At 52.4% G+C, this 57,671-nt stretch carries 41 protein-coding genes (1 of these 41 cut by a window edge); all 41 read right to left on the reverse strand.

The genetic code is table 11. The annotated features are described in order from the left end of the window. Positions 1–44: 44 nt before the first annotated feature. Positions 45–1,046: an ABC transporter substrate-binding protein gene (locus AC0YOA_RS03335; protein WP_475785394.1), complete on the reverse strand. Its 1,002-nt coding sequence runs from the start codon at positions 1,044–1,046 to the stop codon at positions 45–47. 28 nt (positions 1,047–1,074) lie between these two features. Further along, positions 1,075–2,100 carry a FecCD family ABC transporter permease gene (locus tag AC0YOA_RS03340; protein ID WP_475785395.1) on the reverse strand — a complete coding sequence of 342 codons (1,026 nt, stop codon included), beginning with the start codon at positions 2,098–2,100 and terminating at the stop codon, positions 1,075–1,077. Further along, entirely contained in the window at positions 2,101–3,105 is a 1,005-nt protein-coding gene (locus tag AC0YOA_RS03345) for a FecCD family ABC transporter permease (RefSeq protein ID WP_475785794.1), read from the reverse strand. Between the two features lie 409 nt (positions 3,106–3,514). Further along, entirely contained in the window at positions 3,515–4,960 is a 1,446-nt protein-coding gene (locus tag AC0YOA_RS03350; RefSeq protein WP_475785396.1) for a serine hydrolase domain-containing protein, read from the reverse strand. A gap of 89 nt (positions 4,961–5,049) precedes the next feature. Then, on the reverse strand, positions 5,050–6,087 hold the full coding sequence (locus tag AC0YOA_RS03355; RefSeq protein WP_475785397.1) for a dienelactone hydrolase family protein: 1,038 nt from the start codon (positions 6,085–6,087) through the stop codon (positions 5,050–5,052). Positions 6,088–6,163: 76 nt separating this feature from the next. After that, positions 6,164–7,384: a mandelate racemase/muconate lactonizing enzyme family protein gene (locus AC0YOA_RS03360; protein WP_475785398.1), complete on the reverse strand. Its 1,221-nt coding sequence runs from the start codon at positions 7,382–7,384 to the stop codon at positions 6,164–6,166. Positions 7,385–7,406: 22 nt separating this feature from the next. Then, on the reverse strand, positions 7,407–9,692 hold the full coding sequence (locus tag AC0YOA_RS03365; protein WP_475785399.1) for a helix-turn-helix domain-containing protein: 2,286 nt from the start codon (positions 9,690–9,692) through the stop codon (positions 7,407–7,409). Positions 9,693–9,825: 133 nt separating this feature from the next. After that, entirely contained in the window at positions 9,826–11,343 is a 1,518-nt protein-coding gene (locus tag AC0YOA_RS03370) for an extracellular solute-binding protein (protein WP_475785400.1), read from the reverse strand. 67 nt (positions 11,344–11,410) lie between these two features. After that, complete coding sequence (locus AC0YOA_RS03375; RefSeq protein WP_475785401.1) at positions 11,411–12,289, reverse strand: carbohydrate ABC transporter permease; 879 nt, start codon at positions 12,287–12,289, stop codon at positions 11,411–11,413. A gap of 21 nt (positions 12,290–12,310) precedes the next feature. Then, positions 12,311–13,171, reverse strand: coding sequence for an ABC transporter permease (locus AC0YOA_RS03380; protein ID WP_475767290.1), 861 nt, complete (start codon positions 13,169–13,171; stop codon positions 12,311–12,313). Positions 13,172–13,223: 52 nt separating this feature from the next. Next, positions 13,224–14,558, reverse strand: a complete 1,335-nt coding sequence (locus AC0YOA_RS03385) for a Gfo/Idh/MocA family protein (RefSeq protein ID WP_475785402.1) — start codon at positions 14,556–14,558, stop codon at positions 13,224–13,226. Between the two features lie 333 nt (positions 14,559–14,891). Then, the gene (locus AC0YOA_RS03390; RefSeq protein WP_475785403.1) at positions 14,892–15,977 is read right to left on the reverse strand and encodes a mandelate racemase/muconate lactonizing enzyme family protein; all 1,086 of its coding nucleotides are present in this window, start codon (positions 15,975–15,977) and stop codon (positions 14,892–14,894) included. Between the two features lie 83 nt (positions 15,978–16,060). Continuing rightward, positions 16,061–17,587 (reverse strand): extracellular solute-binding protein, encoded by a 1,527-nt coding sequence (locus tag AC0YOA_RS03395; RefSeq protein WP_475785404.1) that lies wholly within the window; start codon positions 17,585–17,587, stop codon positions 16,061–16,063. 24 nt (positions 17,588–17,611) lie between these two features. Continuing rightward, positions 17,612–18,490, reverse strand: coding sequence for a carbohydrate ABC transporter permease (locus AC0YOA_RS03400; protein WP_475785405.1), 879 nt, complete (start codon positions 18,488–18,490; stop codon positions 17,612–17,614). Positions 18,491–18,545: 55 nt separating this feature from the next. Next, positions 18,546–19,469 (reverse strand): ABC transporter permease, encoded by a 924-nt coding sequence (locus AC0YOA_RS03405; RefSeq protein WP_475785795.1) that lies wholly within the window; start codon positions 19,467–19,469, stop codon positions 18,546–18,548. Positions 19,470–19,665: 196 nt separating this feature from the next. Beyond that, positions 19,666–21,966 carry a helix-turn-helix domain-containing protein gene (locus tag AC0YOA_RS03410; RefSeq protein ID WP_475785406.1) on the reverse strand — a complete coding sequence of 767 codons (2,301 nt, stop codon included), beginning with the start codon at positions 21,964–21,966 and terminating at the stop codon, positions 19,666–19,668. Between the two features lie 222 nt (positions 21,967–22,188). Further along, positions 22,189–23,946 carry an extracellular solute-binding protein gene (locus tag AC0YOA_RS03415; RefSeq protein WP_475785407.1) on the reverse strand — a complete coding sequence of 586 codons (1,758 nt, stop codon included), beginning with the start codon at positions 23,944–23,946 and terminating at the stop codon, positions 22,189–22,191. 121 nt (positions 23,947–24,067) lie between these two features. Continuing rightward, positions 24,068–24,967, reverse strand: coding sequence for a carbohydrate ABC transporter permease (locus tag AC0YOA_RS03420; RefSeq protein WP_475785408.1), 900 nt, complete (start codon positions 24,965–24,967; stop codon positions 24,068–24,070). 26 nt (positions 24,968–24,993) lie between these two features. Beyond that, complete coding sequence (locus AC0YOA_RS03425; protein ID WP_475785409.1) at positions 24,994–25,968, reverse strand: ABC transporter permease; 975 nt, start codon at positions 25,966–25,968, stop codon at positions 24,994–24,996. A 268-nt stretch (positions 25,969–26,236) separates the two neighbouring features. Continuing rightward, the gene (locus tag AC0YOA_RS03430; RefSeq protein WP_475785796.1) at positions 26,237–27,421 is read right to left on the reverse strand and encodes an iron-containing alcohol dehydrogenase; all 1,185 of its coding nucleotides are present in this window, start codon (positions 27,419–27,421) and stop codon (positions 26,237–26,239) included. Positions 27,422–27,463: 42 nt separating this feature from the next. After that, positions 27,464–29,518, reverse strand: coding sequence for an alpha-amylase family protein (locus tag AC0YOA_RS03435; RefSeq protein ID WP_475785410.1), 2,055 nt, complete (start codon positions 29,516–29,518; stop codon positions 27,464–27,466). A 122-nt stretch (positions 29,519–29,640) separates the two neighbouring features. Beyond that, entirely contained in the window at positions 29,641–31,659 is a 2,019-nt protein-coding gene (locus tag AC0YOA_RS03440) for an alpha-amylase family protein (RefSeq protein WP_475785411.1), read from the reverse strand. A 170-nt stretch (positions 31,660–31,829) separates the two neighbouring features. Continuing rightward, the gene (locus AC0YOA_RS03445; protein ID WP_475785412.1) at positions 31,830–33,392 is read right to left on the reverse strand and encodes a type 2 periplasmic-binding domain-containing protein; all 1,563 of its coding nucleotides are present in this window, start codon (positions 33,390–33,392) and stop codon (positions 31,830–31,832) included. Between the two features lie 44 nt (positions 33,393–33,436). Beyond that, positions 33,437–34,318, reverse strand: a complete 882-nt coding sequence (locus AC0YOA_RS03450) for a carbohydrate ABC transporter permease (RefSeq protein ID WP_475785413.1) — start codon at positions 34,316–34,318, stop codon at positions 33,437–33,439. A gap of 17 nt (positions 34,319–34,335) precedes the next feature. Continuing rightward, positions 34,336–35,301, reverse strand: a complete 966-nt coding sequence (locus AC0YOA_RS03455; protein ID WP_210044030.1) for an ABC transporter permease — start codon at positions 35,299–35,301, stop codon at positions 34,336–34,338. Positions 35,302–35,891: 590 nt separating this feature from the next. Continuing rightward, positions 35,892–36,671 (reverse strand): DUF817 domain-containing protein, encoded by a 780-nt coding sequence (locus AC0YOA_RS03460; RefSeq protein ID WP_475785414.1) that lies wholly within the window; start codon positions 36,669–36,671, stop codon positions 35,892–35,894. A 368-nt stretch (positions 36,672–37,039) separates the two neighbouring features. After that, a complete protein-coding gene (locus AC0YOA_RS03465) occupies positions 37,040–39,148 on the reverse strand; it encodes a hypothetical protein (RefSeq protein ID WP_475785415.1) in 2,109 nt (702 codons plus the stop codon). Positions 39,149–39,256: 108 nt separating this feature from the next. After that, a complete protein-coding gene (locus tag AC0YOA_RS03470; RefSeq protein ID WP_475785416.1) occupies positions 39,257–41,890 on the reverse strand; it encodes a hypothetical protein in 2,634 nt (877 codons plus the stop codon). Positions 41,891–41,910: 20 nt separating this feature from the next. Further along, complete coding sequence (locus tag AC0YOA_RS03475) at positions 41,911–42,999, reverse strand: mandelate racemase/muconate lactonizing enzyme family protein (protein WP_475785417.1); 1,089 nt, start codon at positions 42,997–42,999, stop codon at positions 41,911–41,913. Continuing rightward, complete coding sequence (locus tag AC0YOA_RS03480; protein ID WP_475785418.1) at positions 42,996–45,188, reverse strand: beta-galactosidase; 2,193 nt, start codon at positions 45,186–45,188, stop codon at positions 42,996–42,998. The genes AC0YOA_RS03475 and AC0YOA_RS03480 overlap by 4 nt, the downstream gene beginning before the upstream one ends. 196 nt (positions 45,189–45,384) lie before the next feature. Next, positions 45,385–47,715, reverse strand: a complete 2,331-nt coding sequence (locus AC0YOA_RS03485) for a helix-turn-helix domain-containing protein (RefSeq protein WP_475785419.1) — start codon at positions 47,713–47,715, stop codon at positions 45,385–45,387. Between the two features lie 216 nt (positions 47,716–47,931). After that, positions 47,932–48,990, reverse strand: a complete 1,059-nt coding sequence (locus AC0YOA_RS03490; protein WP_475785420.1) for a hypothetical protein — start codon at positions 48,988–48,990, stop codon at positions 47,932–47,934. 28 nt (positions 48,991–49,018) lie between these two features. After that, positions 49,019–50,575 (reverse strand): extracellular solute-binding protein, encoded by a 1,557-nt coding sequence (locus AC0YOA_RS03495; RefSeq protein ID WP_475785421.1) that lies wholly within the window; start codon positions 50,573–50,575, stop codon positions 49,019–49,021. Positions 50,576–50,994: 419 nt separating this feature from the next. Next, the gene (gene ymzB / locus AC0YOA_RS03500; RefSeq protein WP_475785422.1) at positions 50,995–51,336 is read right to left on the reverse strand and encodes a protein YmzB; all 342 of its coding nucleotides are present in this window, start codon (positions 51,334–51,336) and stop codon (positions 50,995–50,997) included. A gap of 228 nt (positions 51,337–51,564) precedes the next feature. Continuing rightward, on the reverse strand, positions 51,565–52,716 hold the full coding sequence (locus AC0YOA_RS03505; protein ID WP_475785423.1) for an ABC transporter permease: 1,152 nt from the start codon (positions 52,714–52,716) through the stop codon (positions 51,565–51,567). Further along, on the reverse strand, positions 52,717–53,835 hold the full coding sequence (locus AC0YOA_RS03510; RefSeq protein WP_475765888.1) for an ABC transporter permease: 1,119 nt from the start codon (positions 53,833–53,835) through the stop codon (positions 52,717–52,719). Between the two features lie 26 nt (positions 53,836–53,861). Then, the gene (locus tag AC0YOA_RS03515; protein ID WP_210039312.1) at positions 53,862–54,797 is read right to left on the reverse strand and encodes an ABC transporter ATP-binding protein; all 936 of its coding nucleotides are present in this window, start codon (positions 54,795–54,797) and stop codon (positions 53,862–53,864) included. A 145-nt stretch (positions 54,798–54,942) separates the two neighbouring features. Further along, positions 54,943–56,052 (reverse strand): sensor histidine kinase, encoded by a 1,110-nt coding sequence (locus tag AC0YOA_RS03520; protein ID WP_475785424.1) that lies wholly within the window; start codon positions 56,050–56,052, stop codon positions 54,943–54,945. A 22-nt stretch (positions 56,053–56,074) separates the two neighbouring features. Then, on the reverse strand, positions 56,075–56,719 hold the full coding sequence (locus tag AC0YOA_RS03525) for a response regulator transcription factor (protein ID WP_475785425.1): 645 nt from the start codon (positions 56,717–56,719) through the stop codon (positions 56,075–56,077). A gap of 140 nt (positions 56,720–56,859) precedes the next feature. Further along, on the reverse strand, positions 56,860–56,988 hold the full coding sequence (locus tag AC0YOA_RS03530) for a hypothetical protein (protein WP_475785426.1): 129 nt from the start codon (positions 56,986–56,988) through the stop codon (positions 56,860–56,862). A 102-nt stretch (positions 56,989–57,090) separates the two neighbouring features. After that, positions 57,091–57,671: the 3' portion of an amidohydrolase family protein gene (locus AC0YOA_RS03535; protein ID WP_475785427.1), read on the reverse strand. The gene runs 403 nt beyond the window's last position; only the last 581 of its 984 coding nucleotides appear in the window; its start codon lies off the right edge, out of view; its stop codon occupies positions 57,091–57,093.

Consider the following 57,671-nt stretch of genomic DNA (forward strand, 5'->3'; position numbering starts at 1 on the left):
CCTCTTGAAACAGCCCATCATTTATATGCCGCTTTCGCTGACGTTTACTTGGCAAACAGCTTCTCGGCGTCATCCAGAGCCATGCTTTGACCCATGGAGGAATAATCCAGCCATCTTTGTCCGTCAAGGATATAAACATGTTTGTTTTTGACGGCTTTCAGGTTTTGCCACACCGCGTTTTTCTCCATCTCTTCGAAATTGCTCTTCGCTTCGCTTCCGACACTGATAATCACGAAAATCGCATCCGCGTCAAAATCCGGAAGGACCTCTTTGGAAATAACCTCGAAGGGCTTATCCGCGGCAATTTTCTCCACGCCGCTCGCCGGCTTCAGCTTCAGATCATCGAACATAATCGGCCCTACAGGATTTCCGGTGCTCATGACGCGCAGCTCCTTGGCTGTCATGCGAATGGCCATTACCTTGGCGTCCGCGCCGAGCTCACTATGAACCAGCGTCTGAACCCGCTCCGCTTTGGCAGCATAATCCTCGATAAAAGCTTCCGCTTCCTTCTCTTTCCCCACATGCCGGGCAAGGAGCTTCAGATGGTCGCGCCATGTGCCTTTATTCATATCCACAACGATCGTCGGGGCAATTTTCTCGAATTTGGAGACGTCCTTGCCTGAATATTCTTCATCGAGATAGATGTAATCGGGCTTCGAGGCGAGCAGAGCTTCCATATCCGGATCGGAGACGGTCCCATATTTCGTCGCACCCTTCAGAAGATCCGCGACATGGGGCAGAAAATCCTTCACATCGCCGCCCACCACCGAACCGATTGGCGTGATGCCAAGAGCAAGCAGGTTGCTGGTAATATGGATGGACAAAGAAGCAATTTTTGCATTCGCATCGTGCACGATAAAGTCCGGTGCCGGAGCCTCCGTATCCGTCGAGGTGTTCTCAGGAGCTGCGCCCTCATTCGTCGCGCCTTCAGTAGTGTTTCCTGCTGTATTTTGCGGTGCCGGTTGGTTGGAGTCCGCCGATTGCCCGCAAGCGGCCAATAGACCAATTATCATAATCATGGATACGAGTACCAAAACCTTCTTCATTGTCAATGTTCCTCCATTGATGTGTAATTTATTTGTCTGTTTTGAAGAGCAGATAGAGAAAATAGGGTCCTCCAATGGCTGCAACCACAACCCCCGCCGGAATCGCATTGGGATGAAAAATCGATCGTCCTATGGTGTCGGCTGCGACGAGAATGACCAGACCCACCAGTGCCGCGACCGGCAGAAAATGCCGATGCTGCGGACCGGCGAGCCGTTTGGCGATATGGGGCGCCGCCAGTCCGATAAAGCCGATTCCACCTGCCATCGAGACGCTGACGCAGGAGAGCGCCACCGCAAGCGACAGCATGAGCAGCCTGTTCTTCGTCACATGGCTGCCTACGCCTGACGCAACATCGTCGCCCAAGGCGAAGATATCCAGTGTCCGGGAGCGCGTATAGATGAAGGGAACGATCAGTACAATCCATGGCAGCAGCGCCCATACGTGAATCCAGTCTCTTCCCCAGACGCTGCCGGCCAGCCAACTGGCCGCGAAGGAATAGGTATCCTCATCAAGCCGCAAGGACAACAGCAGCGTAACGGAGCTGATTCCGGCCGCAACGGCGATGCCAACCAGTATCAGGCGGATCGGCAGCAAGCCTCTGTACCGGTCATAGGCGAATATGAAAATAATAACCGCCGTCGCTGCTCCCCCAGCAAAAGTAAACATAGGTATGAACAACGCGGATGGACCCTCCATCGTGCGGAAGAAGGACACGAAGATCATAAGTCCGAATGCCGCTCCTGCATGAATACCGAGTATGCCGGGATCGGCAAGCGAATTTCGGGAAACCCCCTGGAGCACAGCGCCGGAGATGCCAAGTCCAATGCCTGCAAGCATCGTGATGAGGATACGGGGAAGCCGGAAATCGAACATGATCATCGTTTCATCCGTTGAGCCGTTCCCGAGCAGCGTCCGTCCCACGGCTAACGGGGATAAGCGGATCGTGCCCGTATTCAGGCTGATGAGCACAACCGCCAGTGCAATCAGGAACAGGATAAGACTGGCATAAAATGCGCGTCTTGCTCTTTTTTTGGCCTGCGCCTCGATGTCCATCTACAAATCTCTCCTTTCTTTACGCGCCAGGTAAAGAAAGAAAGGCACACCTACAAGTGAAACCATTGCCCCGATCGCAAACTCTCTGGGAGGGCTGACCATCCGGGACGCGAAATCCGCCCAAATGAGCAGCACCGCTCCCAGCATAGCGGATAAGGGTATCAATATCCGGTAATCCACTCCGATTAGCCGCCGTGCGATATGCGGAACAACGAGGCCGACAAACCCGATGGAGCCTGCCGCCGATACGGATGTTCCGGCCAGAATGACGGCAGCCGTCATACCGAGCAGGCGGATTCTCCCGGTCCGCACACCCAGACTCACAGCCGACTCCTCCCCCAGCGACAGGAAGGTAATGGAGCGTCCCATCGTAACGGACCAGATCAAAGTAAGTACAATCACAGGAACCAGCACCCTCAGATGCTCCCAGGTGACACCCGCTACCCCGCCGGCATACCAGAAAGCCAGATCCTGACTCAAGTCGAAGTAGATCGCAATTCCGGTGCTGAGTGAATGAAGCATGGCTGCGACAACCGCTCCGGCTATCGTGAGACGCAGGGAAGTAAGTCCGCCTTTTGCAGCCGAGCCGAGCCCCATTATAAACAAGGTAGTCAGCGCCGCCCCGATGAATGAGAAGATCATCAGCATGGAGTAGGATAAGCCAGGCAGAAAAGCAAAGCAGAGCGCAACAACGAACGCTGCCCCCGCATTGACGCCAAGGATGCCGCTGTCAGCCATCGGATTCCTCGTGACACCCTGCATAAGCGCACCCGACACCGCGAAGGCCATGCCTGTAATCATGGCCCCCAATACGCGGGGAAGCCTGAATTCATGAATGATCTGATGGGTTGTTACGGTGGAATCATAATGAAAAACGGCCGCCCATACTGTGGCAAGCGTCATATCTTTGGCGCCGTAGGATATAGCAAAAAACATGCTGAGAAGTAATCCCGCCGCTGCGGCGGCAAACCATATTCCTGTGATGAATCCTTTACTCCATTTCATAGCGGACGAGTCGGAAGGCCTCCCTCTAGCAATAATACTGATAATCATTATCAATGACTTTTTCTATCTTACCACAGAAAAAGTTGCCCCGCATTAATCAAGCTTTGTAATCCGCAATTTTTTTTACGGGCGGCAGCCGATATGGGACAAATCAGCCAAACGAGCCGCTTTTTTGTGGCAAATTGATGACAGTGACGCCGAAAAGGCCGCCGGATTGCTCCGGCAGCCTTGTTCCATTGTTTAAGAAGAAACGGCGGCCGCCGTCCTTTTGTCGGCACAGCAGGCTTCTTCCCTCAGCCTTATAGAAGTTTATGGGTGTGAAACTTTTACATTTGATAAGGTGAGCTATTAGCAAAATCCAGGACCGCGCATTGCTGAACCGTCTTCCGCCAGCACAGTCGCCGGACCTCTACGCCAGTTCCGTTAAACGTCCGCGGATTTCAGCCCGAGCGGCGGATAGTACGTTTGAATTCTGCTTCAACAGGATATTGTCCCCGTCAAACAGGATCTGGCTGTTAATAGAAAATGGCGTTTCGACAAACCTCAGCGTCAATTGAAGCGTGTCCGGCTGCTGCCACGTAAAGCTCGCAGCGAGGCGTTTATCCTGATCCTGAAGCAGCCGCGTGGAGCCTTCCACCCACTCGCCCCGGCCCAGGTTAATGCGGTATTCATTGTCCTGTTTACGGAGAACGATGGTTGCACCCTTGTCTTCGAAGGAAACGGATAGGCTCTTCCACTTCTGTTCATTATCTTCAAGCTCATATTCCCTGCCGGAGAAAGCTTCTTCCAGAGGGGAATCCGGCTGCAGCCGCGGCAGTTGGATGGCCAGCGCCTCCAGTCGGGATTCAAGCTGCGCCTGCGATTGCGGATCCGGAGAAAGCGGCGACGGCTGCATCGCAGGGAGCAAGTGATCCCAGACGGCGTTCATGACACCCTGCATATCGTTGGTGCCGCTTGTGATTGCGAAAACGGCGTCCTGCTCCGGCATCACGATACAGAATTGCCCGAATGCGCCGTCACCGCGATATACCCCATGCCTGCAACGCCAGAACTGATAGCCGTAGCCCTGCGCCCAATCATTAACTCCGCCGTCTCCGTTGGATATCTGGCTGGAAGTCGCTTCCTCGATCCACTCCTCCGTCAAGAGACGCTGTCCGTTCCACATCCCTTTCTGAAGATATAACTGGCCGAACCTGGCGATATCCTCTGTGGTAACGTTTAATCCCCAGCCTCCGACATTGATTCCCCGGGGACAGACATCCCAGGCCGCTCCCTTTATGCCAAGCGGTTCGAACAGGCGCGGCTGCAAATATTCCAGCAGCGTCTGGCCTGTAACCTTCTGCAGGATGGCGGAGAGCATATAGGTAGCTCCGCTGTTGTAGACAAAATGAGTACCGGGCTCATGCTCGACGGGAGCCGCAAGAAAGGCTTTGGCCCAATTGCCGTCTTCGCTCTGCTGCATCCCGCTTGTGGTATCCTTGTCATTGCCCGTTCCCATCATGAGCAAATGGCGGATGCGCATAGCCGCCAAATTCGGTTCGATTACCGCGGGGGCATCGTCCGGGAAGAACGATAGAACAGCATCATCCACTGACAGCAACCCTTCCGCAGCGGCGAAGCCGACGGCGGTGGAGGTAAAGCTTTTGCTGAGCGAGAACAGCATATGGGGAAGATGGGATGCATAGGGAGCCCACCAGCCCTCCGCCGTTACCTGGCCGTGCCTGAGTATCATCAGACTGTGCAGCTCCAGATCTCGTTCTTGCACGGCATTCAAAAAATCAATTACAGCTGCGGAGGGAATTCCTTGTGCTTCCGGCTGACTTCTGGGTAGATGCAGATTGGTCCGTTCCATCATTTCATTCCTCCTTTATACTACTAACGTACTGCAGCGCCAGAGGAATGGCAAGCATTTTTGTGTGCGCTTTCATTATCATGCTGTACGCATTATCCGCATTCCGGCCTTCCATTCAATTTAGCCTCAAGCCAGTCGAATGCAAGGCGGCCGGAAACCTCGTGTTTTCCCGAATGAATATCCTGAACCAGCTCTTCTTCCGCATTCGCTGCACGATAAATGGAACGCAAATGTTCTATCGCCTTTACCGCTCCCTGAATCGGAAATCCGCTATCTTCCTGGCCCGCCTCTATCAGCAGCGGCCTTGGCGCGATCAAGCCCCAAATATCCGGCATTTCGGCATATTGCAGAAGCCCGGGAATGTAATTGTCGGCACAATGAGGCTTTGCCAGTATGCTGTCTCTGAAGGTGTTGGTATACCCGCTGATAACGACCGGACCGATTCTGTCATCGATCGCAGCCGTTAATGCCGTAACCAGCCCTCCTCCCGAGAATCCCATGCTTCCGATTCTGCCCGGGACCGTGTCGCTGCGGGATACTAAATAGTCGGCACAGCAGATCATTTCATGCACACGGTACCCGGCAAGCGTTTTTCCGGCCATCAGCAGGTTCATCGCCAGCCGGAAGCATGAATTTTCGTTGGGGTCCTTGGCCCGGTCCTGCTCCAGCCTCCTGTCCCCGAGTCCCAATAATTCGGGGACGATTACCAGCATTCCCCGTTTGACCAGCTCGACGGGATAATCCTTGTAGCTTCCCGGTTCTCCGGCCCGGTCGCTTCCGTCGGGGAGCAGGCCGATCAGCTGTTTATAACCGTATCCGTGACCGGGACAGGCGATCACTGCCGGGTAAGGCGGCACCGCATTTTTAGGTATCAGCAAATAACACGGCATTGTTAAATGGGGTGCCGTATGGAGCAGTAAATGCTCCCGGACGTATGCTCCATAATCCTCCCGCCCGAGAACAACCGGGTCCGGATTGACAGCTTCTGCAGCAGGCAGAACGATGGCCTTTTTCAAAGCATTAACCAGTGCCGGCCTCCAATCCGCCCATTCTGCATACGTCCCCGATTTGAAGGAATAATCAGGTGTGCGGTCATAGATTTGTTCGAGGAAAGCGTCAGGGGTCCACATGACAGATGCTCCTTCTCCCTTCAAGTCCCGGTGAAAATCTGGGGACTGCGGTCATTTTTTTGAACGGTTGTTCCGGTTAAACCAGGAAAGCCTTACGCAGCACGCGGTTAACCTCAGTGTGGTCCATACCCAGCCCCGGGCCTGTCGGCGCCTTCATCACACCGTCCTTGACTTCCATTTGCGGAGTGAACAGGCTGCCGGTTTCCTTAACCCCGGTTTTGTTTTCCTGAAATTTCCCGATATTCGGGATATAGGAAGCAAAATGAAGCACATATACGTAGCCGTACCCGCTGGATATGTGCGGAGTGACGGCGATCCCCTTCAATGCGGCCATTCTGGCGACCCTGGTATTTCTGATAAAGCCTCCGTTATACTGCAGATCCGGCTGCACGACCTGAGCGGCGTCATTGTCGATGATCCACCTGAATCGCCGCATGCTTGTCTCCTGCTCTCCGAATGCCAGAGGGACAGCAAGGGCGTCCGCAACCTCCCTGGTATCCTCCAGATGCTCGAAGGGACAGGGCTCTTCATAGAAGAATGCGTTGATTTCCTCCAGCATTTTGCCGTATTCGATTGCCTTGGGCGGATCGTAAGAGCCGTTCCCATCCGCATGAATGGTCATGTCCTCGCCAAATACTTTTCGCGTCAGGTAGATCAGGCTTTCCGAGCGCCCTTGAATCGAATCGGCGTTTTTGCTCATTCTGCCGCCTACCTTGAATTTGATCGCTTTTGCGCCCGTTTCTGCGACTTTGCCCTGCAGCACCTCGATTTCTTCCTCGGGCGTCGTTCCCCTGTTGCCGCTGGCTACATAAATGGGCACCTCGCTGCGGATAACGCCTCCCAGAAGGTCTCCGACCGGCTTGCCGCTTATTCGGCCCAGCATATCGAGCAGACTCGCTTCGACCCATGAGATGCAGCACCATAATGCAAGACCGGACAGCTTATAATTGCTCTCATGAACGTAAACGCCATCCAGCAGCTTTTCAAGATCGCGCGCGTCTTTTCCTATAAAATACGGAATGATCAGCTGCTTGAGCAGAAGATGCAGATACTCGGCGCGTTCGCTTGCCACTGCCACGCCTTCCGAGCCGTCCTTGGACCGGGCCCTGAGGAAATACAGCCCATTATTGAAGAGAAGCTCCATGGATTCTATAATGACCGGCGATTGAATATCATCCACCTGCAGCACCCGCGAATTGGCCGCCGCTTCCAGCTCGTCAGTGCCCACGCTGTTCTTGCCCTGGTTAAGAGAGCCGTCCAAATGCAAATAGGATAAGTCCGAATAGCTGTTCTTCATCGTTGTTTCCTCCCTGAATCATTCATTCATTGCAGCACATTTCCCGATATTGGCCCGGCGTCATGCCTGTAACCTTCTTGAAATAACGGATGAAATTTTGCGGATTATTGTATTGAAGCTTTTTGGACATATCCGCGATCCTCATTTCCGTGTCGGTCAGCCACTTCTTGGCGACCTCCATCCGGTATGCCAGCAAATAATCGGTAAAATTGGTATTCATGCTTTTCTTCAAAGCGCGCCGGATATAACTGGGATGATAATTAAGCCTTGATGCGCATTCCTCCTGGGTCAGCTCACGGTCGTATTCGCTCTGAATAATGCGGACAACTTCATTGGCTATTTTGTGAAAAGGACCCTCATTGCTCATTTCCCCCATGCGAATGGCGGGTTCGATAATTTGCCGGAGGAACCAAAGCTCGATTTCCTGCACCGTATTAAGCCTCTTAAGCTGTTCAGACAGTTGAATCGCATTCGCATTGAGCTGGGAGGCGGCGGCGTCGGACTGCTCCGTAATATACAGCAAATCGAGCAGCAGCTTGATCAGCCAGTTCTGCATCTGATTGTGCGTAAGCTCCCGGTTGGACAAAATTTGCAGAAATTCACCCAATAAGATTGCGGCCCGTCTCTCATCCGAAAATCGCACAGCCTCGACAAGCTGCTTCTCCAGATGCTCGGGAAAAAACACCATCTGCAGCTCAGGCTCCTCATCCTCAATAAAGAGGATCGTTTCGGTATCCTTCGTAATCCGGTATTTCAGCGCATCGAGCCCTTCCGCGTACGCCTTTGGCGTGGCACCGTAGGTTTTGTAAGGGCGGCTGATTCCCGCACTGACGGATAGCCCCAGATACGCCTGTATATTTTGTTGAACCTGCCTGATTGTGTCCAGCAGGAACGCCTTGAATCCATCCGTGGATTCCAGATCGCCTCTGATGACCGTAACCTGCGATTGCTCGATGACGACAGGGCTCAATCGATGCTCGAAAGACACCGTTTCCTCGACGATGTTGCTGATTGCAAACAGCAGCAAATCGCGATCACCTTCCAGGTACCGGGTACCTTCCAGCGCATTGATCTGTATGGTCACAACCGCAAGCCAGTTGAATCCTTGCGAATAGCCGAACAGCTGCAGCTGCTCCTCGATTTCCTTGGCCGGCAATCCGCCCTGCACCAGCTTGAAAATCATGAACGGCTTTAACTGCTGCCGCAGCTTCTGTACGCTGCTGGTCATATCCATATTGCTTCGGAACATCCTCTCCATCCGCCGTTCGATGACCCTGAACTCGTCATTCCGCTCCTGGGGATCCAAGACCTCGGCCGGATCGGCCATCTTCTGATAGAGCGTGCGAAGAGGCGAATAGAGCTTACTGGTCCCCCGCAGAGACAGGATAATGATCATGGCGATAATGATAACGCAAGCCCATACTGTCGCCCAGCCGATAGCCTGCGATTCGCGGCCAATGCTGTCCAGCGAAACAATCAGCAGGTAAGTCCAGCCGTTATAGGATGACTTCCGGAATGTAAATCCGTATTTTTCCTGGCCGATTTGACCCGTCCGGTAGCCGAACATTTCAGCGGCCTGCTTGATGTCTGCGAGCTGGGGCGAATCCTGCAGAGACCTGTTCATTCCTGACTTCGGACTGCTGGCAATCAGATTTCCTTTATCATCCAAAATGACCATGAATCCCAGATTGCTGCTTGTCGGCAGCAGCTTGAAAAGCTCCTGGCTCGACATTTCCGTCACAAGCAGCGCATGCGGGCTTCCCGAATAGCTCGGAAACCGCTTGACCAGGTATATATCCGAGCTTCCCGGTTTCCCGTCACTGGCATCCGAGAATTCCGTTGTCCACGCCAAGGGCTTATCGATCGCCGAGAACGATGAGATCCGGTCCGCGTCTGCGGAATCGTCCAGCCTGGCATATCCCTTGTTGCTGATCATCCATTGATGATCGATATTGATCAGATGGATGTCACGGATCCCCAGCTCGTAGATCTGGATGCGCTGCAGCATATCCAGCAATTTATCGACAAGCGGAAAATCCCTGGCTTGAATCGGCTTCTGAAGGACATCGCCAACCTCCTGCGAATTCGCAAATTGAAAGATGGAGAAGTCGACGACCTTCAACGTATTCTCAAGCTGAGTCTGGATCTGGAGCAGCAGCTGGTCATTTCCCTGCAGCACCTTGTCTTCAATCAAACCCGATGATTTGGCATAAGAAAAAATGCCCAGCACCACGACGGGAATGGCGCCGAGCAGCAAGCATAATGTAAACAGTTTGACTTGATAACGGGACAAATTCAGCAGCTTCATGTCGGTCTCTCTTTCTTTAAGCCGAGTATTACAACCGCTTACATTATCGCATAAAGATGCGATGAAGTTCTATAAATCTTCAAAGCCGCAATCTGCAGAGAACTAGACGTGCAAGCAGATTTATTACCGCCGCTTACTTGTTCATTGTTTTGGCATAATCGCTTTCATATTCGGAAATCACCTGGTCGCCGCCATTTTTCCGCCAGTTGGCTATCGCCTGCTCAAAGCCTTTCTCATCCAATTCGCCAATGATGAACTTGGTCCGGGCATCCATAATAATCTGCTCAAGCTGGCTCCCTTTCTCCATATAAGTCTGTGACAGGAGCGGCAGCGCCGGATTGGGAACGGCGTATTGTTCGTTATCCTGAATCAGTTGGTTGTATTTCGCAACATTCGGATCCAGATCGCCCGCGAGAGCCTTCTTGCCGTCAAACACCATCAGTTGGAACAGCTCGTTATAGACCTCATTGGTATAAATTTGCTCGTCGACACGCACCGCTTTGCTGCTTTCCACCTTGTAATGCTTATCTTCGATTCCCCATGACATCAGGTTCTGCACCTTCTCGTCGCCGAGTTTATCGAGAAAGGACAATACCTCCTTCAGATCGTCCTCGGTTTTGACGCTCGTCTTCGGAATCATGAAGACGCTGTTATAGCCTGTTCCCCCCTGTACTCTGATGCCGTCAGGTCCGCTGACATTCGGAATGGGATCCAGTTTGGCATCCGGGTTCAATTTGAATAAATCGGTAAACCGCGCGTTCAAATCATCATAAGCTCCAATATAGACTCCCGCCTTGCCCTGATTGATCAGTACCGTACGGTCCTTAACAACAGGAAAATCACTGTTGAACACTTTATCGGTATACATCTGTTTGAGCATCTTGAGCGTATCCATATACGGCTTCGTCATGAAATCCGGAGTCATCTTCCCGTCCTCATAGGCCCAGAGATTCGGACCTCCCATGATGGACAGGAAATGGTTAAACTGTGCGCTGTTCGAGTCGAACGAGATGCCGAACGTATCATTCTTGCCGTTTTTATCCGGATCGTCGTAAGTAAACGCTTTAATAACGTTCAGCAGCTCGTCGATTGTTTTGGGTTCCTGCAGGCCCAGATTATCCAGCCAGTCCTTGCGGATAATGATTCCGTTGCGGGCAATGGCTCTCCAGCGGTAGACACCGTATACTTTACCGTCTATGGAAATGTTGGATAACCGTGCGGGGTCCAAGGATTGCAGATTCGGATAGTCCTTCAGATAAGGTCCCAATTCCCAGAACAAGCCTGCCCGGGCCGCATCGATGATAGCCGGATTGCGGTCATCCTTCACCAGCAGCAGCTTCGGCAAATCTCCGGCAACGGCAATCGAAGCCGTGACTTTCTCACTGTAGCTTGAGCTGGGAACCCAGGTCACATTCAAGCTGGCATCCGTATATTCCTGGAGCAGCTTCATCGGCTCGCTATCCATATTTGGCGGCTCTGCCGTTAAATACTGATTCATCATCGTAATTTCTGACGGGCTTGACGATTCTGCAGGCGCAGATGCAGCGCCCTCGTTCGTTTCCCCATTGCTGCTGGCGCATGCCGAAGTGATGACCAGCGACAGAACTCCTGCAGCGAGCAGGCCTTGTTTAAGATAACGCGGAATAGCCATGAATAATTCCCCTTCCCATTTTCCTGAATATAGTTTGGTGAGCAGCTTGCTGCTTCAGCCTTCCATCCTATCCTTTGACGGAGCCGAGCAGTACCCCTTTGGCAAAATGCTTTTGCAGAAACGGATAAACCAGCAAAATCGGTACGGTCGAGACTACAATTACCGCCATCTTGATCACTTCGCCGGGAGGAGCCACATAGTCGCTCCCCATATTCTGCGAGTCTCCGACACCTCCTTGCGACAAGATCACAATTTGCCGCAGCCATACCTGAATCGGCCATTTCGCATTATCGTTAATATACAGGATAGCATTAAAGAACGTATTCCAATGGCCTACCGCGTAAAATAATGCGAAGGTAGCCATGGCCGGAAGGGAAAGCGGCAGCACAATGCGGAACAAAATCTGAAAATCGTTGCAGCCGTCAATCTTGGCCGATTCCTCCAGCCCGTCAGGCAGCTGCTGAAAGAAGTTTCTCAAGATAATCAGATTAAACGCGCTGATCGCGCTCGGGATTAACAGCGACCAGAAGCTGTCGAGCATGCCGAAGGACTTGACAACGAGAAACGTCGGAATCATCCCCCCGCTGAACAGCATCGTAAACAAGATGAGCAGCATGATGGGTCCCCCGCCCATAAATTCGTTCCTGGCCAGCGGATAGGCGGTCAGCGTCGTGAAGAAGAGGTTGATGAATGTCCCGGCAACGGTAATGAAGACCGTCACGCCCAGACTTCTCAGAATCGTCTCCGCCGAGAAGATATAGCGGTAGCCTTCGAGCGATAATTTGGTCGGAAAGAGGACAACCCCCCGGTTCAACAGCTCTTCGGAAGCAGTGAACGATCCCGACAATACAAACAAGAACGGAATGATGGCAATTAATGCGAAAACGATCAGAACCCCGGCATTCACCAGATCGAAAAAACGCGAACCAAGCGATGAACGGATCATGGCAGCAGCCTCCTTTCTTCGTTAGTAAACACCTTGTTCTCCTGCCTTCTTGGCTAATTTATTGGCTGCCAGCACCAGCATCAGACCCACAAGCGACTTGAACAGGCCGACAGCGGTGCTGAAGCTGAACTGCCCCTGCTGAACGCCGGTTGTGTACACGTAAGTATCAAACACTTCGCCAACCTCACGGTTGGTGGAATTGAGCATAAGGAAGATCTGCTCGAACCCCGTATCCAGAAAAGTGCCCAGCCGCAAAATGAACAAAATGATAATAGTGCTGCGGATCGCCGGCAGCGTAATATGCCACAGCTGTCTGATCCGTCCCGCGCCGTCCATCTTGGCTGCCTCATACAGCGTGGGATCGACCCCCGAAAGGGCGGCGAGAAAAATAATGGTTCCCCAGCCTGATTCCTTCCAGATGGATTCAAGAATAATCATCGGCCTGAACCAGCTGTTGGACATCAGAAAGTTAACCTTGTTCATCCCTGCATCAACGAGCATATCCGTGAAGATGCCGCCTTCGGACGAGAAGAAGGTATAGGCCATGCCGACGACGACTACCCACGACACAAAGTGCGGAATATAGATGAAGGTCTGTATGCTTCGCTTGAACCATTCCCGGCGCAGCTCATTAAGCATAAGCGCGATCAGAATCGGGAACGGGAAGAAAAAAATGATATTATAAATGGCCAGAATCAATGTGTTTTCAAACAAGGTCCAGAATACCGGATCGTGGAAAAAACGGTCAAAATGCTTGAAGCCGACCCACGGGCTGTTCCAGAAGCCGCGAAAGGGCAGATAGTCCTTAAAGGCAATGAGGATCCCCCACATCGGCAAATATTTGAACAGGGCAAAATAAAGCAGGCCCGGCGTCACCATCATATACAAATAACGGCTCTTGACGAATCGGCCCCAGAGCACACCGGCTTTGCCGTTACGGACGGACTGCGCCGCGTGCGTCACTTGCGGTTTCATGCGCAACGCCTCCTTCAAGCACATCATCAATCCGGATCGGACGATTCTCCCTGACCGATCTCCAGACCGCTTCACCGGTACCGACCGCATAAGCGCCGTCCCATGAGCCGGACAGAATGTCAAAGCTCCGATTCGGATCGGGACCCAGAAATATATGCTCCAGCAGCGCCGGGTCGCCGCCGCCATGCCCGCCTTCCCTGTGAACGACATGCACGGTTTCTTTGGCTCCAAACAGAGGAAAATAATCGATGGTCTGCGCCGGAACAGGAAACGGGACTCTGCCGGAAGAGTGGTATTCCATCGTTTCGATGCGCCCTCGGGTTCCGTTTATGGCAAGCCGATAGCCTTCATAGGGAAGGGAGAAATTGACGGAATACGTGAGCAGCGCCCCTCCGTTATACTTCACGTTCGCCGAATAGGTGTCCTCGATGTTGATTTCGGAATCGAAGATGCAGGCATCTGTCCGATAGTGGCTGTACGGTGCCTCTGCTCCGCCGGAATCCGGCGAACCAATATGGTCGTCCTTCACATGAACCTCCTTGCTGCGCGAGGACCAGCGCATATAATAACGGCAATCCTGCTTGACCTCGCAGGTCCCGCAATGCCGGCCGTCCTCTTTCTTCGGATTCATCTCTCCCCCGGGACCGTAATAGTTGAGTGCCCCGAAAGCGAATACCTCTATCGGCTGCTGGCCGATCCACCAGTTGACCAGATCGAAATGATGGGAGCTTTTATGAATGGAAAGCCCTCCGGATTGCTCGCGTAAGCGGTTCCAACGTTTGAAATAGCTGGCTCCGTGATACGTGTCGATATACCAGTTCAGATCGACCGAGGTGACTCTGCCCACCTTTCCTTCCAGCACCATCTCTTTGATCCGGCTGTGTATGGGCGTAAAGCGGTAATTAAAGGCAACCGTCACTTTCCCTCTGCTCCTGTTCTCAGCTTCAATAATCCGGCGGCAATCGGCGCCGGTTGTCGCCATCGGCTTCTCTGTCAGCACATCCAGATCGCACGCCAGCGCCTGAACAATATAAGAAGCATGGGTATCGTCGCGCCCCGTTACGATAATCACATCGGGACTGGTCTGTTCCACCATCGTACCGAAATCATCCGGACCGAATTCCGGGACAGGCCCAAGCCCGGGAAATTTTTGCTTGCAGACCTCGAACCTCCTTGGATCGATATCAAGCAATCCGACAATCTCGGCCTGATTGGAGAAGGTATTCATCATGGGACCGATGAACATCTTCATGCTTCGATTGCTGACCCCGCAAATTGCATATCTTCTTTTCATATTTCACCCCGCTGTTGATAGTTGTGAGCCATACCCGTGACCGGCCTTTTCATTATTCCGTACAGCCCGGTAAATGACTACAATCCTGAAAGCGACAATTGCCCTCCCAGCTCATTCGGACCTCCATATTCAGACTTTATAATCCCGATAATCCTTAAAGCTACTCAGCATAATCCTTAGAGATACCCGCAGAGTACGCGATATCTCTCATTCACAGTTTTCCTGTACGCCATCGCAGCTTCATGTTAAAAAACATAAAGGAGCTGCATCTGCTGCAGCTCCTTCACGAATCGGATATGATACGGGCACATGCTCCATACCTTACACACGGTGCTATTTCACGACAGTAAGCATGCTGTACATTTTCTCTTCATCGATCTCAATGCCAAGACCCGGTCCATCGGGCACATGAATGCGTCCTTCGCTTACTTTGAATTCCGTCTTCAGCATTTGGCCGCGCAGATTGCTTTTTTCGATTGAATACTCATAGTAGCTGGTGCACTCCGGCGTGCTGGCCGCGAGATGCAGAGCTGCCGCAAAGCCGATGCCGCGGGTCGTATTATGCGGCACGTAATGGATGCCGAACGCTCTGCACAAAGTGGCGGCTCTCTTCGCGCTCAGCAGCCCCCCGCATTTGATCGGGTCGGCCGCATACAGATGACAGCCGCCGCGGGCGATAAAATCGCGGAAGGTGAAGATATTCCAGTCCTGTTCGCCCACATGGATCGGCACAGGTATCGTTTGCGCCAGCTTCACATAGGCTTCGATATCGAAATAGGGGCAGGGCTCCTCGAAATGATGAATGCCGCAATCCTTCACTTTTTCGTACAGCTGAACCGCCTGAATATAAGTATAAGAGCTGTTGCCGTCGATCATGAGCCGGACATCCGGCCCGATGGCCTCCCGCACTCTCCGTACCTTCTCCGCATCCTCGTCCAGATCGACAGGCAGTCCGCTGCCGAATCTCGGACCAACCTTGATCTTGACGGCGCCGAAATGATAGTCGGCAATCCCCTCTTTCAGCTTCTCGACCTCCTGGTCGTGGGTGAGATCGCGGCTCATGCTGGATCCGTAGAGCGGAATCGTCTCCCGGTATTTGCCGCCGAGCAAATTATACAACGGCTGCTTCAAAAATTTCGCTTTTGCATCCCAGAGCGCGATCTCCACTCCGCTGTAGGCGGCTGCCAGCATCTGGCCGGACATTTTATAATGCTTGCGCATCACGTTCTCTTCGATCTTCTCGATGTTGAAAGGATCGCTGCCGATGATTTGCGGTTTGATGATCTGCTGGATAATCTCCACCAGAATTTCCGGGCGCATCGGGCTGCATTCCCCGAATCCGGAGACCCCTTCATCCGTATCCGCTTTTACATACAGCAGTCCGCTTGCCACATAACAGGTCAAATCCGTAACTTTCATTGTGTTTTCCTCCCATTGGACTTCTATTCCGCCAGCTTGCCGTCGGGACGGCAGCGTGCAGGTCTTGTCTTGCCTTGCCTTGACTACTTGTCTGTATCCTTGGCGTATTGTTCGTTTAATTCCTCCGTCACTTGGCCGCCGCCGGCCTTATCCCAGCTAGACACCGCGTCCTTCCAGCCTGCTTCGTCGAGCTGGCCCATAATGTATTTAATGCGCGCATCGTTGATGATTTTGTTCAAATCGGCGCTCTTCTGGTTAAACGTATCGGAAATATAGGCAGCTGCCGGATTGACCACCAGATTGCCCGCAACCGCGTTCTTCGCGTCTTTGTATTTTTGAACGTAAGGATCGATGCTGCCCTGCATGGCTCTTGACCCGTCCGCTACCTCCAGCGTTTGCTCAAGCTGGACGACTTCCGCATTGTACTTGTCCGTCTGCTCCTGCGTCCGCACCGGTTTTCCGTCTTTCATCGTGTAGTGAATGCCTTCAATTCCCCATTCAAAAATATTTTGAGCGGTTTCATCGGAAATTTTGTCAAAGTAAGCAAGAATTTGCCTAAGCTGCGCTTCCGTCTTCACGCTGGATTTGGGAAATACGAATTCCCCGGTATAGCCTGTGCTCATCAGCATGCGAACGCCCTTGCTCCCGTTAATTGAAGCGGAAACGTCAAGCTCCGCCTTCGGGTTGATCTTGAGCAGCTGCGAATGGCGCGTGATTTGGTCCGGATCGCCCAGCCGCATGCCGTATGTGCCCTTATCCATGTTGTCGATATTTTGCGGCCGGGTGGCGATCGCAAAGTCCTGATTGATCAGCTTCTCCTGATACAGCTTGCGGTAGAAATTCAAGGCGTCCATGTACTCCTGGCTGTATATAGTCGACACCAGCTTGCCGTCCTTCACGTCCCACAAATTCCCGCCCCCGAATGCCGCCAGGATGAAATTAAAGCCGCGCAGCAGGGACTCTTCCGCGACGCCGACCGTGTTGTTCTTCCCGTCCTTATCCGGATCGTCTAACGTAAATGCCTTTATCGTATTGTACAGCTCATCCGTCGTGGTCGGCGCTTTCAATCCGAGATTGTCCAGCCAATCCTTCCTGAAAATCATCCCGTCCCCGACGAGCGAACGGCTGCGGAAAATAGAATAAATTTTGCCGTCCAGCGAGACATTTTTCAATACCTGCTTGTTCAAGGATCTCTCCAGATTCGGATAATCCTTCAGAAATGGACCAATTTCCCAGAAATAGCCCGACCGCATCGCATTGACCACAGACTCCTGCCTGTCCTGAAGCAGAACCACCATCGGAAGCGAACCGGAGGCGATCGTAGCGTTCAGCTTGTCGGGATAGGTCGTGCCGGGCACCCATTGAATATCCAGCTTCGTATTCGTATATTCCTCGATCGCCTTGATGATGGGATCATCCGGACTTGGCGGCTCCGCCACGATGCTTTGATTCATCATCGTAATTTCGAACGGCTCCGTGGACTCGGCAGCGCTCTGATTCCCGGCTTGCTCGCTGCCCGTGCCGCCGCTGCAGGCTGTCGCCGCGACCATTATGCTGGCCATTGCTGCGGCCAGGAACGGTTTTCTCAATTTTTTTCCTAATCTTGACATGGTTTACCCCCTGCATCATATTTATTAACCTTTAACGGAACCCAGCATGGCGCCTTTGGCAAAATGCTTTTGTAGAAACGGATACACGCATAAGATTGGTACGGTTGAAACAACAATGACAGCCATCTTCACGATTTGCGACGGCGGTGTTATATAGGTGCTGTCGAAGGCGGCGGAATCGCCGATGCCGCCCTGCGATAAGATGACGATTTGTCTTAACCAGACCTGAACGGGCCATTTCAAATTATCATTGATGTACAGCACCGCATGGAAAAAGGAGTTCCAATGCCCCACAGCATAAAAGAGCGTGAATGTAGCCATGGCGGGAAGCGACAGCGGAATGATAATTTGCCACAGGATTCTCAAATCGTTGCAACCGTCGATTTTGGCCGCTTCCTCCAGTCCTTCCGGCAGCTGCTGAAAGAAATTCCGCAGGACGATCAGATTGAAGGCGTTGATCGCGTTAGGCAGCAGCAAGGACCAGTAGCTGTTCAGCAGGCCAAGCGATTTTACAATAAGAAATGTCGGAATCATCCCGCCGCTGAACAGCATCGAGAATGTCACCATCAGCATAATCGTCCTGCGGCCGTCCAGCTCCTTCCTCGCCAGCGGGTACGCCATCAGAGAGGTAAAAAGCAGATTGATCAGCGTTCCCGCAACCGTAATGAAGACCGTGACGCCCAGGCTTCTGAAAATAATACTCGATGAAAAAATATACTGATAGCCTGCCAATGAGAAATGCGTCGGAAACAGAATGATAGGCTTGGAGATAAACTCCTCCGGCGCAGTAAACGAACCGGCGATAATATAAATAAAGGGCAGCAGCGTGCATAGGCCAAAAAACAATAACAGCGCATAATTCACAGCATCAAATGACCGGCTTCCCAGCGTTCGATCCTTCATTCGTGGTCACCTCTTTCCAAGTAAACTAACTTATCGCCGATGAACCGAATCCGCATCAGTAGATGCCCTCTTCGCCTGCCTTCTTGGCCAGATAATTCGCTCCCAGGACGAGTACGATGCCCACCGCCGACTTGAACAGATTCGCCGCCGTCGCATAGCTGAAATGCCCCTGCTGCAGGCCGCTCGTATAAACGAACGTATCGAACACTTCTCCTACCTCGCGGTTCATCGGATTAAGCATCAGAAACACTTGTTCGAATCCGGAATCCATGAAGCTGCCCAGCCTCAGAATCAGGAGAATAATGACCGTGCTCTTGATCGCCGGCAGCGTAATATGCCACAGCTGTCTCCACCGGTTGGCGCCGTCCATGCGGGCCGCTTCATACAACTGCGTATCAACACCTGAAAGCGCTGCCAAAAATAAAATCGTTCCCCAGCCCGTTTCCTTCCAGAGCACCTGGCCGATAATCATCGGTCTGAACCATTCGTTGCTGAGCAGGAAATTGATCTTCTCGCCGCCCATCCCGATCAGGAGGTTGTTGATAAGTCCATTTTCCGGCGTAAACAAAATGTAGGCGATGCCTACGACCACAACCCAGGAAATAAAATGCGGGATGTAGATCAAGGTCTGTATGAAGCGTTTGAAAACCTCGATACGCAGCTCGTTGAGCATCAACGCGATAATAATCGGCAGCGGAAAGAAAAAAACCAGATTATAAATCGCCAGGATGATCGTGTTTCGGAAGATGAGGGCGAAGGAGTCATCCTTGAAAAATTGCAGGAAGTTGTCAAAGCCTACCCATGGACTCCCTGCAAAACCCGAGAACGGCGAATAATCCTGGAAGGCGATAAGCACGCCCCACATCGGTAAATATTTGAAGATAATAAAGTACAGCACTCCCGGAAGCAGCATGAGATAAAGCCAGCGGTTCTTGAGCAATCTTTTTGCCAATGCGGAGTTCGGACGGTAGGCTTTCAATTCTCTGGATGCTTCACTGATCAAGCTAATCCCCCTTTGCTATGCAGGTTATCGTTCACCCGTCTACCTTACCATTGGGGCGGATAACTTCATAGGCTCACAGGATAACCAACGCAAATACCCCGGTATTACCGCATACCGGGCAAGGGAATAATCATTAGATAAACTGCCGGTAATCAGGAGCCAACCTGCCGGATTATCCGCTGAACCCCTTCAGATGCTGGTCGCGGTAGGCTCCCGGGGTCATGCCGACCATTTTGCGGAAATACCGGATGAAATTCTGCGAGTTATGATAGCGCAGCTTTTCAGCAATTTGGGAAATTTTCATATCGGTTTCCTCCAGCATTTTTTTGGCGACGTCCAGCCGGTGACGGGCGAGGCATTCGCTGAAGTTCAGGCCGACTTCATTTTTCAGCACCCGGCTTATATAAGTGGGATGATAATGCAGACGGGAAGCGCATATTTCCAGCGTGAGGTCCGTATCGTATTCGTTCTGAATCATGTGAACGATTTCATAGGAAAGGCTCTGAAATTTGGTTTTCTTACGTTCTTCGAACAGCGGGATCACCGGTTTAATGATTTTGTTCCGGAACCAGTCCCGGATTTCATCAACCGTATGAAGCTCGAACAACTCCTGGAGCGGCAGCTTGTTCTCGCCGTATATGGCGTGCAGCGACAAGTCAGATTCCTGCAGCAGCTTGGCGAGATCGGCAAAGAAGCGGATAAAAGAAACCTGATAATCGATATAATTGCCGCTCTGCTTCGTAATATCCTGAATCAGCTGCTCGATGAGCGGATCCAGCGTTTCGGCTTCGGCGTATTTTATCGCCTGGATCAGCTGCTTTTCCGTTTCCTCGGGAAATGAAATGCTCTTGTTATCCTCCAGATTGATGTCTTCATAATAGAGGATCATCTTGTCAAAGGAGAGAAGCCGGTATTTGAGCGCTTCTTTGGCTTCAGCATAAGCTTGAACCGCATCCTTCAGCTGCGGATAAGCCCGGCTGACGCCGATGCTGACAGAAAGGCTCAAGTAACGCTGAACCTCTAGCTTTATTTTTTCCGCCATCGCGGCGATAAACGTCTGAAACAGCTCCAGGGATTCGTGATGCGTGTGCACAACGTTCACCTGATTCTCCTTGACGATAATGGGCAGCAGGCTTTGCTTGCCCGGAATAATGTCGCCGACCATATTATTGATGGCAAAAAGCAGCAGCTCGCGGTCCTTCTCTTCGAACCGGGTTCCTTCGAGCGTATCGATCTGCAGGACGATCACACCCATCCATTTGAGATCGGCGGGCGGGTTATGGACCATGACGGAGAGCTTGCCGTCAATTTCCGAGGGATGGAATTCTCCCTGCACAAGCTTAAGTACGAACAATTCCTGAAGCTGCCTGACCTGGCCCTGGATCTGCTGCGTCATCTGGATTTGCACATCCTGCAGGCGCACGATATTTTCGTTAATAATATCGAATTCGTTGACTTTATGACCATGCGTTCTGCCGATATTGTTGAAGCACAGCTCATACAGGCGTTGAATCGGCGAGTACAAGCGCCGCGTGAACAGGAATGCGGTTACATTGGCCAGGACGAGCAGTCCCAGACAAACCAGCAGAATCATCCAGCTTGTTCTCCATGACTCTTTCTTGATGTCCTCGAGCGGAATAAGCGATAGATAGAGCCACTGGTTGTAGGAGGACTTTTGAAATTCGATCCCTACCTTGTGATGATTGAGCTCCGCTGTCGCATGGCCCGATGACTGCTTCTCCAGATCTATGCTGTGCATGAACGTCTCAATCTCCGAGGCGGGATATGGCGTTTTTTTGTTCTGCTTGACCAGCAATTGATCCGCCGCGTCAAAAATAAAGATCTCGCCTAATGAATTGTTTTGCGATATGAACCGGTACAATTCATGAGTTGAAATTTCGGCGATGAGCAAGCCGTCCGGGTTATCCGAAATCAGGGGGATTTTTTTGACAAGACTGACGGTACTCTCGCCGGGGCTCATTGTGTTCCGGGCCAGACTGCCCTTATCGGTGGTCCAGAAAGAGTTGCCCGATAGATTGACATACTGCTTGATGCGTTCCTTATTCGTGATTGCGCTTACACGCTGAAGTCCGTAATTGCTCAATATCCAGCCGTTTTGCAGTCCGATCAAGTCGACATCCTGAAGACCGAAATCAAACCGCTGTACCTGATTCAGCCTCGAGGACAAGGCCAGCGTGAATTGAAAATTCGCTGGAGATAAATCCCGGCTCATGGACTGAACCACGTTATCATCATCAACAAGCCTTTGAAGGGATAAGTCCACTCCCTGCAGCACCTGCTCCACCCGGAGCCGGGTTTGCTCCAATATATGCCGGTTGCCTTCGTTTACCTTATCCTGGATCGACTGCGAGAACTCATAATAAAACAAAATCCCGAGTACGATAATCGGAATCGTACAAACACATGTGCTGAAAATCAGCAGCTTGGTTTGATATCTGTTTAACCGGTACATTCCAGCGCCACCTGCTTTAACTGTCGGATTTTATCATTCTATCGCATTCTAAAAATCTAGTCACGATAAATAGGAGATTACATCACTTTAAGTTTGTGAGCGGCTGGTCTTAAATTTTTCCTTTACATATAAAAAAAAGCCCGCTATGATAGCGGACTTCATTCGGACCTTAATCTTGAACGCAGCAACCATTCCCTTCCCGGGCATCAATCCCCTGTTTACTCAAGAGTTTAGTTTGCGCTGCTCGAAAACCTTTTTGGTTTGATCAGCCTGCCAGCTGATGAGCTCGTCATAGCCCAGACCTTTCGCTTTATTGATCATTTCGGTTTTCAGCTTGTCGTAATCCTGGTCGTTTTTGGCAAAGACCATTCTCCATGAGTATTGCTTGATGACGGTTGCCACCTGGTTCAGCTTTTGATTCAATGTTTGATCCATAATGGCAGCCGGCTCGGGCAGCTGCTTATTCACAGCAATTTGACCGTTTTTCTCCAGCAGCTCATGCGGGGTCAACGCGCCTACTGCTTCCCTCCACGATTTGTCAACCGGGTTCGGGTTGTCTTCCAGCACCGAGGACCAGCTGTTCCAGTCATACGGCTCGTTCGTGTTCGGATTGATATTGCTGACTTTGAGCGAAGTGTTGTTCATTTGGTTCGTTCCGTCCTTGTACTGGCCTCCGCCGAATTCGTCCGGCACCTGCGTCGTTGTATCCTTCAACGCCTTTTTGCCAAAGTCCGTCAGCACCGCTTTACCGTCCTTCATCTCCCACGTCAGGCCTTCCGGGCCATTCGTTTGTGTCATCACGCCCTCGGGGGAGTACATCCAGTTCAGGAATTCCATGATCCGTTCCGGCTGCTTCGCCTTCGAGCCGATCGCCCATAACCGGTTGCCGCCATATGGATTTTGTCCGTACGAATAAATCTTCTGATTATCAAAGCCTACCATTGCGAAGCCTTTTCCTGCATCGGTATGATTCGGCGTATTGTATGCGCTGTCGAGCCACGGGAACCAGGAATACAGCACTTGTCCATCGCGGAACTTGTTGCTGACGTCATCGAACTTCTGCGTCAGGGAGTCCGGGTCCACCAGACCCATTTGGTTCGCGTCATAATACAGCTTCAGCGTCCGCAAATAGTAGCCGTCTTCAGACAGAAGGTCCTGGTATTTCTCTTCATCCGCCGATACGAGGAGCAGACCGCTCTCGTCATAGCCCTGCATGGCCGCAAATTGCTTCGCCAACGTCATCATGTTGCCGTCCCAATCGGCCCAGAGGGAGAAGGCGTATGTCGGACGACCGCTGTCGCTCTTGGGCTCAAGCTCCTGCATCTTCTTGAGTACGGGAAGAATGGCTTCCATGTTCTCTATTTTCGGACTTCCAAGCTTCTGATACAGATCCCAGCGCATGTCGGACTGGTACGTCATTGTGTTTCCGTCAGCAGAGCCTGTTGCGCCATCCGCCGCTGCATCGAAGCCGACGCCATACACGGCTTTGCCGTCTCCGAAGTACGTTTTGTTCTTTTCGATCGCTTTGGGCACATTCGCCATAAGATCTTTGCCATACTGGTCAAGCAGACCGTTCTGTGTCCAATCGAGCACCATGCCCGCTTTGATCGCATCGCGGTAGTCCTGGCCGTCCGAGCCGAAAACAACGAGATCGCCGAGGTTGCCGGATGCCATCGTCGTAGCAAATTTGTTCGCGCCGCCTTCCAGGTTTTGCGAGATGATGTTCACTTCAAGGCCGAACTTGTCCTTCAGAACTTTGGCGAACCAGCCGCCCTGCTTCCCCGAGAAGTTTGCCAGTTGAGAGTAAACATTGATTTTATAAAGCTCCTTCGTGTCCGCCGGCTTCGTGCCATTCGCGGCGTCCGTGCCGCTGCCTGCATTGTTTGCCGCATTGTTATTGCCTTCGGAACAAGCAGCCAAACTCACGAGAAGGATGGATGCCATCAGCACGGTTGATGCTTTTTTTATAATGCTTTTCATGTCTTTACTCGACCTCCCAATAAATTCAATAATGGTTTAACAGGCACTTCCGTTTCCAATCTCATGCGGCAAAGCGCATTAAACATCACTCCTTTTCTCTTGCCGGCCCTTCAACGAATGGTCAGCCTTTGACGGCTCCGATCATGATCCCCTTGACGAAGTAGCGCTGGAAATAGGGATACACAAGCAGAATCGGGAACACGACTATCATGGTTACCGTAGTGCGGATCGACGTCGGCGTTTGCATGCTGGACAGATCGATCGCCTGGCCGCCTCCCTGCGAATTCCGGATGATCGCTGCCAGCGAGTTAGCTTCATTAATATATTTGTAAAGCACAAACTGCAGCGTATACAGCTTCGGATTTGCCATCAGGAACAATGTATCGGTAAAGGAATTCCACTGGCCGACTGCCGAGAAGATGGCGATCGTTGCCAGGATGGGAGTAATAAGCGGGAAAACGATCCGGGTAAAAATAATCCAATAGCCCGCACCGTCGATCATCGCCGATTCCTGCAGAGCTATCGGGAGCGACTCGACAAAGGTTTTGACCAGAATAACGAAAAACGGCGATACGACGCCCGGTATGATGTAAGCAAGGAAATTATTGGTCATGTGGAGGTTCATCATCGTGATATACCACGGGATAATACCGGCATTGAAATACATGGTGACGACAACAAACCTGTACCAAAACGTCCGTCCCCACATCTCTCTCTTTGTAAATATGAATCCGAGCAGAGCGGAGCCTCCCACTGTGAGCACGGTACCCAGGACCGTCCTTGACAGCGACATAAACGCAGCCTGTCCGAAGCCGGGAATTTGCAGCACCTCTATGTAGTTCGTGACATGCAGCTCTCTGGGATAGAAAGATATCAACCCGCGACTGCTGAGATCGTTGTTGCTGATTGTATTGATGAACAAATAATAAAACGGAAAGATACAAAGCAGTGCAAGGATTGCAAACACGAGATAGTTGAGCGTATGAAACGTCAGATCTCCCGCTGAGCGTTTGCTCCGCATGGTTACGACCTCCTGGCTGTTCGGGATTATACGATACTCTCGCCGCGGACGACTTTTGATAGTGTGTTGGCAAAAAAGAGCAGGATGATGCTGATGATCGACTTCAGCATGCTGACCGCCGTAGCGAATGAAAAGTTGGAGCCAAGCAGGCCGATATTATATACGTAAAGGTCCAGAACTTCGATATGATCCTTGTTAATGGCATTCTGGAATACAAAATACTGGTCCAGCCCGTTGTTGATGAAGTTGGCGATTGTCAGCATCAGCAGAACAAAATAGGTGGGCATGATACCTGGAATTGTAATATGCCAGATCGAGCGGAACCGCCCTGCGCCGTCCACCCTTGCAGCTTCATATTGCTCCTGGTCGATGCCGGAAATAGCGGCGATGTACAGAATCGCTCCCCAGCCCAGCCCTTTCCACAGGCCCCATAGTGTCATCGAAAGCCAGGTATGGCTGTCGGACGCGAGAAAATTGATCCCTCTGTCGGTCAGGCCAAGGTTGATCAGGATATGATTGATAAGACCGTTATCAACGGAAAAAAGCATAAAAGCGAAGGAGTAAACAAGCACCCAGCTGATAAAATTGGGGAGCGTAGTGAGAATCTGCACCCATTTCTTGAAGCGGGCCGATCGCATTTCGGAAAGAAAGACTGCGAAAACGACCGGAAGGAAAGAGGTCAGGATGCCAAGCGAGCTCATGGCCATCGTATTTTTCAGGACGCGCATGACCTCGGCCGTTTGTGTAGGATTGCTGAACATGGACTTGAACCACTGCATGCCTACGTATTCGGTTTCGGATAGCGGAATCCCCGGACGAAAGTTATAGAAGGAATAGACCCATCCATACAACGGCAAATAGGAAAATAAAAAAACAAGAATCATGAACGGAAATGCCATCAAAAACAATTTGTATTTGCCGGGAATATCATGCCAGATCCGCGGCTTCGGTCCCGGGTTCGCAACCGCTTTCATTTCACTGCTGATACTTGTCGATTTCATTGCCCCTCATCTCCACTACTTGTAATCAAATAACACTTCTATACTATATACAAAACCGGTTTCGCGGTAATAGTAGACAATATTATGAAACTGATGGATTTATTTAACTATTTTCGCATCATCCAATTATTTCCTTATTATTTGGGCTTGCAGGGTCGTATATATATATAAAAATCCTTATACCGCAGCCAGCCGCGATACAAGGATTCTATTAAGATCCATTCCAATAGAAAGGCATAAGATTTAGTATCCGGTACGCGTTCCTCTCTTAGCCCTGCCTCTCTTCCCCGGATATATCATAATCAAAACAAATCCGGTACAGCTCCACGAGCTCATGATGCTCAGGTATGCGCGGGTTATTAGCCGGGCTGCCGCTTGCCAGCGCATCGCCGGCCATTTTGGACAAATTCTGCTCAAAGAGCTCCCGGTCGATCCCCCAGCCGCTCAAATTCGGAATGCGCAATTTGCGGCAAAGCCGCTTCAACTCCTCGACAGCCGCATCCGCTTTGGCCCCGGCAGGCAGAGCGGCAAGCGCAGGATTAAGCAATTCTCCTATGCTGCCCAGGCGGTCCACTGCGCTTGGCTTTGTAAATTCCATAACGGCGGGAAGCAGCATGGCGTTGCTTAGTCCGTGGGGTACATGAAACAGGGCTCCGACCGGACGGGACATCCCGTGCACGAGGGTAACCGAGGCGTTGGAGAAGGCCATTCCGGCCATCATCGAGCCAACGGCCATTTGTTCTCTGGCTTGGGCATCCGTACCATCCTCGAAAGCTTTAACCAGGCCTTCTTTAATGGATTTTATAGCCCCAACGGCAAGCGAATCCGTCAATGGATGCGCTTGGCGGGACAGATACGCCTCAATCGCATGACATAATGCGTCGATGCCGGTTGCGGCCGTAACAGTGGGCGGACAGGAAACCGTCAGCAGCGGATCGACGAAAGCGGCGCGCGGCAGCAGCTCCGGCTGCTTGATCATCATCTTCACCTCATTGTCCGGATCGATGATGACGGTGATCTGGGTTACTTCTGAGCCTGTCCCGGCCGTGGTCGGTACCGCCACCAATGGCAGCGGCGGCGACTTGAACCGGTCTCCGCGCCAATAATCCCTGAGGCTGCCCGGGTTTCCCGCCATCACCGCGATGGCTTTGGCCGTATCCAGGCAGCTTCCCCCTCCAACGGCAAGAATTACGTTGCAGCCTTCCCGCCGGAGGATATCAAGGCCTTGCTCTACATGGATGAGCGTAGGTTCCGTGTGAATATCGGCGTACAACGCCGCGGACAAGCCTGCTGACCGCAGCATCTCCATGCAACGGTCGGCAATCCCCAGACCAACCATCGCCGGATCCGTGACAAGCAGAGCATGGTTCCCATATGATCCCACAGTCTCCGCAACGCTATCAAATACGCCGGGACCGTATCTTACCTGCTGAGGCACCAATAACGAACCTATCATTTCGAACCTCCCTTCAAAGCCATGATCAGATCATACTCCTCATTCCACCGTAATCAGGAAAGCCGCAAAATCATTTAACACCGGAAGCGCAAGGAGCGCATCCGCCTTGTTCATGGTCACGCTGAGCCTGGTTTGATCAACCAGATTCAGAGCTTCATGGCATGAGCCAATTCCGTGAAGCTCAATCCGGATATCATGGATGGGAAGCGGCTCGAAATAAGAGACGCCATTAAATCCGGAGAGGTTCAATAGATGAAGAATGAACTTGCGGTCATCCAGACGATGAAAGAAAATCTCTGCATGGGGCGGCGCATTCGTCGTTAATCTGACGCTGCCGTCAAGGCTGTGCTTCAGCAGATCGGACACGATGCTCTTATGATCCGCGAAGCCATGGCGATAATAGAGTTCTCCCGGCTGCCAGGGCAAATGCACGGCCAGACGCCCTGATTCAGCACGAATCCCCGCTCCGAACTGCGTCCCGGAGATCCGGTGTCCGGACGCCCGCTCCGGCGGACCGTAGGTGGACGGACTGACGAGCGGAAGCTGCTTCTGAATATGCGGTCCGTACTCCACGTCATAGAAGGCTCCATCCAGAAACACCCAGTCGCGGCTCTCAAAGCTCGGGAACAGCTGCTTGTCACCTGTCTGCAAATAAGCTGCTTCCCTGTTCAGGACTCGAAGGCCGCCTTCGGGCTTTGCACCGAATACCCGCTCCAGAAATGCCTTGTTGGCGTCGTCTTCCATAAACGACAGCCCCGTGCTGATCAGGTTCACGCCTTGGGCATGAACCTCCTCCAGAATATGAAGCTCGTCTTCCGTAAAGCTGGCGATATCGGGGATGATCAGCAGCTTATATTGAAGGAGAGCCTCTTTTTTGGCGGCCAGATTGTTTTGGTGGATCACATCAAAAACAATATGATCCTCCTTCAGCATTTTATACAGGCCCAAATACTCCGTTCTGTTTTTTTGCCGGACGTTACCCGGCTTGATCAATGCGGCATCGGCCATGGACAGGAAATGACCGTAATACCGCTCATTCTCCCGGTGATACTGGAATATGTCGGCCACAGTCTCAAGATTGTCCCTGTCCGGGTAATCGTCAAATACGCCAATGATACAGAAATCCAGCCCCGAACCGCTGGCCAGGCTCTCCTTCAGCCGGATATTCACCTCATGCCGGGATACTCCCGCGAATCGGTGAACCAGATCGACGGCATTGATACAGCAGTTGCTGACCAGCTTGTCGTCCCATGCATCCTCCAGCGACTGGACATTTTCCGATGCGGAGTACAGCCATACGGGGTGCGCCCGGCCTTTATCGGTGTTGGATTCCTTGCGGACGATGTCCACCTTATGCTCATGATAAGTAGAGATGGCGATCTCCTTGTTCTTCCCTTTCACAAAAGCGTGAATCCGGTCCAGCATCTCTCTGGTCGTCTGCTCCTGGAACTCCCTGTAGGCCCGGTATGCGGGATCGCCTTGCTCCTCCGTCTCCGGCAGCTCCATCCCGAATGCCTCGTTGAAGCGTGACCGGCAGCTGCCGCAGTAACAAATCCCGTAGTTCCGGCCGCTGTAGTCGCGGGTCTGATAGCCGAACATATTGAAGAATATGCCGTCCACATCATAATGGCTGATGACTTCATCAATGAGCTTCAGCGAATACTCGCGCTGGTAATAGCCGTTGATGCAGGTATGGACGATGCCGAAGTAATTGACTTCCCGCCCCTCCTTCGTCCGGTAAAACCATTCCGGCTGTTTCCTGAAGATCGATTCATGCGCTTTGCTGAAATCAAATCTGGCGATGAATTTCATCCCGTTGGCATGGGCTTTGTCTATGGCTTCCTTCAGCAAATCCTTCTGCTGCCCCATCGCCCTGTAATGATAATCCAGCTTGGTGGGATAAAAGGCGACGATTCCTCCCGCATTCATCATCAGGACGTTGGCCGATAGCTTCTTCAAGTCCAAGATTAACCGGTCCACGTCCAGGTTAGCGTCTGTTTCTCTAAGATTATTTTGAATCAGTCTCAGATTGTTAGCTGTCCACCACGAAGCTTCCATCGATGCACCCGGCCTCTCGCTAGTAGAATTTATCAAAGGTCCTTCTGCTTATCCTGCTTACATACGGGACTCTCCTTGACTTATTCGCCACTGCCGACGATGAGACCTGTAAGCGGTCGCAATTTCCCGGCTGTGTGCGTGTATGTCTACCTGTACCGTCATTCAAGTTCAACCCTTATACATTCCCATACATCCAGACGCGGGAGGGTAATCGTCAGCCGCTCTTGATCGGAGATACAGCGAAGCGTCTGACCCGAGATCAGCGCCTTCACTTCCTTCGCCGGCAAGCCGCTTACACACAGCTTCACTTCGAGATCAAGGAGCGGTACCGAATGGGCAAGCGGCCTTCGGCCGACTCCGTTAACCAGATGAATCAGCAGCTTGTTGTTATTCTCGAACAAAGTCACCTGGAGACCCTGAATAGGGGTCACTTCAATAAACCGCCCCTGGCCAAGCGTCATATCAATGGCATTCTTCAGTAATTGGTAATGCTCGCCAAGCTTATATTCTTTAATGAGTGCGCTGAGTGAAAAAGGAAGATACAAGGAACCTCCCTGACCCGTTTTATTGCTGATAGCCAAGGGGATATCCGTATGGCTCACGGGCAGGCTGGCTCTCTCCGGCGGCGCGCCAACGCTTTCGAGCGGCGAGAAGGGAGGAACCAGCGTAGCGAGCACCTGTGCGCTGGAGCTGGAGACTCTCGTATAGTTCACCCTTCCGCGGTGGGCGATCAGTCCGGTGGTCTCCATCCCTTTCTGCAGTGGATTCGAATCCCCTTCGAAGCGCAGATAAGAGGCTGTGAGAGGCTCGCTGATGGAAGCTTCGCTGGAGATACCGAGCAGCGCAAGCAGTTCCTCCTGCTCCGGAACGATTCCTTCGATGACAATATTCCCGCCTTGCTTCACGTAAGCGGTCAAGACGGACACCCAATCTTCCGCAAGATTCATGCCACCGGGAATAATAAGCGCCCCGTATTGGGAGAGTCTTTCCAATGTCGCCTGCTCCTGAAGCAGGACATCAAACGGTATCTGATTGTTGATCAGCCCATCCGCCCAGCCCTCTGCCGAGGCATCGGCCGTCCACATCAGGGCCGTCTGAGACTTCGGCATCGCACCGTCCATGAAGGCTTCGATCTTCTGAACATTCCGGTTGAAGTCGGACACGGTCTCCAGAATCCGTTTATCTTCGATCGTATCGGGGATTCCCGTCAAGGAGTGCCAGATGCTGCCGCCATGAGCGGGGATTTGCGAGAGCCAGAACCTGTATTCCGCAGGCGGCAATCCGGTATGGCGCCAATCCATTCCGGGACTGGAATGGACGATTCCGAATGGCGCCGGACGTTCGGGAAGCGATCGCCCCAATTTGATGCTCAGCGCCGGCTTCCAGAATTCAGGGATATGCTGATGGCCTAACGACAATACATCCTGCGGCTCCGTACAGAGCATATCCGTTGTCCGCTCACGGTCGAACAGATTATCCCGATACAGATTGTAATAAAGAATCATGGGAATATCGGCTTTCTTCTGCTTAATGAAGGAATAGATCTTATCCATGTTGTCGCGCATACAAGAGGATGCCCATTCCGGCATATACTCGCTGCGGTCCGCCGGGAGCTCCCTGCCGTAGGCTTCGCGGTATTTCCGGCGGCAGCCCTCACAGCTGCAGGGAATAAATCCCGGCGCATTGAAGAAAATACCGTCGATTCCGTATCGGTTGATGACTTCCTCAAGAACCGGAATGGCCACCGACTCGTTGCGGTATGCCCCGTTAATGCAAGTCGACATCAGGAGCGACCAGCTCCCCGGCCGCTTCGAACCGAGAATTTCCGGCTCTCCCGAGGGCTGCCTGACGAACCACTCCGGTCTTTGCAGAAATATCCGATCCTCCGCTTTGCTGAAGTCAAACCGGGCAATAAAGCGGATATCCTGTTTATGGCAGGCCTGTATAACCTCTTCAAGCAAATCGAAGGACGTCGGCAGAAACTCGTTCACGGTATGATGGGCCACCTTGGTCGGATACCAGGCGTAAATGCCCCCGACGTTGAACACGATCGTATTTGCGCCCATTTCCTTCATTTGGGAAGCAAGACGTTCGGGATCGATCGCCCCCGTGTCCCTGATTTGAAGATTGGGTTGAATGACTCTGAGCGGCTCCCGCCACCATGCTTTTCTGTTCATACGTTTTAGTTCCCCTCCCGGGACAAAATGGATGACGCTGTTTTGCAGCAGCAAGTTGTTCACATTGGAAAAATAAGCAAAGTACAGCTCAGATTTCTTACTTTCTTATCTCTCAAAAAAAGGTGGCGCAGAGGCCACCGAATGGTTGGTATGCTTTGCGGTTTGCGGGGCTATTCCCCGTTGAAGGCTTTGTAGGATTCGGCAAACTCCTGATACGCCTGCTTTATCTCCGGCAGGTTGTTCAACTTATCCACATAGGCCCGATAATCGTCCATTGTGATCTGCCCTACTATGGCCTTGGTCACCATCGTCTCCCATTCATTCTCATATTTGGGCCATGTATCATTCCAGGTATTGGAGAACGAGTATTTGAAGGGACTTACTTTGCCGACTTGGTCGAAAATTTCCACGGCTTTCTTCTTCGCATCGTTATACTCCTTGCTGCCGGAAGCGCTTTCCACTTTGCCCCACATGGAATAGGCAAGTACGCCTGCGCCCTTGCTGGTCGTATTGACCTCCTTCACACCCTGCTCCGTGAGCACCTTCTGTCCGTCCACCACCGTGTGGTGAACGCCTTCAAGCCCATAGTAAGCGAAATCCGTCATTTCATCGGAAGCGGTGTAGTCAAAATACTTGAGCAGCTGCCTGACCTTCTCCTCCGGCACCTTTTTGGAAATATAATAACCTCCGGACACTCCGGTTTCGAGAGAAATCGCATCGTCTCCATTTGGTCCCTGCAGATGCAGGTTGAGTATTTCAGGATCGGGCTGCGTTCTGGCGATGGAATCCTCGAACTCCTTATCCCACCAGATGCTCCTTGCATATGAAGCTGCTCTGCCGGTTTTGAAGGCTTCCTCCGCCTGGGTTTTCTTCATGACGGAAAACTCCTTGGATAGTACCCCGTTATCGAACAATCCTTTGAACCACGCAACCATATCCGTATACTGCGGGGTCAACCGCGAATGGATAAGTCCTCCATCCTCATTATAGGTGGGGTCGAGCGCACCGAAGCCTGCGGCAAAGGCGTCGTCGCCGTCATTCACAATGACGCCGTGTCCGATCAAGCCAAGCGTGTCCTTCTTCCCGTTGCCGTCCGGATCGCCTTCCACGATTTTTTTCAAAGCCGCGGCGTACTCATCCAATGTCTTTGGTACAGCAATGTTAAGCTTCTCCAGCCAATCCGCACGTATTTTGACACCGAGATCGATGCGGGAGCGGGAACGGGGAACCGCATAAATTTTGCCGTCGATCGCCAAATATTTCTCCCAGTCCTTCGCCAGATTCTCCTTCAGATTCGGATATTCGCTGAAATCGCCCAGCAGCGGCGTCAGATCCCAGAAAGCGCCGTTCCTGGCCGCGCTGCGCAAAGTGGGCCAGCTGAAATCCGGCGATGAGATAACCTCGGGCAGATCGCCGGAAGCAAATAGCAGGTCGGCCTTCGTTTTGAGATCGCCGTCGGGCACCCACTCGATATCCAGCTTCGTGTTCGTTCTTTTTTGCCATTCGGTCCAATAGGCATTGTTCATGTCCGGGACTTCATTATAGAGGCCGGCGAACATCTGGATCGTTAAGGGCTCGTTGTCCCCGCTGGCTTCTCCGCTTGGGTTATTGCCGGAAGCGGGGTCGTCCGTATTGGCCGTCCCCGCATTGTCGCTCGCGCAGCCGGCAAGCAGCGAGAGAATGAGCAGGAAGAACACCCCCGCGGATACCGCCCTGGCTTTTGTTCTTTTCATCTTTTTCCATCCTCCCTGATCAATGAAATGGTCAACATACTAACTCATCCTTTAACCGAGCCCAGCATCACTCCCTTGGCAAAATGCTTTTGCAAAAAAGGATAAACGATCAGAATGGGAACCATCGCCAGCACAATCGACGCCATACGGATCGTTTCCTGGGGTATGACCCGGTCGTCCCCGCCTGCTCCTGCCTGGCCTACCCCATTCGAATCGGAGTCGATGACGAGCGTCTTGATCAATACCTGCAGCGTCCATTTTTTGGAATCGGAGATATAGATCAGCGCGTTGAAATAGGTGTTCCAGTGCGAGACCGCAAAAAACAAAGTAAACGCGGCGATCGCCGGCATGGAGAGCGGAATTACGATGCGCAGAAACACGCCCAGATCCGAGCAGCCGTCGATCCGCGCCGAATCCTCAAGCTCCGATGGCAGCGATTCCAGAAAGCTTTTGATGACGATGAGGCTCCAGGCATTGGTTAAAGCCGGCCAGATTAAGGACCAGTAGGAATTCAGCAGCCCCAATTCCTTGATCAGCAAATAGCTGGGAATAATGCCGGCATTAAATACGAGGGCGAAGATGACAGCGCTGATCATAATCCCCCGGCCTGGCATTGCCTTTTTCGTCAACGCATAGGCCAGCGAGAATGATACGATGACATTCAGCGCGGTACCCACCACGGTAATGAACACGGTGCTTTTCAGTGCATTGATGAAGCTGTTGGTCGATAAAATGTACCTGTAGGAAGAAAGCGACCACTGCTCCGGGAACACATAGAACTTCAGGGGAACATACACTTTGGGATCGGTAAAGGAAACGCTGAATACGTAAATGAAAGGGAAAATGCAAATGAGCGAGATCAGGGTAAGCAGCGAATAGTTAACCCAATCGAACAGCGTCAGTTTCTTGCGCGAGACAAAACTCATAACCGTACCTCCCACCGTTAATAAATGCCCTCATGCCCCATTCGTTTGACTATATAATTGCTCGATAAGACCAGCACGAGCCCGACAACGCCTTTAAACATGCCCACGGTAATCCCGGCGCTGATCTGCCCCCTCAGAATACCCTGCGTATACGCATACGTGTCGAATACTTCTGCCACCGACATGACCAGAGGATTCTGCATCAGCAGCACCTGCTCGAAGCCGACGTCCACCATTTGGCCCAGCCGTAAAATCAGCAGAATAATAATGGTGGGCCGAATAGCCGGCAGCGTAATATTCCAGATTTGCCGCCAGCGGCTCGCACCGTCCATAACGGCCGCCTCGTACCGCTGCGGGTCGACCCCGGCCATCGCCGCGAGAAAGATTATGGTGCCCCAGCCTGCTTCCTTCCACATATTCTGAGCCGTCATCAGCCCCCAAAAGTAATTCGGGTTCGATAGAAACGAGACGCTTTCGCGGCCCGACTCCGTTATCAGCTTATTGACAATGCCGACATCCGTGGATAGCACAAAAAACGTCATGCTGGCTACGACCACCCAGGATAAAAAATGCGGCATATATACAATGGACTGGTTAAACCGCTTGAAGGCCTCATGTCTGACCTCGTTCAACATCACGGCAAGAATGATCGGCACAGGGAACATGAAGACTAATCCGAAAATATTAATCGTTAAGGTATTGCGGAGCATCAAATAGAAATTATGGTCTGCAAACAGGTCGTTGAACTGCTTCATCCCGGTCCATTCGCTGCCCCAGAAGCCGCTGTACGGATTGTAATCTTTAAAGGCGATCAGCAGTCCCCACATCGGCAGAAATTTGAAAATCAGGAAATAAAGGATTCCGGGCAAAGCAAGCAAATACAAATATTTGTACTGCAATATTCGCACCCATAGACGGGAGTTCCCACTCTTCATGACGCGGTTTGGCAAACCGGCTTGCGCCGCAGCCGCAGGGTCCTTCATAGCCTTACACCTCTCTCTCATCACGGATATGTTGATTAACCTTCCATCTAAACCTCCTGTGCCCTGATCATAAGGCAGCGGTTATGGGCATAAAAGAGACAAATCTTGAAGTGAGGGGCTGCGGAGCCGATACGAAATTTCTGTCCAGTCCGATAATCCCGAAACTCTTTTATACTGCGGTTTAAGCGGTCGGGAAGCGGGCAGCTGCAGGCAGAGCAGAGCAAGAAATGTCCGGCTGCCCATTCATTATCATCCGTATATGAACTCCATTTGAACGAAAACCATCGACTCTTTACAAGATAAAATGAACGTAAGAAGAAACGGCTTCGCCGTCCTTTGACGGCAAAGTTAGTTTCTTCCCTCAAACCTTATAGAAATTTATAGGCGTGAAACTTATAAATTCTATAAGGTCAAAAAAAACCGGTTCCGCCGTCCATTGGCGGCGAAACCGGTTCTTCCCATACGTTCTGGGTTAGTCATAGAAAACAATTGTTGGACCAGGTTCTTACCCTGTTAGTCAATTTCATGGTCGTTAAGTAAATAAAGCCGGCGGTGCTCTATATTAGCTTAATCGTTGCTTAATCGTTGCTTCACCGTGAATCATTCGTTTTCCTGCCAGCCTTGGCATGTTTGAGCTGGGCGACAATGATGACGCTGATAATGACCAGAAGGAACCATGAGCTGATTTTACTGAAGCCAACCATCTGCCAGCCTTGTTGCTGGTCAGGATATTTCCAGGCATTAAAAAATGTGGCTATATTTTCGGCTAACCAGATAAAAAAACCGACAATGAAAAAAGCAAGTGTCAGGGGCATTCGATAAGTAGTGGTCCGGACCCGGTAGATGATCCATGTTTTCCAAAAAACAAGAAGCACAAGCGCCGTCAGCCACCAACGAAAATCAGGAATAAAATGATGGGTGAAAAAATTCAGATAAATAGCTGCTCCCAGCAATCCCGCAGAAGCAAGCCCCGGCCAGCCGGTCATATCCATCTTAAGCCTGCGCCATACCTGACACATAAAGCTTGCTACACTTGCATACATAAATCCGCTATAGAGCGGTACACCGAGGATTTTCGTAAACCCGGGCTCAGGGTAAGACCATGATCCCATCCTTACCTTGTAGATTTCCAGCAGCAAGCCGATAACATGAAAGACACAAATCACTTTAATCTCATCGCGTGTCTCCAATCCGCTGCGGTACATCACGTACTGCACTGCAAGCAGGATGAGAAGAATGGCATCATATCGGTAAATGACGGGCACCTCTATTGCGCTGGAAAGTGCTAAAGTTCCAAAGACCGCAACAGGAAATATGCAGCTCATCGCCTGATGATAGCCAAAATGCAGCAGTTGTACGACTGGTTTCATTGACGTTTTCTCCCCGGATGGCTTGCCCTACTTTAATAGGAAAGCGGAGTGGCTGTTTCGAAAGTCTTTAGCTGGTGATAATTTGAATTTAACACACGATTTATCGTTTTACAATATATTTTAGTTGTTATACAATGTATCACGCCGTTCCATCTTACGTGCAGTGGCCGCATGATGACGCCCAATCGCTGGCCGATCGCACGCGACGACCAGCCGGGTTGACAGAGGGCAGCCAGTTGATCGCATTCGACTATTATAAATGCTGTATGCTCAATAAAAAGCCTGCGGCCGCTTGGTAAACTGCGGTCACAGGCTTCGTTCATCTGACAATCAACCCAACTCATTCTCGCGGCTGTACATATGATTACCTATTCTTCGGCCGCATCCTGCGGCCCGGCGAACCCTCTTGCCAGCTCAATATCCTGGCGCACATCCTCCAGATAGTACGGATAGCCGAATGTTTGTTTGACTCTAGCCATATAATAGGGCTTGTTGTGCAGACTCCAGTAATGGCCCAAGCGCTCCCAATGGCCGGCGGCCTGCTCCAGCAGCGCAACCGCTTGCTCCCTGCGCTGCCCGCTGCCGTCTTGCCTGTACCGGTTCAGCTCCAGCGCGGCGGAAAATTTGCACTCGTAGTAACGGCCCATCTGCGCATATGCCTTTAGATCATATAATGTGCATTCCGCATGTCCGCCGCGCAGCCCCCCAAGCTCCGATTCCAGCCTGCTTGCGGCTTGTTCGGCCTGCTCGGATGACTCTCTTAACATCCCGATAATGTTAATCGGCGTTTCCTCATAGCTTCCAGCCGCTTGCTCCAATATACCTTCATGCTCCGCTCTTGCATACTCGGAAATTCCCATCACGCCGACTCCAGGCATCGGAACACCGTCTGCGAAATCAAGAATGGTCTTAAAGCCGGTAACCTGCGACAAGCAGCTTTCCGCATGCCATTGAAAGTCATAGTCGATCCAGAACAAGCGGTTGACCGCCGGGATGATCCGCGAGGCATGACGGAGTCCCTGCAGGAAAAGAGGAGCGTGCCGGGGGCCATATTGCTTTTGGAGTAAATAGGTCCATACCCGGTCATCCGTATCCGGGTTATAGGAAAGCCGTCCCCATAATTGAAATTGGAACAGATGCCGCTCGTAATCATAGGTCCACTTCTTATGCCCATGATCGACATGCTGGAAATCCCGCCCCCATACATAACCATCGGATCCCCAATAGAAGCCTTTGACGTATGGCTTTTGCATGCCCTTCACATAGGAACGGACATAGTCCGGGTCGCCCCAGCGATGTGTAAATACATCATCATTGCGCACCGTAAACAGCACTTGGGTCGATTCCAGATCGATCCCCTCCCAGGCTCCCCACAGCTCCTCGAATCGGGGCACCGGGTGGGAGTAGCAGTGGGCGTTCGAATATTTCCAGCTGATATAAAAAAGTTTGGGATCAAACTGGCTTTGCACCATGTCTTTGATTTCCTTGCCCGCATTTTGCATATTCGTGCGGTGAATGAATGGAATGGCTCTGCCGGACTGCTTGATCGCTTCCACATAGGTTTTCACAATCCAGTTCTCCCGCTCATAGCCGCTGCCGTCCATCCATTCGCTCGCGGAGGTGCCCAGTCCCTTCAGCTCTGGATAGGTAATCAACAGCTGCAGCACCATCTCGCGGATGTAGTCCCTGATTATCTCCGACTGCCCGCGGAACCGGTTGAGCGGCAGACCGACCCGGTGGATGAGATCATCATACATATTGCCAAAATCCCCTACGTTCTCCGGCAAGCCGAGACCTCGCGCCGCTTCGGGAGTCAGGCGGATATTCCAGGTGAACAGATAGATGTCAATGCCCCTGTCCGCCGCATGCCGGAACAGCTCGCGGAAAAACCGGATATTCCGGTCGATCTCCACATCGCTGAACGGATTCGCCGCTCTGTATTTGGACGAGACGACCATGAGATGGTAGGGATGCTCGCTCCACAGGCTCAGGCAGTTATAACGGTTAAGTGCCAGCATATCCAGATAGGATCTCCAGAAGGCGATATCCATGCAGGTCTGTTCATTGAGCACGAACGGATCTCCGGAATCGAACGGGACATACGGCAGATTATATTTGATCCCGCGTATGCCAAGCGCAGGCTTCTGGCTGATTTCCTCGCCATCCGCAAGCTCCGTGCCTGTCGCAAGCCGTTCGGCCCATTCCAGACAGCCATACATCACACCGCGCGAATCGGAGCCTTCTATATAAACAAGCCCGCCCTCCCGGTATATCCGGAACGACTGCTCTTCATAACGGGGGGCCTTCCCCCGCTGTGCCGGCACTTTTCTGGCAAGAATGCCCTCTTCAGGCAGCCGTACCGTCCCATAACCGGAAAACTGCTCGATGAAAAACAAACCGCTCCGCTCGAGACTTTGCTTAAGCTGTTCTGCGCCGAATGAAATGATCGGGTCTTTATGATCGTATATGAGCTTCAATGTGGGTTCCCTCCAATTAATAGTACTAACGCTGATGGTCCACTCTGTTTTCGCGGCAAGCCACAGGAAAGACCGCAGCGCACATGTCTGTGCTGCGGTCTGGTCCATTTATGATTCCTGCCTTAGAAGATAGTACGGCTGGTTGGACAGTGCTTCGTTGAAGCCGGGGGAGAGCCATGCATGCCCTGAACCATCCCTGAGCTCGAAGAAATAGATGATCGGATAAGGCGTGTCCGTATACCCTTCCGGTATACTCGCGACATACTGTTCTCCCTCCCGCTTCATATCTGTCACTTGATAGCTTTCCACTTGATTGGCATGCCGGTAATGGAGCTGAATTTGCCACTCCGCCGAAGCCTCCGGTACGGATAAGGACAGTTTAACAGCATCCCCCTTGCGGAACACCGCCGGCGGCGTATGTTCCACCGCCGGCTTTTCGGCAGCGGATGGCGTAAATACGCCCGCGCTTGCTGTCTCCTTCTCCTGCGGGACGGCAGGGCCGGCATCTTTCAGCTCCTGTTCCAGCGCCGCGATATCCTCCTCGATTAGAGGCAGCCGGTCAGCCCAATGCCCTCTCATATAAGGCACATATCCGAAGGTGATATCTTCACGGTATACTCCCTGAGTGCTTTCGATGACACTCACCCAGGCTTCTTTGGCAGACTGGTAGAATCGCAGCGCCTCCCGCAGCTGGGCCGGGTCTCCGGTTCGTTCGAACAAGGCATAGGCAACGCCTGCGCGAAGCTTGCCGGCAAAGAAGTGACCCAGGCCCGCCTGCGCCGATACGTCTATCTTCCAGCGTTTGAATGAAGGAAACTCCGGGTCGTTAATTTGGGACACCGCCTCGGCAAGCTCAGTCATGGCCCTATCCGCAAATCCGGTTAGTTTTGCGGCAACATCAAGGGGGGAGTATTTGCCGCTGCGGTTCCCCTGCAGCAGGTCATCGGCAAAATCGTCAATCCGGTAAAACATGGCCGGATCAAGCGGGCTGACCGCACCGAACGTTTTGGGCTCCGGCGTGTCTCCGTATTGGAGCAGCTTGCCGGCAGACTTGGCAATGGGCATATTGGCATACATCTCCGGCCAATAATGGTTGTTGGCCGCAGAAGGCAGATGCGCTGCCGTCACAAGCGGCAGAATCCGGCTGGCATGCGCCAGCGCCTCTTCCGCGGCAGGAGCCGCTTCGCCGAATTCAAACCGCAGATACCGCCGCCAGGAGTCAGGCCGGGCATCCGGATTATACAGCAGCCGGCCCCACAGCCTGTAGGTGTACAGGTATTTCTTCCACTCCGAGCCTGCAAATCCGAGCGAAGCATCGGCGTAAGGATCGCGTCCTCCCGGCGATCCGGTTCCTTTTCTGGCTTTGAAGGCTAATGGCTCGCATAATTCCACGCCCAATCCGCCGCCGAAGCTGCCGAGCCGCCCATATCCGGCGGCCATGGCGGGATCGCCCCACAGCAGCACCCGCTGCGTGCCCGGCCAAATCCGGTACAGTACGCCGTATTTGCGGTCTTCCTTCAAGAAATCCCCATAACCGTAACGGGTGAATTTTCTGTACGTGGCGGTAATCGCCATCAGGTCCGGCCGGTCCGTATCCTCGGCTGGAAGCTCGGTCTGACGGATTGCCGCCTGATGGTATGGAGGGCCCATATGCTCCGCCCAATATTTTGGCGACACGACGACGGGAAGACCCGTTTCGACCGCCACCTGCAGCATCTGGTCATCCACGCCCTTGGCATGCAGATCAAGCTCCACCGGGCGGCCGGCTTTCAGAATACCGGAGAACACAATCTTCCAGAACTCATGGGCCGGCTCGGGGATGCCGCCCTCATAATGGGTGCGTATCGTAATACCTTCCACGTCGGGACAAGCCTGAATCAAGGCCCCAAGCGCATCCCGGCAATAAGCGGCATGGTTATCAGGGTTAACCCCTTCGATCAGGTAATTGGCGTCGGGACTATCGCTGGGATCGTAGGCATGTGTCCAGATGCCTAACTGAAAATGAACGCCTCTGAGCCTGGCTTCCCTGCTGATAAAGCGCAGCATATCCAAATTCCGTTTTGCTTCTCCCTGCGGCAGCCCTTTTACTTTGACATCATAGCCTGGCAAATCCAGCAAATAGGGGTAGGCAAAGCAGAAATAATTGTCCTTGACCCCGGGATCATGCCCGTAATCGTACCCCATGCCCAAAGCAAGGTGGAGCCGGTTGAACCGGTGTGTGGCCAATTCGGTCAAATATTCAAGCCAGAACGCTTTATCATAAAACCATGGTTTGTCCTCGACCTCGCTCACGAATAAACGGTTGATGCTGCGGACAGGTGCAGCGGGTTTTTCCGCATAAGGCTTGATTTGCGACAGCCCGGCCAGAGGATCTGCGGAATACTTCACGATATCCGCCAGCTCCAGAATGGCATATACAATCCCTTGCGGGTCGCTCCCGGCAGCGTTAAGAACCGGTCTGCCTTCTGAATTTTGCCAGGACAGACCAAATGACTCCGCTTCCTGCGGGACGCTCACGCTATCGGCAGCCCCATGCTCCGGATCGGGGCCGGAAACAAGGATGCAAAGGCTCGCTCCGTGCCCGGACAATGCATCAATTCCCTTCATTTCAGTTACAGTAATGCCCTGCTGACGGCAGATCTCCGCCAAGTATCCGATTGCCCAGTCCACCGAGCGGTCATGGGCGGCAGAATCCGCTGAATGCCTCACCAGTGACAGCGTCATTTTCGCATGATTATCCATAAGAACATCTCCTCATATAATCAGATTTGACTGATTCTATATTCAGCTTTGGCCAGCCATTCGGGATGAATGGTGACGCCCCATCCGGGACCGTCCGGCACATGCACCTTGCCGTCCTCCACCTTAAGCCCGGAGGTGAACAGCCCTTCCGTCCAGTGATCGGGCTCAATGGAAAATTCCACGAACCGGCCAGCGTTAGGTACAGCAGCAGCCATATGCAGGGTGAAAATAGTCACCATCGACAAGTTGGCCGCGTGGGGGGTACAGGTCATCCCGGCCGCCTCCGCCATCTGCGCCACCTTCAAGGCCCGGCTCAAGCCCCCGATGTAACAAATATCGGGCTGAACGATATCCACCGCATGCATGGAGATCATCCTCTGAAATTGCACCAGATCCGTATCCTGTTCCCCGCCGGTAACGGGAAGCTCCAGCGCATCGGCCACCTGCTTCGTCCATTCCAGCTCCGGGTAGGGACAAGGCTCCTCGTAGTGGCAGACGCCGTACTGCTCCAGCATATGTCCGACCTCGATGGCCCTGGCCGGTGTAAATCCGCTGTTCGCGTCTACATAAAGATCAGTTCTGTCTCCAATGGCTCTGCGGACAGCCGGTACGATCTCCTCTGTCCTGCCCGGGTAAACGTCCGTATCGCTGCCGAAATTTTTACCGATACGGATCTTGAACGCCTGGTAGCCATACGCATCCTGAAGCCTCTGCAGCCGGTCCGCTTCCTCTGCGGGGGAAATATCCCGCCGCATGCTGGAGCCATATACCGTAACAGCCCGCGGCTGGCCTCCAAGCAGCTCGCATACGCTTTTCCCGAGCCGCTTCCCTTTCAAATCCCATAAAGCCGTGTCCAGTCCGCCGACGGCTCTGCATATGTAGGAGCCCGGGAACTTATGCTCCGCTTCCACGCATCGCTCCGCCAGCGCGGCAATGTCTTCCGCATCCGCGCCAAGCGCGTGCGGAGCAATTTGCTGATGCAGCACCAATGCCGAGATATTGGCGTGGTAAGGCGCGATTTGTCCGAAGCCCTCCTGCCCGTCTTCGGTTCTCACCCGCACGAAGCTGATCTGCTTATTGGTAAAGGTTTCAATGCTTTTGATTTTCATGGCTCTATCCTCCCGTTCGCTTCCGCCGCATCGGCGGAAGTGGATTCCCCGGGAGTTGATCCCGGTTCTACTCCCAGTTTCAACACCAGCGCATCCCTGCCATTCAGCGTCATCTGCAGCCTTCGTTCTTTCCGCGCATAAACCGCTTCTCCCCAATACCTGCGAATGGCAGCAGGACCATTCAAGTCTTGGGACAGCTCCACTTCCGCTGTCCGTTCCTCCCTTTCCGGATTAAGAATCCACAGATACAATCCGCCGTCCTTGCCTGCGGAGAGCCGGGCTTGAAGCCGGTGATCGGAGACCCGTACATGCTGATCGACGCCTGCCCAGGCTAATACCTCCAGGAAATACTTGCGGTTTACCGGATCTTGTGTCCGGTAATAAGCCTCCGAAGGGAATGTTCCGATGAGCAGAGTTCTCCCACTGCCATAAGCATGCTCGATGACCGCCGCGCTGCCATCCCCATAGCGCCCCCGCACTTGCCCGCCGGAGAAGGCGGCATAGGACTGGGAATAGATGCCTCCGCGCACCCGTCTTCCATCCCAATCCAGCTCCAGCGTGCCGGAGATATCCGGCATAAACTCGACATGTGTTTCAGCGGCGCCGAACAGTTCATTCAGCCCGTAATTAGGCTGCTGCGCTCCTGCTTTGCCCTTGTCTCCGAAGTAACCCGGACAGCCTTCACTGATCAATATCCCCCCGCTTCGCACCCACTCCTGTATCCTTTGCGAGTGCTGCCGGGTGGCCATAATCGGATAAGGCCAATAAAGCACCTTGTAATCTTCAATATGATCGATATGCACCCAGTCTGCCTGTATGTTGTTGTCGAAGAAGCCCTGATAGGCTCCCCACATCGACTGGCTGTACCATTCGCCCCTCATTTCACGATTCAGCAAATAATCGAATGTTTGCGTTTCCGGCATGACCAGAATCCCTATATCACCCTGGATAGGCGCCGCTTCGAGCAAATCCTTCTGGGCTTCATCGTTTGTCCAACGGGCCAGCCGACTTGCCATAGATGAACGGTCCGTCCTTGAGCCGTCCATGGCATAAGCGCCGAAGGCACCGAACAAGGGGCCGTCGAGCAGCGGACGCCACCTTGGGAACAAGAGCCCGCGGGCGCCTCCGGCAAACGAGATCATCTGCCAGATCCGGATATCCTCCGGCTCTGTTATTCTTCCATCCTCTCTCGGACGGCCGATAACCTGGGGCTGCAGCCACAGCGGACCGCCCTGAGCCTCCGCATGCCAGAACGGTTTGCCGCGCGAAGCGCAGCGCACCAGATCGACGGCATGCCACTGCTTCCAGGGCTCGCCGCCCTTGCGGGAGGCTACCCAGGTAAACCCGTAAACGTCCACTTTAGAGGCTGCGAGCCAGTCATCCGCCCCCATGGATGCCATAATGTGAAGACTGCCAGCAATCCCGTGCGCCGTGATCAGATTTTGGTTATCGAGGCTGCGGATCAGATCGATCCTCCACTGCATATGCTCGTAGAAATTGTCTTTCTTGAAAGCCAGCCAGTCCAAACATTCCGGGTAAGGGGCGGTTTGCGCCGGAGGCTCCACCTGCTCCCAGGCGGTATAGCTGTACCTGTGCCAGGCCTGATTCAATTCCTGCAGGCTTGAATATTTGACCTTGAGCCATTGACGGAACTTATCCTTCGTGAAGCGGCAGTAACAAATATGCGGAGAATAATTGCACTCATTCCATACGTCATAACCCGCCATTGCTTTATGATCCTTATAACGGAGCACCAGATTCGTCAGGAAGCGCCCGGCAAGCTCCTTTGCTTCCGGACAATCCAGACACAAGACGCCCGAAGAGCCGTCACCGAAGCCTCCAGTGGCGCTGCTGCCGCTCAATTGTGTCTTGAGACGGCTTCCGTCCGCTCGCATATGCACCGCTTCCGGCATCGCATGTACCGCCCATTCCGGAACGGATGTGATCATTTCGGCGGCGATGGTCTGAATGCCGTGCTGCGCCGCCAAATCCATCTGCCGGTCGTAATCGGTCCAATCATACACGCCGGGGGCCGTTTCGATGGCTCCCCACATGAACCAGTGCCGGAACATATTCATTCCGTCCTCACCGGCGACCGCATAATCGCGCTGCCAGTCTTCGCCGGGCGGATTCGATTTGCGGAAATATACCGCACCGTAAGGCAGCTGCGGTTTTCGTTTTTGAACCATAGCCATTCGGCCTCCTTCCATCCATAAACGAGGAACAGTGCTTCATTCCGCGTTTAACGATGATGCTGCTCGCTGCTAACCTGATATTATCGATACCTCCGTCTGCATGTAAGGGACAATTCTTGACCAACTTCCCGTTTCCAGCCGGTTCACAATTTCCGTCCGGCAAGAGCAAAAACTGTCCAACCCTCCCTTTTTACCGGTTTCTTGACCTGAATGCGCTGGGGGTCATGCGCGAATAACGCTGGAAGATACGGTTTAAATTCCGCTCCGAATATCCGATCGCCGTCGCGATATCGCTGACGGTCCGATCCGATTCAAGCAGCAGCCTTTTCGCCTCCACAACCTTGCAGTCGACGACAAAATCGAGAAAATTCATGCCCATTTCTTTTTTGAACAGCCGGCTCAAATAAGAAGGGCTCATCCCTACCATATCCGCACAGCTCACCAGCGAGAGGTCGTTGTTGCAGTTCTCCTTGATATGCCGGCAAACCTGCTTGACGGCCGATTGGCCTGCTTCGCTCCTGTAGTTTTCCGCAAGCCATTTGTAGAGAGGAAAGATGCTCTCGACGAACCACTCGTAGATTTCCTGGGACGTTTGCTTGTTCTTGAGATGTCCGAATAAATTATGCTCCAGGATGTCAACGAGGCTGCCCCCCTGCCTTTCCAGAGAATGAATCACGGCGGACAGCAGCACATAATAGCTTTGATAGACCAATATATAGGAATGGGAGCTGCGGAGCGTTTCGGAGAATTGGGATAAATGGCGGCCCGCTTCTCCAGGATCTCCGGTTTCCAATGCCTCGACAATGGCTGTTTCCAATTCCTGCGGATAACGGAACAACGCCTGTTTCTTGCTGCGTTCCATATCGTCAATGAACAAGACATGCTCGGATAAACGAAAAATCCGGTTCTGCAGCGCGATCTCCGCCTCTTTGTAAGAAACCGGGACATCCGCTGTATGGGAGTAGAACCGCCCGACGCCTACGGACACGTCGAAGGACAGGACGTTCTTGAGCGAGGCGCATACGGAGTTCGCATACTCAATAGTCTGACTGCGCATGACCGACAGCTCGGTATCCTGACCGAACTGCAGCAGGGCGACGCCCCTTCCCTGAAAGGGGATGACATAGCCTTGAATACGGGCATCCGATTGAAGCAGCTCCTGCATGACATTAGCGATGGCAAACGCGATAATGCTTCTTTCATCAGGCAGGAAACGTTTGTCCTTCGAGATATTCTCTACTTCAGCAATCAGCACCACATTGGTGGAATCAACGGATATCCCGTACGTGATGGAATCGCGAATGAGAGAATCATTTCTGACATAATCGCCGCTCAGCAGCTGCTGCAAGCATTTTTCCCTGAGCGAAGGCTCGATTTGCTCCATGAAGGTGCCCAGCTTCTCGGCCTCGTTATTCAAGAAGTCCAGACATTCCTTGATATAGTCGAACTCATTGTCTTTATTCTGGATTCTCCCGAAGCTCAGGTTTCTGCTGTGCTTGATCAGCTCCCCGATCGGGTTGTACGCTTTCTTCGTATTGAAGTAAGTCAGCAGAACGCCCACGGCAATGAAAAAAAACAGCACAAGCAGCGTAACTCCCCGGATCCAGTTGATTTGTCCGGCGATGATTTTCTCGGGAATCACCGTCACGTAGGTGCGGCCGAAAACATTTTTCTGGTACAGATACTGCGCCCGGTCCCCGTCAATCCCTTCCGCGAAGAAGCTGTCGGTCGTTTTGCCGGAGGTGCGGATTTTCTCGAGGCTTTCCATCTGATTAAGCTTTGAATAGATGTCTTCCGAACCTGTATTGCCGTTATGGAAAAGCTTCTGATAATTCAGTACGAATAAGTCCTTTTCCTTCGGAACTATAATTGTATCCGTTTGCAAAAATTTGCTGATTGCGGAGGTTTCAATCTCAAACGCCAATACCCCCTGCGCCTTCCCGCTTCCCAAAATAGGCAGCAGCCGGGCGAACGTGATGTAGCCGTCCTTCTTCCCGGCAGGCATGATAGTCCATTGGGACAGATTGCCGTCCAGGATGAGCCGGTCGATGTCTTCCCCGTATGGATATTTTTCCTTATCGACTGTGCCGTAGCGGTTGGACAACACAGTTTCTTCCGCCCTGTTATAAAAAAAAATCTCATCGATAAAGCTGTTGGTATTTTTGAACATGGCAATTTTATCCAAAATATTCTGATGCCAGATGATACCGGATTCCTGATCAGGCTTGGTAAAAAAGTTCGTAAGGGCAGGATCGAGCGCCAGCTGAAGCGATTCCTGCTCTATCCCCTGCAGAATGCGTTCGGACCTGTCTTTCATCATCGTGAGGGATGACCGGCTTTCGCTGAGCATCTGCTGATTCATCCGGTTCATGGAAAATTGATAGTAAACCAAGCTGGCCAATAGGACGGGAACACAGACGGATATGCATCCAAGCCAAATTAACTTGTATAAATATTTCCCGCGGTTGGCAGCAAGCACGGAACCCGGCTGGCGTACCAGGGCTTCAATCCAGTTAACCATTATGACCCCCCAAACGATAATATTTTCGTCCGCTATCCTACTACAATTCGATGCCCGCATTGTCGAATCCTTGGGAGAAATTGCACTATTTTTGACGATGCTGGCAGAGACTTGCGGAATAACCGATAAAAAACGGTCCTGTTCGCAAGTTTGCGAGAGAACCGTTTTTGTTGTTAACCCCGAATTTCATCGAAACGCCCAAGCTGATTTTTGCACTTACTGCCGCGTCGCAGCTCTGGATTCCGGTGTTTCCCACTGCGCCGCATACTCGCTTTTTTCCCACTCCTCCAAATTCATCAGTCCCAGACCCATTCCAAATCCCGGCTCGCTCGTGTAGGTGTTGACCATGAATGCCAGCCATTTGCCGTCCGGGCTTACATTGGAATTGCTGGCTCTCCAGGGAGAACGGTCAAAGAAACGCGTCATCCGAACCCGCCTGCCGGAGCCGTCCAGCTTCAGCTTCCATAAATCAAAGGGAGGGAACTGATTCACCAGATCGCAGGAGGATTCCAGGCAAATATGCTCGTGATCCGGAAAGATTCCTTCGCATTCATTATGCGTCTGCTCCTCTGTGATGTAAGTGCGCACGTCGAGGGTCTTCAGATCAATGCCCCTTGTTACAGCCTTCCAATTATCCGGAGTCCTGTAGGGACTGCCGATATATTCGGCCATGATCACTTCCGTATCGTTATGGCGAAAATCCTGAGGCTCCGGATGGAAGCCGCGCACATTGCGGTAGATGACCCGGTCATCCCCAAGCTCCGGACCCTCCGGTCCATAAACGATGTCCGTTACATGACATTCGTAGTCCTCGGTTGTGCCGATACGCGGATCATGTCCTCCATGCATGGAGTATGTGATCCGGTTCGCTACTGCCGATACCCCCGCCCCTTCGGAAATTCTCCGGCCCAGCGGCTTGGGCGGAGCGCTGGCATCCTTATCCATGATCCAGAGCTCTGACTCCAGATATCTGCTGGTGCGGCGGTCTTTGAATTCTTTGGGACCAATGAGCAGATAATCTCCGTTTGCGAGGAACAGAACCCGCAGGAAGGAATGATGGTTTCCCAGATTTTTGGTCAAATTGCGGACCTCTCTTGTGGCCATATCCATTTCGCAAACATCCCCGTAATTCCGCTCGATAAAGGCAAGCCGTTTGCCGTCCGGCGACCAGTACGGGCGCTCGCCGTAATCAAGCAGCTTCTCATGAAACGGGGGAGGGTTATCCAGCACATGCTCTCCTTCATACGCTTTATTGTCCGTGTTATAGATGGGCACAACAAATTCCTCCTTGGTTCATGCGGTTTTATTCTCCGAAATACTCTTTGTACATCGCGGCATATTCCTGGTACGCCTGCTTGAATTCCGGCATGGCGTTCAGCTTATCGACATAGGCCTTGTACTCGTCCATGGAGATTTGACCCACAATAGCTTTGGTGGCCATCGACTGCCACTCCTTCTCATATTTGGGCCAGACCTCCGTCCACTTGACCGAGGCGATGATGTTGAACACATTGGTTTTGCCAACCTCGCCGTACACCTCGGCATCCTTCAGCTTGGCGTCGTTATAGGCTTTGGGGGCCGAGGCATTAAACACCTTCATTTTATTGTTGAAGGCCAATGCGAATACCTGATTGGCGTTTGTAGTCACCTCTTTGACTCCAAGCTCGGTCAGCTGCGGCTGCCCATCGACCAATGTGTGATGAACGCCTTCGATGCCAAAATAATTGAAATCCGTGTATTCCATTGTGGTCGTTTTCTCAAAATAATCAAGAATTTGTTTAACCTTCTCCTCCGGCACCTTCTTGGAAATGTAATTCGCCCCGAAGAATGGCGGCACGAGCTGCACGCTGACCCCCTTGGGACCCTGCATCGGAGGAAGCGTAATGATTTCGGCATCAGGCTGCGTTTTCTTGTTCTCCTGCTCCCATGTGTAATCGCGCCAAATATTCCGGGTATAGGAGGCTGCGCGGCCGGTGGCGAACATTTCTTCCGCCTGCGTTTTCTTGATCGTCGTGAATTCCTTCGCCAGAATGCCGTCCGCATACAGCTTACGGAACCATTCCACCATATCCGTGTAATTAGGGGTTAATAAATCGCGAACCAATCCGCCCTCCTGATTGTAAAAAGGGTCCAGTGCGCCAAAAGCAGCCTCATAAGAGCCGTCCCCATCAGCCAGCAGGTAGCCGTGACCGATGATGCCGATCGTATCTTTTTTTCCGTTGCCGTCGGGGTCCCCGTCCACAATTTTCTTGAGGGCTGCGGCATACTCATCGAGTGTCTTGGGTATGGGCAGATTTAATTTATCCAGCCAATCCTTTCTTATCTTAATGCCGGGATCAATGACAGGACGGTTGCGGGGAATCCCATAGATTTTCCCGTCGGATTTCATATACGTCCAGACATTCTGCTCGCTGTTGTTCTTGAGGTTAGGGTACTTGCTGAAGTCGCCGAGGAACGGCGTAAGATCCCAGAACGCACCCTGCTTGATGGCCATCTGCAGCGTGGGACGGGTCACATTCTGGGCGACAATGATTTCCGGGAGATTGCCGGACGCCAGCACCAGGTCAAACTTCGTATCGTAATCTCCGGACGGGATCCACTCGACGTCGAGCGATGTGTTCGTCCGCTTCTGCCATTCCGTCCAATACTGGTCGTTCATGTCGGGTACCTCTGCAAACGAGGGCACCATAAACTGGAGCTTCAACGCTTCTGCAGCTGCGGCTGGTTCCGCGGCATTCGGAGTCCCCTCATCGCTACTGTCAACAGCGGGCTCGTTCCCGTTCCCTCCTGAACATCCTGCAAGCAGACCTATGAACAGGACCAAGGACAGGGCATAACCATACAGCTTTCCTGCAATCATGCAAAACCTCCTCAAATATGAATTTCTTTTCGGGCGCCACAGTATTTGGCGGCGCTTTCCATTCATATAGTAGCCCATTCACCAGCCGCAGGTTAGCGACAGTTCTTGCTCCTTTGCAGAATCGCAAGTTTTGTCCCTTTCGTTAATAAATTGTCTGTTCTATGATTGAAACAGAAGACCGCCTGTTTGCGGCGTGCCTTGTAACGTTTGCGTTCCATTATTCTTCTTTCGCCAAAGTAAGAAGAGCCGGCTGCGCCGTCTTTTGGCGGCAAAGTTAGTTTCTTCCCTCAGAAATATAAGCAAAGTATGATGAATTTTATAAGTTCTTATATTTTCAAAAAAAGGGACCCGGCTGCATGCAGCCGGGTCCCTTTTTTGGGCAATATGCCTTTGATGCTCAAGCATCTTCAGGGTAAGGATTATAAAACACTGATCAGGTATTTGGCCCGCTCGGTCTCCAGAACCAATGCATCGTTCTCCTGCTTCGCATAGTTTAATCCCTGCAGCGGAATCTCGAAGGTGCGGGAAGGAAGCTCCTCTTCGCTGTCTTCCGTTATTACAGTACCCCGCCCGTGAAGCAGCAGCGCGCTGTCCGATGTATACTCATCGATGGAATCGCTCCGGCTGCTTCGATAATCGATATCGCTCAGCTCAAGGCGAACCTCGTCCAGATCCTCCTGCTCCTGTTTTCGGATCAGGATCTCCTGGCCGGTATGGCTCTGCAGCCAGTCGACTAGCGATTGCCGTGATAATGTCATCATTCGTATCTCCTCCAGGACTGAAGCGGATTGTTTATGTGGTCAGAACCGCCGCTCCACGGTTGTTGTATTATTTTACCCACTTTAGGCAATTTCCCACCAGTAGATGCAAAATAAACACCGTTACTCCGTTATCAAGAAGAAACGGCTGCTCCGTCCTATTGGCGGTGCAGCCGTTTCTTCCTTCAGAAATAGAAGCAAAGTATAGGGAATCTCCTACATCCTTATATGTTAAACAAAATTTCTCGTATCGTTGTTTCGTCCGAACTTGTAGGTTGCAATCAGGAAGAATACTACGGCGAACGCAAGCAGCACCGCAAGGTTGAACCAGATGCCACTGAGCGCGCCTCCCGACTGCAGCTTGCTGATCGACTGCAGCACCCAGTTCTGCGGCAGGAAATCCGCTATGCGGCGGATGGCCTCCGGCATGATGCTGATCGGGAAGAAGCAGCCGGATATCAGGCAGGTTGGTGTTACGATCAGGTTCTGCAGTGCTCCTGCCATAGCCGTATTCTTGGAGAAAGCGACGACAACGAGCGAGAGACTAACCGACACCAGGGCGAACAGGGACATGATGCCGAGCATCTCAACTGCAGGAATACCGGGCTCGAGTCCGAAGATAACGAACATGAAGAACAGTGCAACCACAATCTGGGCCATCATGATGCATAAATTCACAAATACATTGGACATGACGTAGGTTCTGGCATCTACCGGTGAAGACAAAATGCGGAAATAAGTGCGGTTCTCGCGATTTTTGAGAATCAGCTCCGAGAGGTTGACTGCAGACATCATCATAAACATGATCAGATAACCAATCGATTGGTAGGACATATCCTTCGTTGATGATGAATCCGTAACGGACTGTGCCGACAGCTTGAAGTCCGTCCCCCGATACGAATCGTACAGCTGCTCGAACTTTGCTGTATCTCCTGCTGATATTTTGCCGATGGCGGAGATATTGTCAATGTAGCCGGCCAGCATAGACTTCATATAAGCGGTCACCTGGGCGCCCTTGAGCGACTGGATTCCGATATGAGCGGGGCTGCCTTCAAGCACGCTTTTAGAGAAGCCTTCTCCGATGACAATTCCGCTGTCCAGCTGTCCAGCTGCGAGCTGACTCTTCAGCTCGCTCTCTGTTACGCTTACGATTTTCACATTATCCAGCCCCTGAACGAAGCCCGCCGTATCCGCCGCTATGGCTTCCGATCCATCCCCGTTCACGACTCCAACTCGGAGCACCGTCTGTCCCGGGGAACCATAGAGAAGGGTGGACAGCAGAATTCCGGCAACCGGGAGACCGAAATACAAGATCAGGTTGGAGGGCTTACGAAATGTGGTCCACAGCGTAATCCGGACCAGAAACCAAAAATCCTTCCACATTTACAAACCCTCCCTGCGTTTCATAATTGTTGCCGATATGACGAGAAACAATACTGCAAGACCAAGGTTCAACCCCATAACCGGCCAAGCTGCCGATAAGTCGTTGGAATAGATAATTTCTGTCAATCCCCGATTCGCCCAGCGAATGGGGGACAGTTCCGTCACGAAGCTCATTATGCCTCCGCCGACATCATCAACAGGGAAATAAGCGCCGCCGAAAAAGGAAAACAGCTGTACGAGCAGATTAACAATTCCGCGTGATGAGGTCCCTTTCAGCAAATAGCTTGCCGCGAGCCCGAAGCTGGCCGCCATTACCACCTCCGTGAGCAGTACGAGCAGCACCAGGCCCAGATGATCGCCCCAATACGCTTTAAACGCAAATTTGCTGAAGAATACAATAATCACGACACATAGCATGTTAATGACAATATTGCCCATAATCTTGCCGATAAAAATTTCGCTTCTGCTCACCGGAGCCGCAACAAGCCGGGCCACCGTACCGCGTTTGATTTCACTGCGGATGAGCTCTCCCGCTGACATGGCGCTCCATAAGGCGATCATGACCGTCATGGCCAAAGCATAGTAATCCATCGATCCCGCCTTGCGGTCGGCAATGATCGAGGTTTCCTGAATATAACCTCCGCCGCTCCCGGCGAATACGAGACCGATTTTATCGGGATCGCTCTTTTCTACGGCTGCGGCCGCATTATATTTATCCGTAAAAGCGCTCAGCATCCCCTGCACGATATTGCCTTCGAGGGCACTGCGGTCGCTGCCGTACAGCGATATGCCGCTATCCGTTAGCTCCACATAACCCTGGTAACGGTTCTCCGCCACCTCTTCCCGTCCGTCAATGTCTGCCTTGGCCGTCTCGAACTGGACGCCTGTTGAGCCAATTTCCTTGGCGAATGCCTGAAAGGACTGGGACAGCATGCCGCTGCTTGTATCCTTGACGAGCACCTTCATACTGCCGATGCTTGCATTGCTGGTGAAAGCATTGGTCAGAGCCAGGCCGAGAATCAGCATAAGCACGATGGGAAAAGCCAGCATGAAAAACAGCGTGCGCCGGTCGCGAAAATCCCTTTTGATTTCCTTCAGGGCAATCGATAATGTATTCATAGCCATAACCTCCTCTCTATGGATGTTTAATCCCTTAATTTGCGCCCGGTCAAGGTGAGGAATACCATCTCGAGGTTCGGCTCCTGTTCCTCGACAGCGCGGATTTCCATATTGTCCTCCATCAGCCGCTTCAGAATTAGATTCAGATTGTCAACGGCGGCATCGCTGTGAATGCGGAGAATATTTTCCTCCTGAAGAACCTTGCGTACCCCCGGAATCCCCTGCAGCCGCTCGCCTTCCGAGCCTTGGGCCGACTTCAATTCGATCCGGATGTCCTTCACATCGGTTATGGTGGCTTTGAGCTGCTCCTTGGTCCCTTCCGCGATGATTTTGCCGTGATCGACGATCGCGATGCGGGAGCAGATCTCCTCCACTTCCTCCATGTAATGGCTTGTGTAGATAATCGTGCAGCCCGATTCATTGAGCTTGCGCACGGAGGTCAGAATATAATTGCGCGACTGGGGATCGATGCCGACCGTCGGTTCGTCCATAATAATCAGCTTGGGCTTATGCGCGATGGCGCAGGCGATGTTGAGCCGGCGCTTCATGCCGCCCGAGAAATTTTTCGGGAAGGTCTTCGCCTTATCGCTCAAACCGACGAATTCCAGCGCCTCCTCTGCCCGTTCCCTCAGCCGGGAACCCCGAAGACCATACAGCCCGGCAAAAAAGCTTACATTCTCATAGGCCGTCATATCCTCATAAATCGCCAGGTCCTGCGGCACTATTCCAAGGTTGACCTTCGCGAACCGGCTTTGCTTCATAATGTCCCTGTCCAGGATGCGGATTTCTCCGCTGGTCGGTCGAAGGAGTGACGACACCATGTTGATGGTCGTGCTTTTGCCGGCGCCGTTGGCTCCAAGAAAACCGAATATTTCGCCTTCGCGGATTGAAAGCGAGATATTATCGACTGCGATGAAATCGCCGAACTTCTTCGTAAGATTGCGGATATCCAATACATTCATGAGGTTCACTCCGTTTCATTATCTCTTTCATGTCCTTATTGTAAGAAAAAAGGATGCCCTCATGCCAGTGCATAAGTTCATCCTTTCGGAATGAGAATTCTCATGTTTTTATGATGAATGCTCCCCCGGCCGGGGGTGAGATTCTTCACTGCGCGCCGCTCGGAAGCAGGGTCGTGACAATAAATCCTCTTGTTCCGTCGGCGATTACCGTACCGTTCATGGCGGCCGCACGCTCCTCCATACCGATCAGCCCCAGTCCCTTTACAACCTTCGGCGCCCCCTGTCCATTATCCGATACCACCGCTTTGATGAACCGGTTGAGCACCCTGATTTCCACATGAATCGCCGTTGCGCTGGCATATTTGGCGGCATTGGTCAACGATTCCGTCACATTCTCGTGAATGATTTTCCACTGCAGGGGCGTAATGACCTCCATATCCCCTTCATGCACAACGCTTGTCAAGAGCCCTGTCCGGCCTCCGAAGGCTTCCACGATGGACTTCAGACGGCTGAGCCCAAGCTGCTCCTTGAGCGGTTTGGTGTTTTTGAGAGTCAGCCGGATCTGCTCGATTCCTTCCTTGGAGATGCCGATAGCGTTCTGCAGCAGCGCCGCTGCCGCGGCAGGATCGTCAGCCATCAGCCGCTTGGCCGCCTCCATCTGGATCAGAGCCCCCGTCATGGCATGACCGATGCCGTCGTGAATTTCCTGCGACAGTCGGCTGCGTTCCTCGAGCTTGGCCGTATATTCCGTAGTCCGGAGAAAATCCCGGTTCTCATTCTGCTTCTTCGACAGCCGGTGAAGATCGACGCGCATCCGCTCCAGGCTGTCCTCCTGCTTGTTCACTCTGGCCATATACTTGCGGATCATGACGTAATTGAAGAAACTCAGCACCGCTGTAAACCCATACAGCGCCAGCATGGAGTTGCGCATGAAGAGCATAGGCAGCAAAATAAGCATCAACACATACACCTGGTTCTGGATCCGGAACGAGGACAGCTCATAGGCGCTGAGCGGAAGGAGCAGGATAAAGTACGGATGCACATACGCTGCACACCCGATGAGATAGAGGATAATGCCCCCAATGATGCCTTGCTTGACGCGAGGGTCCCTGACAATATGAACAACCAGATTCATCGCTAAATAGATCAGGTAGTACAGCACCAGCCAGGAGATCGGCTCTGAGACGGCAAAATATGAAGCCGCGATGACATAGAGAAGCAAAATGGTTTTATTGCCGACAGTCCATAATTCCATGTGTTTCTTCGAATCCTTTCGTTCAGCGGATTTTACCCGTCAAATAATAAATGGCGATCTGTGTGCGGTGCTCCAGTGTGGTCTTGCTCAGGATGGAGGTAATGTAATTGGCGATGGTACCTTCGGAAATAAACAGCTCCTTGGAGATTTCCTTGTTGGAGTACCCCTTCGCAATGAGCGCCATCACATCAAGCTCGCGCTCCGTGAACGGACTGCGGTCGAAGGGCGTGCCGGAATCAGCCGGCGCCGGCGCGCCCATACTGGATTTCAGCTTGTCGAGTGCGACATCCTGCAGAACATTATGGCCGTTGTGCACGCTCTTGATGGCGTCGCAGATCCGCTCCGGATCATTGTTCTTGAGCAGGTAGCCTCTGGCCCCGAAACGGATCGCATCCAAAATATACTCATCATCGTCGAAGGTGGTCAGGATGAGGGGTCTCGTCTTCGTTTCCTCCGTCAGCCGTCTGGTTGCCTCTACGCCGTTCATATTGGGCATACGGACGTCAAGCAGAGCCACATCCACCTCGTTGGCTTTGCAAAATTCAACCGCTTCCGCTCCGTCTCCGACGGTTGCCACAACCTCAAACTCCTCAAACGAATGCAAAATAATCCGCATCCCTTCGCGGATGAACGAATTGTCGTCTGCGATTAACACTCTGATCTTCATCTGCACACTCCCTATAATCATATCCATCTGCGGTCAGGTTATCTATTTAGTTCAACAAGAGTACAGCGAAGACCTTCATGCAGGGAAAAGTAGGAGCCTTCGATTCTCGCGAATGCAATATTCAACATAAACGACCGTTTTCATCGCATACAGCAGGGCCGCACCGCAAGACTGCCCGCCGCCACGCCCAGCTGCATACAACCCGCCAGCACAATCATAACCGTTAACGTCGTAGCCTGCTCCCCCTTGGCCTTCCTTCTATATTTCATTCTAGGTGCCTCAGGGGTATCTGCTCCGTTCCAACTTTCATGGGACATAGCGATAAGGGGTACTACATGGTGTAGTACCCCCGGCCTGGCTATATTCCTCCATTAATTCAAGGATGAGACAATCCGTTTCACAAAATAATCCGCGAAGGATATGCCCGCGCTCAGCTCCTCCGACTGCAAATATCCGTTGATCAGCTTGCCGTATACGTCAAGGGGCAGCTCGTATCCGTCCTGATTGTAAATTCTCACCGTCTGCTCATGGTTGAATTGTCCGGCTACCCAGTCCGGGATGATGACAGGTCTGCTGTCCGGTGCCGGGTCTGAGAAGAAGACACGCTCCGCGTTGTCGTGCATGACCTTGCTCAGCTGCTGCTCCGACAGCCCTGCGCCGATTTCAGCGAGCCATGAGATGCAGGCAGGCATCGTCTCATTGCGCGAATAGATGACCGGATATTCGCTCCCCCACATGGTCCGTTCATAGCCGGCCCACTCCAGGACGAACGACATCCAGGGCAGAAAATCCCGATGCGGATAAGGAAGCGTGCTTCCATGCCCTCCATGTCTGGAGAAGATGGCGTGAAATCTTGGATGGCCCAGCAGCTCCTTGACGGACGGCCTGTCCCGGAAACCGGCGGATGCGGCCTCGGTGTACAGCAGATGGGGCGATGCGATCCTCCCGGCCG

It is taken from the genome of Paenibacillus sp. JT22N12, assembly GCF_056269365.1.

Coding starts and splice junctions, on each gene's coding strand:
- AC0YOA_RS03450 (WP_475785413.1), bottom strand. CDS start 34,318: ATGAGTTTTGTCTCGCGCAAGAAACTGACGCTGTTCGATTGGGTTAAC.
- AC0YOA_RS03380 (WP_475767290.1), bottom strand. CDS start 13,171: ATGATGGTGACGCCGGGCCTGCTTTATTTTGCCCTGTTCAAATATTTG.
- AC0YOA_RS03520 (WP_475785424.1), bottom strand. CDS start 56,052: ATGGAATTATGGACTGTCGGCAATAAAACCATTTTGCTTCTCTATGTC.
- AC0YOA_RS03485 (WP_475785419.1), bottom strand. CDS start 47,715: ATGGTTAACTGGATTGAAGCCCTGGTACGCCAGCCGGGTTCCGTGCTT.
- AC0YOA_RS03345 (WP_475785794.1), bottom strand. CDS start 3,105: ATGAAATGGAGTAAAGGATTCATCACAGGAATATGGTTTGCCGCCGCA.
- AC0YOA_RS03445 (WP_475785412.1), bottom strand. CDS start 33,392: ATGAAAAGAACAAAAGCCAGGGCGGTATCCGCGGGGGTGTTCTTCCTG.
- AC0YOA_RS03370 (WP_475785400.1), bottom strand. CDS start 11,343: ATGGCTATTCCGCGTTATCTTAAACAAGGCCTGCTCGCTGCAGGAGTT.
- AC0YOA_RS03480 (WP_475785418.1), bottom strand. CDS start 45,188: ATGGTTCAAAAACGAAAACCGCAGCTGCCTTACGGTGCGGTATATTTC.
- AC0YOA_RS03530 (WP_475785426.1), bottom strand. CDS start 56,988: ATGAAATATAGAAGGAAGGCCAAGGGGGAGCAGGCTACGACGTTAACG.
- AC0YOA_RS03525 (WP_475785425.1), bottom strand. CDS start 56,719: ATGAAGATCAGAGTGTTAATCGCAGACGACAATTCGTTCATCCGCGAA.
- AC0YOA_RS03495 (WP_475785421.1), bottom strand. CDS start 50,575: ATGATTGCAGGAAAGCTGTATGGTTATGCCCTGTCCTTGGTCCTGTTC.
- AC0YOA_RS03360 (WP_475785398.1), bottom strand. CDS start 7,384: ATGAAGAACAGCTATTCGGACTTATCCTATTTGCATTTGGACGGCTCT.
- AC0YOA_RS03410 (WP_475785406.1), bottom strand. CDS start 21,966: ATGTACCGGTTAAACAGATATCAAACCAAGCTGCTGATTTTCAGCACA.
- AC0YOA_RS03440 (WP_475785411.1), bottom strand. CDS start 31,659: ATGAACAGAAAAGCATGGTGGCGGGAGCCGCTCAGAGTCATTCAACCC.
- AC0YOA_RS03455 (WP_210044030.1), bottom strand. CDS start 35,301: ATGAAGGACCCTGCGGCTGCGGCGCAAGCCGGTTTGCCAAACCGCGTC.
- AC0YOA_RS03365 (WP_475785399.1), bottom strand. CDS start 9,692: ATGAAGCTGCTGAATTTGTCCCGTTATCAAGTCAAACTGTTTACATTA.
- AC0YOA_RS03395 (WP_475785404.1), bottom strand. CDS start 17,587: ATGTCAAGATTAGGAAAAAAATTGAGAAAACCGTTCCTGGCCGCAGCA.
- AC0YOA_RS03390 (WP_475785403.1), bottom strand. CDS start 15,977: ATGAAAGTTACGGATTTGACCTGTTATGTGGCAAGCGGACTGCTGTAT.
- AC0YOA_RS03335 (WP_475785394.1), bottom strand. CDS start 1,046: ATGAAGAAGGTTTTGGTACTCGTATCCATGATTATGATAATTGGTCTA.
- AC0YOA_RS03515 (WP_210039312.1), bottom strand. CDS start 54,797: ATGAATGTATTGGATATCCGCAATCTTACGAAGAAGTTCGGCGATTTC.
- AC0YOA_RS03375 (WP_475785401.1), bottom strand. CDS start 12,289: ATGATCCGTTCATCGCTTGGTTCGCGTTTTTTCGATCTGGTGAATGCC.
- AC0YOA_RS03425 (WP_475785409.1), bottom strand. CDS start 25,968: ATGAAATCGACAAGTATCAGCAGTGAAATGAAAGCGGTTGCGAACCCG.
- AC0YOA_RS03460 (WP_475785414.1), bottom strand. CDS start 36,671: ATGAAACCAGTCGTACAACTGCTGCATTTTGGCTATCATCAGGCGATG.
- AC0YOA_RS03350 (WP_475785396.1), bottom strand. CDS start 4,960: ATGATGGAACGGACCAATCTGCATCTACCCAGAAGTCAGCCGGAAGCA.
- AC0YOA_RS03355 (WP_475785397.1), bottom strand. CDS start 6,087: ATGTGGACCCCTGACGCTTTCCTCGAACAAATCTATGACCGCACACCT.
- AC0YOA_RS03400 (WP_475785405.1), bottom strand. CDS start 18,490: ATGAAGGATCGAACGCTGGGAAGCCGGTCATTTGATGCTGTGAATTAT.
- AC0YOA_RS03510 (WP_475765888.1), bottom strand. CDS start 53,835: ATGAATACATTATCGATTGCCCTGAAGGAAATCAAAAGGGATTTTCGC.
- AC0YOA_RS03470 (WP_475785416.1), bottom strand. CDS start 41,890: ATGGATAATCATGCGAAAATGACGCTGTCACTGGTGAGGCATTCAGCG.
- AC0YOA_RS03415 (WP_475785407.1), bottom strand. CDS start 23,946: ATGAAAAGCATTATAAAAAAAGCATCAACCGTGCTGATGGCATCCATC.
- AC0YOA_RS03420 (WP_475785408.1), bottom strand. CDS start 24,967: ATGCGGAGCAAACGCTCAGCGGGAGATCTGACGTTTCATACGCTCAAC.
- AC0YOA_RS03475 (WP_475785417.1), bottom strand. CDS start 42,999: ATGAAAATCAAAAGCATTGAAACCTTTACCAATAAGCAGATCAGCTTC.
- AC0YOA_RS03340 (WP_475785395.1), bottom strand. CDS start 2,100: ATGGACATCGAGGCGCAGGCCAAAAAAAGAGCAAGACGCGCATTTTAT.
- ymzB (WP_475785422.1), bottom strand. CDS start 51,336: ATGATGACATTATCACGGCAATCGCTAGTCGACTGGCTGCAGAGCCAT.
- AC0YOA_RS03505 (WP_475785423.1), bottom strand. CDS start 52,716: ATGTGGAAGGATTTTTGGTTTCTGGTCCGGATTACGCTGTGGACCACA.
- AC0YOA_RS03385 (WP_475785402.1), bottom strand. CDS start 14,558: ATGAAAAGAAGATATGCAATTTGCGGGGTCAGCAATCGAAGCATGAAG.